The sequence below is a fragment of the Eubacterium oxidoreducens genome, assembly GCF_900104415.1.
Taxonomy (GTDB): Bacteria; Bacillota; Clostridia; order Lachnospirales; family Lachnospiraceae; genus Eubacterium_C; species Eubacterium_C oxidoreducens.
Window position 1 is genome coordinate 1 of record NZ_FMXR01000011.1, and the last position, 57671, is coordinate 57671.

Consider the following 57671-nt stretch of genomic DNA (forward strand, 5'->3'; position numbering starts at 1 on the left):
TCACAGAATACGTATGTGTATATGGAAACAATGGAAGAAGCCCAAGACAAAGGTGCGAAATCTGATTAAGATGGGTGTGCCTAAGGACTTGGCACATATGGCTGGCAACAGTCGGCGTGGATATTGGTTTACCACACATACAGTCGCAGTCAACATGGCGATGACAAAAGATAGACTGATAAACAGTGGCTTCTATGATTTAGCCACAGCCTATCAGTCTGTGCACGTCAACTATTGAAAACGCCGTATACCGAACGGTACGTACGGTGTTATGAGAGGACGGGAGCTAGTCACTCCCTCCTACTCGATTCATAGATAAGAAGGAAGTGACAGAATATTCTGAATATATAAAAATGCAAAGTAAATTATCTATAAGAGTTGACAAAAAGCGAAAAAAGAATTATTATATAGTCAAGAAAAAGATATAGACAGACTAATGAACAGGAGGTACGGTCCGATGGGATAGTATACTGAACCTTAGGAAATCTCTTTAGGAAGAGTTTATCATAGATGAAACTATCAATTAAGGAGAAGCCTTAGAACAAAATTTTAAAGAAATGGAGGTACGGTCCAAAGAACAATTAAGTAATACCATCATAATCTAAGAAAGGCATAGGTGTAGACAATGAAATTACTGGAAATTCATTAAGAACCCGGTCGAAGGGATAGAAACAATCGGCCGGGTTCTTAATTTGTGTATTTATTCAGTTGTACTTATGGTAGTATCTGCTGTAACTGTGGATGAGGAAGAATCGGACGTTGTTGCTTTTATGGCAAAAATGCCGAAGATAATGACTGCAATAATGACAATTAAAATGGCTAATTTGCCGGCCTTTCCAAGAACCACTTCCTCTTTATCAGAGGCATCATGATTGTCTATATTCTTGATATAGGTAATCATATTAAGATCCTGGCGCTGTTTTAAAGCGCCGCTTTTATTTTTCGGATAGCGTATAGTCGAAATGGTTTCTTCGAGAACGCCGCAGACGTCTTTTCCGTCTTTTGTAAGCGTATGGATATCATAATTCATCAATCGAAGAGCTTCGATTCTTTGCATACCATCGCGGCTTAGAGCAGCTTCAACAAAGAAAGATACAATCATATCATCTGTTAAGTCTTCTTTTTTGATCTTTTTAGTTAGTTGCAACATTTTATAAGATCCGATTACCAGTTTTTTGTAATTGTCTTTTGCCTGGCTTTTGGAAATCATGGAAGTGATGATGGAAAAACATTCTACCTGGCAGGCAATTTCAAATAATGCACAGCAACTTTCATCCGTTGACAAATCAAGATTCTTTGAATGCTTATCAAGAACTTCAAAAACAAATCTACGGTTGTTAATGTTGTTATAATCGACACTGAAAATTTCCGTCGGAAGAGGCGAAACCTCTTTTGTTAAATAATCGATGATATCGTGATCGCGAAGGAGCAAAAGGTCCTTGTATATGCTGATTAAATCGTTCTCTTGCACATCTTTTAAGATGCCATCTTGTAAAAATTGAAGAACCTTAGCGCGATTCTTTTTGGAAAGATGTTCGTAAAATTCATGCATTGATAAATTGTTTTTGTTTGTACTCATAAGTTAAATACTCCTTCACTACTATAGTCTTATTCCACGATTCTATTATGCGAAAGGAATGTGTATATCATCTATAGAGAATGTGAAAAAAATATGATATTTTTATGAGGGAACATAAATTTGAAGGCGCGTTACTTGCGAAATAAGGATACAAATATGTATAATGATAGATAAGAATGCAGGAAAACCATTTGTGAGAATTTAGTAAGAGTGGAGTTAAAATAGGGAAGAATGTGAGATTCATGGATACGAAAAAATTGGCACAAGCGACAACATTTGCCATTATGGCACATGAAGGGGATTATCGTAAGGGGACGAAAATTCCATATGCAGCACATCCGATTGAAACCGGATTAATTACAATGTCACTTACAGAAGATGAGGATGTTATCGTTGCTGCATTTCTTCATGATGTAGTCGAAGATACGGAATATACAATTGCAGATATTGAAAAACGCTTTGGAAAGAGAGTGGCGCAGTTGGTTGCAAGTGAAAGTGAAGATAAGATGCGCCATATGAGTGCCTCGCAGTCATGGAATCTTCGAAAACAGGCAACCATTGATCATTTAAAAGAAGCGACAAAGGAAGAGAAAATCATCTGTTTGGCAGATAAATTGTCGAATATCAGGCAATCGGTAAAAAGCTATGAACAAAAAGGCGACGCGATGTGGGAGGTCTTTAATCAGCGGGATATCGCACGACAGGAATGGTATTACCGGTCGATTGGAGATGCATTGTCGGAATTTGCCGAGACGAGCGCTTATAGGGAGTATATAAAAGCGGTTGATTATGTATTTGGAAATAATAAAAAAAATTAGAAGAAGAGGACAATTGGAAGAGACCCCTCAAAAGTTAGACTAAAATCTAACGCTTGCAAGGTCGTTACAAATGTCCTCTTCTTTTTGAAATAATACGGATTATCGGGATGAAAATAGGGTACAATTTAACTCAGACAAAGAAAAATACCCCTTTGATTGAAAAATTTAGCGCAACGAAATCATTGTGATTTGAGAAAATCTGTTGCAATGAGTTTTGCAGAAAGGAGCACACATGCGTTTTATTCATTTGTCAGACTTGCATATAGGAAAAAGAGGGAATGAGTTTTCTATGCTTGAAGAACAAAAATATATACTCATCGAGATTTTGAATATCGTAAAAGAACAAAAAGCGGACGCCGTATTGATTGCCGGAGATGTTTATGATAAGCCAACTCCCGGGGAGGATGCGGTTAAATTATTTGATTATTTTCTGACAAGGCTTGCACAAAACCGGATTGCAACTTATATAATCAGCGGAAATCATGATTCGGCGGTGAAACTTTCTTTTGCATCCGAATTGATAAAAGAATCCAATATTTATATAGCGCCTGCTTATGATGGAAATGCGCAATGCTTTACCTTAGGAGAAAAAGATGCTCCGATTAACTTGTATTTATTACCATTTATTAAACCAATTGTGATGCGCCATCTGTTTCCTGAAAGAGCAGAAGAAATTAAGGATTATACTGATGCCTGCCGACTTGCGATTGAAATGATGCAGGTGGATGAGCATGCTTGTAATGTTTTAGTGGCTCACCAATTTGTTACCGGAGCTTGGCGTTCAGAGTCGGAGGAAATCAGCGTAGGAGGAATTGATAATATAGATGCATCTGTATTTGAACCATTTGATTATGTGGCACTTGGACATATTCATGGTCCACAGCAGGTAGGACGCGCCTCAATCCGCTATTGCGGAACTCCGCTAAAGTATTCTTTTTCGGAAGTGAATCATAAAAAATCCGTTACTTTAGTTGAAATCATACCGGGGAAAGAACCAAAGATTGATGAAATCTTACTGTCTCCAAAACATGATATGCGTGAAATAAAAGGGACATTTGAACAGCTCATGATGAAGGAAAATTATGAAGGTACCTCAACGCAGGACTATATTCATGCCATATTGACAGATGAGGATGAGGTACCGAATGCGTTGGCAAAATTACGCGTGATTTATCCGAATATTATGAAATTGACGTATGATAACAACCGGACGAGAGAAAACAAAATTATGAAAGATACTGTTGATGTGGAGCATAAAAGTGAGCTCGAATTGTTTGAAGAATTTTTTGCAATGCAAAACAATATTCCGATGAGTGATAAGCAACGAGAACTAGCGAGAGAATTAATCGAAAAACTTGGAAAGGAAGTGTAGGAATGAGACCATTGTATCTTGAAATATCGGCATTTGGACCATATGCGGGAAAAGAACAGATTGAGATGGACAAGCTTGGAGAACATGGTCTTTATCTGATAACCGGGGAGACGGGCGCCGGTAAAACGACCATATTTGATGCTATTTGTTTTGCATTGTTTGGATCGGCCAGTGGAACGAATCGAGATTCGGGAATGCTGTGTTCTAAATATGCGAAAGCAGATATGCCCACAGAAGTTATGCTTAGGTTTTTACATAAAGGAAAAGAATATACCATTCATCGTAATCCGGAATATATGAGAAAGAAGCAGAGGGGGGACGGATTTACCAAACAAAAAGCAGATGCAGATTTGGAAAGAGAGGATGGGACGTTTATTACCGGTTATTCGGAAGTGACCGGTGCAGTGGTAGAACTTTTGGGAGTGACAAAAGAACAGTTCTTGCAGATTTCTATGTTAGCGCAAGGGGATTTTATGAAATTGCTTCTTGCAGATACCAAAGAACGTCATACAATCTTTCGAAACCTGTTTCATACAGAAAAGTATGATCGTTTGCAAAAACTTTTAAAAGAAGAAAAAAGTGTTTGTGAGCAGGCATGTAAGGATGCGCAAAAGAGTGTTGGACAATATATCAGGGGGATTCAATGCGAGGCGGATGATGTTCTTGGAATTGAAGTGGATAAAGCCATAAACGGCGAGCTTTTGACGGAAGATGTGTTAGAAGTAGTCGAGCAATTATTAGAAAAAGATCTGGCAAGAAAAGATCAATTAGAAGAAGTAATCAAAAAAACAGATAAAAAGTTTAATCAGATCAATGAGGACCTTGGCGCGGCACGGGAAATAGAAAAGACAAAGCAATTGTTAAGTGAGACAAAAGAGCGTCTGTTAAAGCTGCATCCAATTGAAAAACAAAAAAAAGAAGCCCTTGAAAAGGCAGAGAATAACCTGAAAGAAAAGGAAGTGTGCAATCAAAAAATAGCGCAGATACAGACACAATTACCGGAATATGAGACATATGAACAGATTGAAAAAAGCCTTGATGTGTGGAAGAGGGAACTAAAAAAAGCAAAATTGGATATAGAAAGGATGAATGCTGAGGCAGAAAAAAAAGAAAAATGCTGCGCCGCATATAAAGACGAATTAAACCAATTGCAAAATGCAGGAGAGAATAAAGCAAAACTGGAACGTGAGCAAGACCGTGTACGGATGATGGTAGAAAATCTTGAGGAAATCAAAGAGAAAATAAAAAGCTTAAAGCAGCAGCGACAAGTATATGAACAAGCACAAGAAGCATACCGAATCGTCAGAGAGCAATACCGGAGTATTAGAGAAGAATGTGAGCAAATGGAACAGGCTTATCGAGATGGACAGGCCGGCATATTGGCGGCGACCTTGCAAGAAGGAAGTCCTTGTCCGGTGTGTGGGTCTGTGTCACATCCTCATCTGGCACAGCTTACACAGGTTGTTCCAACACAGGAGGAACTAAAGAAATGTAAAGCTGCAGCGGAGGAAATGCGCAAGAAGGCAGATGAGACCAGTACAAAAGCCGGAGAACAAAGTATGTTGGTACAAGCTATGCAACAACAGATTTGTGAAGCTGCCAAAAAAGTATCGGTGGACGAGCAAGAAGAGCATCTAGAAGAAATCATCGATGCTAAGCTCAAAGAGGAAAAGACGGCGGGCGAATTAGCGAAAAAAAAGTGTGAGCAGGAGCTTATCAGAATACAACGAAGGGATGAGATAAGCGCTTTGATTCCGAATCTTGAACAAGAAAGGGAGCAGCTAAAGCGTGAAGTTGTAGCACTGCAAGATACCATAACACAGCAAAAGACGCGGATAGAATCTGCAGAAAATCAACAAGCAACGATTAAGGAAAAATTGACGTTCTCAGGTGGCTTGGAGGCTGCTGCAGAAATTCAAAAGCTACAAAACCGGGCACAGCTTATACAAAAAGAATATGAGCAGGCGTCTAAAGCGGTGCAAGAGATATCCGAGCAGATCTTTAAATTAACCGGAAGTATGGAAAATTGCCAGATGACGCTAAAACATGCCAAAACCTTTGATATAAAGAACTTAGAACTTGCACACAGTCAGATTCAGGAAGAAAAAAGAATGCAGACAGAAGAGATTACCAAGGTGCAAAGTCGTTTGGATGCCAATGAACGCGGACATCGGGATATTGAACAGACAGCTAAAAAGATTGCAGAACTTGAAAAGAAATTTGCCTGGGTTTCTACTTTGTCGGATACAGCTAATGGTATGTTATCGAAAAAAGCAAAGATTATGCTGGAAACTTATATTCAAGGGACATATTTTGAAAGAATTATTCAAAGAGCTAATCTGCGTCTTCTTAAGATGACAGATGGGCAGTATGAACTGATAAGAGAAAAAGAATCGCTAAATAACAAAAGTCAGACAGGTCTTGAATTATCTGTTAAGGATTATTATAACGGTTCACAAAGAAGTGTGAAGTCGTTATCCGGTGGAGAGCAGTTTATGGCATCACTTTCGTTGGCACTTGGATTATCCGATGAAGTAACAGCATCAGTTGGTGGAATTGAGCTCGATACAATGTTTGTAGATGAGGGCTTTGGTTCCTTAGATACCGATAAGACTCTGCCGCGCGCATATGAAGCACTTATGGGACTTACAGAAGGCAATAAGCTGGTTGGAATCATTTCTCATGTGACAGATTTAAAATCGAAAATCGATCATCAGATTGTGGTAACAAAAGATCGGTCAGATGGAAGTTATGTGAAATTAATCGTATAACCTAGGTGAGTAGAGAGCAAATAAGGATGTTGCACTAGATGATTGATATCAAAATCTGGTGCAACATCCTTTTTTTTAACCAATATAGCGCAATGCTTCGATTGGATTTTTCTTTGATGCTTTATGGGCAGGATACAATCCGAAGATAATACCAATGGCGAGAGAGAAGAGGATGGCAATCCAGACAACTCCCATGGATAAGGTAAAATTCAAATCGTAATCACTGGCAAATATGGCTGCAATCTTTAAGGTAATCCAAGAAAGTCCGATTCCGATTGCGCAACCCACAAGACTTACAACAAGTGATTCAATTAAGAATTGAAGCATGATGACACCTTTGCAGGCTCCAATTGCTTTTCGGATACCAATCTCTCTGGTACGTTCGGTAACGGATACCAACATGATGTTCATGATTCCGATACCGCCGACCAAAAGTGAGATGCCGGCAATACCACCAAGAAGCAACGTCAGCATACCTGTGACACTTTCCATGGTTTCCGCAATTTCTGTTGAAGAGGTTACAGAATAATAATCGGAATCGCCAAAACGTTCTAGCAGATAAGAATCCAGATAAGCTTCTGCAGCATCCATAGAATCTTCATCCGCAGCAGATACAACAAAGCTTGAAATATCAGTTGATACGCTGTCGGAAGTACGAATTAAGGTGGTGTATGGAATATAGGCTTCATAAGTGGAAGAAGATGACGAAGAGGAATCGTCTTCTTCTAAGATTCCAACAATAGTATAAGTGTAACCATTTAAACTGATGGTTTCACCAAGGCAGTTTGCGTAACCGATAATATCGGTTGCGACATCCTGACTGATAATAATAATGTTGGAATGATTTTCCACATCAACTGTTTTTATAAAACGGCCGGTAGAAAGCGTCACATCCATGATGTCATCGTAATCAGCTGTGGTACCATAGACGTTAACGGTTTCACTGGTGGAATCGTTTTCGGCAGTAAGCGAGGTCTGGGTGACAGCTGCTATCCCGGAGATATTTTCATTGGCTTCGATTTCTTCTAAATCAGCAAGCTTTAAAGGATTGCCATCATCATCTGAGATGGAAACGGAAAGCATGTCAGTTCCCATACTGGAAATCTGGTTAGATACCGAGTCGGTTGTTCCGCTTGCCATAGAAACCAATACAACCAGTGACATGACACCGATGATAATTCCAAGCATGGTCAAAAAAGAACGCATCTTATTGGAAAGAACTGCTTTTAAAGCCATCTTAAAAGACTGAATAATCATCGAGAAACCTCCTTTACGTGACCGTCTTTGATACGAATAATACGAGATGCTTGAACAGCAACTTCTTCGTCATGAGTAATTAATACAATTGTATGACCGGCGTCATGAAGCTCGTGAAAGAGCTTCATGATTTCTTCGCCGGTGGCAGAATCCAGATTACCGGTTGGTTCATCGGCAAGAAACAAGGATGGCTTTGTTGCAATGGCTCGTGCAATTGCAACACGTTGCTGCTGACCACCGGATAACTCGGTTGGTTTGTGGTCTTTACGTTTTCCAAGTTGAACGCGAACCAATGCCTGATCCACGAGAGCCTGTCTTTGCGCTTTTGGAACTTTTTGGTAAATCAAAGGTAATTCCACATTTTCTTCTGCAGTCAGATTCCCAATCAAATTAAAATTTTGAAAGATAAATCCAATCTGTTTATTTCGAATACGAGCAAGGTCGTTTTCAGAATAGGATTCAATTGGCTGTCCGTTCAGGTAGTAATGTCCTTCATCGGCAATATCGAGGCAACCGATAATGTTCATCATGGTGGATTTACCACTACCGGATGGTCCTATGATACTTACAAATTCACCTTCTTTGATACAAAGGCTGGCATGGTCAAGTGCGCGAACTTCAGTGTCACCGATGGTATAAACTTTTGAAACATCGTCAAGACGAATGATATCTTTAGTTTCCACTCGGAGCACCTCCTCCGCTGTTACCGCCCATTTTACCGCCGCCGCTTGAATCCATGCTAGGCATATCACCGCTGTTTTGGCCCATGCCGCCCATGCCGCCCATGGTCTTCTCGCTGGATTCTTCGGAATCAGAAGTAGAAGCTTCGGTATAATATACGGTATCGCCTTCTTCAAGTCCGCTTTGAATCTCTACATTGCTTCCGTCAGAAAGACCGGTAGTAACTTCTGTCTTTCCGGATAAATTGCCTTCATCATCCACCTCTGTATATACGTATGTTCCATCCTGGTCTTCTTGAAGTGCGCTGACCGGAATGGTAAGAACGTCGGCAGCTTCTTCGATGTTAATTGTGGCAGAAGCACTCATGCCGGCAAGCATTCCGTCTGCACGATCCACGGTGATTTCACAGGTATATTTAGCATTTCCCTCGCTGCTTGAAGATGCGGAATGAGAAACAGAGGTAATGGTTCCTGAGAATTCTTCATCTTCTAACGCATCCAACGTGATGGTTGCAGTCTGGCCTTCTTCTACGGAATTAATATCTAATTCGTCAACATCCACTGAGATTGTTACTTCGTCAGAAGAAGCAATTGTAAATGAGGAAGTTGTAGAAACTGTATACTCATCAGAACTGTCACTCGAACTAGAACTTGAAGAGGAAGAACTACTTGATGATCCTGATGAGGAAGAAGAACTTCCGCCTGCTGATGTAGAACCGCCTGAGCTTGAAGCTGTAGAGCTTTGGCTGGAAACAGATCCACTAGTGCTGCTTGATTGGCTGCTTGATTGGTTGGAAGAGCTAGAAGCAGAACTGTTAGAGGAAGAAGAACTAGAACTTTCTGTAGCAGAAAAGACTGCTTTAATTCTTAATTTATTTCCTTCTGTGTCGGCTGTTCCAATAATCTTAGGTGTATCAGAGGAAATCGTTGCACCGGCGATGGTGACAGCATATTCATCCGCATCGGTAAACGCGTAACCGTCTTTTGCTGTTAAGGTGATAGTTGCGGTATAAACAGTTCCGGCCTGGAAGGCTCCGCTACAATCCCATGAAATAGTTGCGGTATAAGCATCTGTTTCACTGATGGATGATTGTGGTGTGGCACCTGTAGTAGGAGCTGTCACGGAGATGGAATTGATGTCATCATCTGAAATTGTTGTGACTGAGTTATTACTTGTTGTTTGTGCAGATGTTGTAGAAACTGCGGTAGAAAGAGTAATCACACTTGCACTATCGGATGTACTTGCGGTATTCGTTGCTGTTTCACCTGTTCCTTCTGATGATTCACTTGAGGAATCAGAATCAGTAGAAATATTTATGGTATCGATTACGCCGGCACTTGTAGCATAGATTGCGCCTTTTTTACGAATTTTTTTCAGCTGTTTTTGCAGAGTTTCAAGGTCAGATAAATCATTTTCATACACAAGATACTGAAGATAAACATCAGAACTTGTGTCGGAAAAGTCATCATCATCTTCTAAATCGTCCATTTCGTCTTCGAGGTCATCAATCAGTTCGTTGACTTCTAGTAAAGCACTGATGACAGAGGATTCGTCAACAGTCGCAAGTTTTTGTCCTTCTTCAACGGTATCGCCTTCGCTGACAAGAATTTCTGTGACCGTAACACTATCCGGAACTTCGACATCTACTGTGCCGGTGGATGAGATCGTGCCGGATCCTTCAATTGTCGTGCTGACGGTGCCTGTGGTAACATCAGCAGAAAGCGTCTGTACTTCGGTAGCCATTGCATTTTTTGATGAGAAAGTTCTCAAAAAGATTGTGCTGACTACAATTGCAGCGACTACAACTGCTAAGATAATCTTAAATCTTTTCGTTTTAAAGAGTTGGATTATAATACTTCCAATCTTTGTAAATATTCTTCGCGACATTTTTTCATTCCTCCTAAATATGTGTCGTGTTATAATAGGACATTATTTTTATGTTAAGAAAATCATAATTCTTATATGTGAATGTAAAATGTTAGCAATGTGAAAAGTATGTGAGTATAAAATTGTGATTCATTGCAAACTGTGATACAATTTTTTCATGTTTGAGCTATTGTATAAAACAAAAAAACATTATAAAAAAATGATGATACCACCCTTGGTTTATATCGTATTAATGGTTATTGTGATTGTGGTGACATCGCTACAACCATATGGAAAAGCCAAAACGGTTGAGGATTATGAATCTTTGTGCGAACAATTAAAGTCGGGGAATGAGGTGGAATTGACTGTTTCGAATGTTGCTTATTTGGGATATAAGGAGCAGCTCTTAGGAAAAACTATTGCGTATTATTATATAGGAGAGTTTGAGGATAAGCACATCATATTCACAATCAGTCAGTCAGAGTATGACAAGATGAAAGAAAGTGCTGAAAGTTATACGCTAAAAGCCACGGTTCGAATCCATACCGGTCGACTCAGCCGGGTGGAGCTGGCGGTAATCGATGATTTGGGCTGGACAGAGGAAGGTATGCGAGATCAGGTGGTGCAGGTTCTGTTTGAAGATGTAGAGGTGATGCATAAGATTGCGGTTGTGATATTTTGGTTTCTTATGATTACCATTATCATTGCTGTTTTTGGAATGCTGATGCAAAGTAGATATTTGAAACAACCGGAGAAGTCGCCGTATTATAAAAAACACATGAAGGAGTGCTAGAAATGGCAAGTTATGAAGCATTTGCACAAGTGTATGATTTGTTTATGGATAATATTCCATACGAAACATGGTGTGACAATCTGCTGGGCTTTTTGCAGGAAGCGGGAATTAAGGAAGGTCTGGTTGTCGATCTTGGATGTGGCACCGGTGTGATGACACGGATGCTTGAGTTGGCCGGTTATGATATGATAGGAATCGACCTTTCACAAGACATGCTCTGGGAGGCCAGGCAGCATCAGATAGAAGAAGGCAGCAATATATTATATCTGCAGCAGGATATGCGGGAATTTGAATTATATGGAACGGTTCGAGCAATTATATGTATTTGCGACAGTATTAATTACATATTGAAAGAAGAAGAACTTGTCAAAGTCTTTTCGCTTGTGAATAATTACCTTGATCCGCAGGGGCTGTTTGTATTTGATTTTAATACGGTATATAAATACGAACAGATTGGAGAGGAAGTAATCTGTGAAAATCGAAAAGAGGGTAGTTTCATCTGGGAAAACTATTATGATGTCGATACACAGATTAATGAGTATGATCTCACACTCTATATTGGAAGCGAGCATGAGGGGCTTTATGAGCGTTATGAAGAAAATCACAGGCAGCGTGGTTATACGTTGGAAAACATGAAGGAATGTCTTGAAAAAGCCGGTATGGTATATGCGGCTTCTTATGATGCAGATACTATGAAAGAAGTGACAAAATACAGTCAGCGAATATATGTGCTGGCTTATGAGAAAGGAAAATAGATGGAAGATTATATTGTGAGAGCAACGGCTGCGAATCATCAGATTCGAGCTTTTGCAATTTATTCAAAAAATATGGTAGAAGAGGCGAGAAAACGCCATAATACAAGTCCCGTTGCAACTGCTGCAATGGGACGCCTTATGAGCGCGGGAGCCATGATGGGAATTATGATGAAGGGGCAGGATGATTTGCTTACACTTCATGCAAAAGGAATCGGACCTATGAAAGGCGTTACGGTCAGTGCAAATCCGAAAGGTGATGTCAAGGCTTATGTGGATGTGCCGGGAGTAATTGTGCCGGCGAAAAATGGAAAGCTTGATGTAGGCGGCGCTTTAGGAGAAGGTTATCTGGTAGTGATTCGTGATTTAGGATTAAAAGAGCCATATACGGGACGTGTGCAGTTGCAGACAGGAGAAATCGGTGATGATCTTGCCTATTATTTTGCAGTATCCGAACAGACGCCTTCATCGGTAGGTCTGGGCGTGCTGATGGATAAGACCAATCATGTCAGACAGGCAGGTGGATTTATTATTCAGCTGATGCCGGACACACAAGAGGAAACGATTGATAAATTAGAGCAAAAATTATCGCAGGTGACTTCGGTTACAAAATTGCTGGAAAATGGAAATACTCCGGAACAGATTCTTGAAATTTTGCTTGGGGATTTGGGACTGGAGATAGAAGAAAAAGTTTCAACCGGATTTGTCTGCAATTGCAGTCATGATAAAGTGGAAAAGGTATTGGTATCCTTATCTAAGGATGACTTACAGGAAATGATTGACGATGGTGAACCGATTGAAGTAAAATGCCATTTTTGCAATACGGCATATACATTTTCTGTTCAGGAATTAAAGGAGATAATAAAGCGTTGAAACAAGGATTTATAAAGGTCGCTGCTTTAACACCAAAGGTAAAAGTTGCCGATCCACAATATAACAAACAAGTAATTATAGAAGAAATAAAAAAAGCGGCTTCTAAAAATGCCAAGATTATAGTATTTCCGGAACTATGTATTACCGGGTATTCCTGTTCGGATCTGTTTCTTCAGCAGATTTTGCTAGAAGAGTCTGTTCAGGCACTTTTGGAGATTGCCAAATTTACCGAGGTGGTAGATGCGCTTGTGTTTGTGGGATTGCCGGTTGCGGTTGATGGAAATCTTTATAATGTCGCAGCTGTGCTTAGCAAGGGAACCGTAATGGCACTTGTGCCTAAGACGAATATTCCGACTTATAATGAGTTTTATGAAGGAAGATATTTTGCGTCAGCGCCGAAAAATGTTGTGCCGGCAAGATTGACACAAGAGCTGGTTGTGCCGATGGGAACGGATATTTTGTTTCAATGTGCCAAGATGCCGGAGGTGAAGATTGCAGCTGAACTTTGTGAAGATTTGTGGGTGCCGAATCCGCCAAGTATTCGTCATGCGATGGCAGGAGCAAATATTATTGTAAACCTGTCTGCAAGTAATGAGATTACAGGAAAAGATGGATATCGATTAGATCTTGTAAAGGGACAGTCCGGACGATTGATTTGTGGCTATGTCTATGCAAGCGCGGGCGAAGGAGAGTCAACGCAGGATGTGGTCTACAGCGGCCATAATATTATTGCGGAAAATGGACGTATTTTGGCAGAGTCAAAGCGATTTGCCAATGAGCCGGTCTATTCAGAATTTGATGTTCAGCTGTTAAATGAAAACAGACGACGTATGAATACATTTGCCGTTTGTCATGAAGGGTATATGGGTATTCCATTCCAATTGGATGTGTGCGAGACTACGCTTAGCAGATTTATTGATCCGGCACCATTTGTGCCATCAAAGGAAGAACTTAGGACAAAACGATGCGAGGAAATTTTGAATATTCAATCCTATGGCCTAAAGAAAAGAATTGAGCATACAAATGCGAAAACAGCGGTAATCGGGATTAGCGGAGGACTTGATTCTACGCTGGCATTCCTTGTAACGGTAAAGGCATTTGATTTGCTTGGCAAAGACCATAAGGATATCATTGCGGTTACCATGCCGGGGTTTGGGACAACCGATCGCACTTATGACAATGCTTGTACACTGATTAGACGATTTGGAGCTACGCTTCAGGAAATTAATATTAAGAACGCGGTTCGAGTTCATTTTGACGACATTGGACATGACGAAAGTATTCATGATGTGACTTATGAAAATGCACAGGCACGTCAAAGGACGTTGCTGCTTATGGATATTGCCAACCAAAAGGGCGGTATGGTGATAGGAACCGGGGATTTGTCGGAACTGGCACTTGGATGGGCGACCTATAATGGCGATCATATGTCGATGTATGGAGTTAATGCATCGGTACCAAAGACACTTGTACGACATTTAGTTTCTTATTATGCGGAGATGTTGGACGATAAAGAACTGCAAACCGTGCTACTAGATGTGCTAGACACACCGGTTTCACCGGAATTGTTGCCGCCTGAAGATGGAAAGATTTCACAAAAAACCGAAGATCTTGTCGGACCATATGAACTGCATGATTTCTTCTTGTATCAGATGCTTAGATGCGGATATTCACCAAAGAAAATCTTTCGCCTTGCAAGAATTGCTTTTGATGGACAATATGAAAAAGAGGAAATTGCAAAATGGCTACAGACATTTATTCGTCGCTTCTTTGCACAACAGTTTAAGCGTTCTTGCCTGCCGGATGGTCCTAAGGTTGGTAGCGTTGCGGTGTCTCCAAGAGGTGACCTTAGAATGCCATCCGATGCTTCCTATAATATCTGGAGAAATGAGGCGGAACATCTCCTTGAAGAGGAAAAAGAAGAAAGTGTGTTAGATTTTTTTGATAAGAACTGGACACAATTTTTTAACTAAAAAGAAGGCGTTTGCCAATTGAGGTAAAGTCTGCCAGGTATAGTCGTAGCCTCGGAATGAGGAGGCGCCGGTTAATTGGATTGTTTGTTTTCGCGCAATGTTTTGACGAAATAAAATAGTCTGATGGCAACGCCGCTTCCCCAGCCGAATGGAGCCGCAATCCAGATTCCGGTATAAGAAAAGAACGTGTATTTGGAGAGAAAAAAAGCAATTGGAACTTGTACAATAAGCAGGGAAACGATGGTGGAAATCATTGGCATAAATGGCTTTTCGTAGCCAAGTAAAAATCCATTTAAAATCTGCATTGCCGTTTCGACAAAGTAGAAGGTGCTGACGATGCGGATATATCCGGCACCGATTGCAATAACATCTTCATTTGCGGAAAAAAAGCTCATGATTTGTGGGGCAAGCGGGATTACGATACAACTGATGGCAATGGTAATGCACCATCCCATAATAAGGCCTGAGAAAAAACCTAGACGAGTTCTTTTGAGCTGCTTGGCTCCGCGATTTTGTGCGGTAAAGTTAGAAAGAGCTTGTCCGAGATTTAGATTTGGTAACAAGGCAAAGGAATCAATTTTTTGTGTTGCGGTATAAGCGGCCATAACACTGCTCCCAAAACTGTTTACCATGCCTTGCAAAGAAAGAAAGCCAATGCTTCTTAGAAGCTGTTGAATCATAGAAGGAATACCGATTTTGAGCGCGTTTTTTAATAAAGCACTGTCTAATGTGAGATGTCTAATCCGGATGTGAAAGTCCGGATAATTTTTTTGTATGGAAAGTAATACTCCAATAAAGCAAAAAAGCTGTGACAAAAGTGTTGCAATCGCAGCACCGGCAATGCCAAGGGATAAGACTTTTACAAATAGCAGATCTAGTGCAATATTCAGCAAAGAAGCAAAAGCAAGATAGTAGACCGGCCGCTTAGAATCACCAAGTCCGCGTAGAATGTTGGTCAGCGTATTGTATAAGAAAATCGGGACGCTTCCGGCAAAAAGAATGCGCAGATAGGTTGTGGACATGGAAATGGTATCGGATGGAACAAAGAAGATGCGAACTAAAAGGGGACTAATGCATATTCCGATGATGGTAACGCAAATAGAAAGTATAAGAGAAAACAAAAAGCCGGTATCGATCATGCTTCGAATATGCGAGGTGGTTTTTTCGCCAAAAAAGCGTGAAATCAGAATGCTGATTCCAAGTGTAAGCCCCATCGAAAGTGCAATCAAAATCAGGTGGAATTGAAAACAAAAACCAACAGCGGCAAGAGCCTGCGTTCCGAGAAAATTGCCAACAATAATACTATCAGCGATGTTGTAGCATTGCTGGAAGAGGTTGCCAATCAAAATAGGAAGGGCAAAGAAAAATAAAGTTTTTGGTACGCTTTTTGTTGTTAAATCATACATGATAATTTTATTATAAGATTTTAGTTTGGCAGCAGCAATGGTTTGAGAGAAATTCTATCATAAATTTATAAAATCGGCTTGACTATTGTATTTAAAACTAGTAGAATATCTTTTGTTCGCAGGAGTGGCGGAATTGGCAGACGCGCAGGCTTCAGGTGCCTGTGGTAGCAATATCGTGTGGGTTCAAGTCCCATCTCCTGCATTTTGAAGACAGGCTTGTATAGCCTGTTTTTTTTTGTTTCATAGGAAATTGCTCTGCATTTCCTATTAAACAAGTAAGACTGATGTAACGTGTAAAAAACACGAAGAAATTAAAAAAAACAAATTTTTATTCGCGAAATAATAAAAAATATGATATAATCCTTTTAAATAGATTTTGAACGGGAGAAAACAAAAGAAAGGAGCTGAACGATGAGTATTAATGTCCTGGAAGATGGCGCAATAAAATCATGTGATGAAAACAATGTTACAACCACTTTTCGATTACGCGATGAGTGCAAGATCAGTACGCAGCTCGGAAGAAGATACGATGGTAAAGTTACGAAAGTAAAGGAAACATCATTGGTGATTAATGGGCGTGTTCTTTTGTTTTCAGACATCAAGACGCTTGAGCTGGCTTGAAAGAAGGATTAATATCAGAGTTTAGAAGAAGCGAGTGATCGCTTCTTTTTTTGTGGAAGCTTTGATGGTTGCATTGTATAAAAAGAGAAAGACATCGCAAGTAAAAAGAGGCTGGAGCACTTGCATAAGAGGGAAAATCGCATTAACATAAAAATAGATAAATAGATGCATGAAGCGTAGAAAGGGGGAGCTTCCGATGAAAAAGCGACGGATAAGGCAATATATTTGCATAGATCTCAAATCTTTTTATGCCTCGGTAGAGTGTAGACAGCGGGGGCTTGATCCGCTGACAACAAATCTTGTGGTAGCGGATGCGAATCGTACGGAAAAGACGATCTGTTTGGCGGTAACACCATCCTTAAAAGCTTTTGGAATTCCTGGAAGAGCCCGATTGTTTGAAGTGGTACAAAAGGTAGGCAGGGTGAATGCAGAAAGGCTGCGCTTATTGCGAGGAAAAACATTTACAAAAGAATCGTTTGATGCTAAGGAAATAGCGAAAGATCCGTCTGTGAAATTATCTTATATAACAGCACCGCCGCAGATGGCTCTGTATATGAAATACAGCACGGATATTTATAAGATTTATTTGCGTTATATAGCACCGGAGGACATTCATGTGTATTCGGTTGACGAGGTGTTTATAGATGCGACGGAGTATTTAAACACCTATAAGATGACGGCGCATGAACTTGCAAGAAAAATGATAGAAGAGGTGCTAGAGCTTACCGGAATTACGGCAACGGCAGGGATAGGAACAAATCTGTATCTTGCAAAGATTGCAATGGATATCGTGGCAAAGCATATCCCGGCAGATGAACGTGGAGTGCGAATTGCACAGCTTGATGAGATGAGTTATCGAAAACAATTATGGACGCATCGACCATTAACGGATTTTTGGAGGGTTGGACCTGGGTACGCCACGAAGTTAGAGCGTCATGGAATGTTTACAATGGGAGATGTTGCAAGATGCTCGGTGGAAAATGAAGATATTTTATATGATTTATTTGGAGTAAATGCTCAGCTGTTAATTGATCATGCATGGGGATATGAGCCGTGTAGGATAAAGGAAATAAAAGCCTACAAGCCGAAGAATAATTCGCTAGGTACCGGACAGGTGCTGCAAGAACCATATGTATATGAAAAAGGGAAACTAATCGCATGGGAAATGACAGACTTGTTGGTGTTAGAACTTGTAGATAAACAGTTAGTAACAGACCAAATGGTTCTTAGCGTTGGATATGATGTGGAGAATCTTAAGCGCGAAGATATTCGTAAACGATACAAAGGAGAAGTTACGGAAGATGGATATGGCAGACAAGTGCCAAAGCAGGCGCATGGAAGCATCAATCTTCCAAGGTATACAGCATCCACAAAATTGATTATCGATGCGGTAATGGAGCTATATGAGCAAATTGTGAATCCGGATTTGCTTGTGCGGAGAATAACGATTACAGCAAATCATGTGATAAAGGAATCTGAAAATGCAGTGCAAGACTCCTTTGAACAATTAGATTTCTTTACGGATTATGAAGCGCTTGAAGAAAAAAATGAACGAGAAAAACGTTTTTTTGAGAGAGAAAAAAAGGCACAAAAGGCAATTTTGGAAATTCAAAAAAAATACGGTAAGAATGCAATCTTGAAGGGGACTAATCTTGAACAAGGAGCAATGACGAAAGAAAGAAACAATCAAATCGGAGGACATAAAGCTTAATAAGATGGCAGATAAGAAAAAAAGAGGTGCATCCCTTGAAGAGCTAAGACAGGCGCAGACAGAAGTGGAAGTAAAATATGGTGACATTTTAAACCTACCCCATCCGATTTCAACGAAGCATCGGCAGATGACAATGGAGGAAAGAGCTGCGCAGTTTTCACCATTTGCAGCGTTGAGCGGATATGAAGATGCGGTAAATGAGACGGGGCGGTTGACACAAGAAAGAGTTCTGCTTGATGAAGACAGGAAAGAAGAGATTAATAAGCGGCTTAATCTTCTGGTGGAACAAGTGTCGATGCATCCTAAGGTCAAAATCCGGGTATTTGAGGAAGATGAGAAAAAACCGGGAGGCAATTACCGGGTGATCGCAGGTGAGGTAGAGAAAATAAAATTATATGAACGCCGGATTGTGATGCGGGACGGTTCGTTGATAAAAATAGATGATATCTATGGGATTGACGATGAATAAGACAAGAGCTTTGTTTTTTCGTAGCTTGTTTTATTTGTTTTAAATAGGAAATGTGATACAATTATTGTATCTTTTGGGAGAGTGAATATGGGGAAGAACAGAACAAAAATCAAAATGATAGGAATGATGATATATCATGCGCTGGCTATGATTATTATTTCCTATCTGTCTTTGATGGTGAGATTTGATTTTAAAACAATAAATATTGATATTTATTATCTTAATAATATATGGAGATATACACCGATTAATATTGTGCTGACAATTTTGATATATATGGCACTGCGGTTATACCAGATTCTATGGAAGTATGCCGGAGTTAAGGAGAATATCAGAGTTGTCTGGTCGGCTCTTGCGGCGACGCTTGTTCAGGTAGTGGCAATGTATTTGCTGGACTTGCATATGCCAAGGAGCTATCATATCTATTATTTTTTCCTGTTATTGGCAATGACATTTTTGGGCTTTTACTGGCGGAGAATTATCAATGCGTTTGAACGCAGGGAAAATGAAGGAACGGACATCCATAAGGCTATTATTGTCGGCGGCGGAGAAGCAGCGCAGATCATCTTAAAAGAGATTCAAAATTCCGAACATGTTAAGGTAGAAGTTCCGTGTATTGTGGATGATAATCCGGCAAAGAAAGGAACATTCCTTAAGAATGTGCCGATTGTGGGAGGGCGTGAGCGTTTACCGCAACTTGTGGAGCAATATGAAGTAGATGAAATCATGATTGCAATACCATCCTTGTATGGCGAGGAACGAAAGAAGCTGATTGAAGATTGTAGTGGCCTAGGCTGTAAAGTGTCCATCATGCCGGGAATGTATCAGCTGATTAATCGGGAAATTAATTTCTCTACCATGCGCGAGGTGGAACTAGAAGACCTTCTTGGAAGAAATGCAGTTGAAACCAATTTAGACACCGTTATGAAGTATGTGTCCGGTAAGGTGGTTTTGGTTACTGGTGGCGGAGGTTCAATTGGTAGTGAATTGTGCAGGCAGATTGCGAATTATTTGCCAAAACAATTAATCGTGTTGGATAATTATGAGAATAATGCATACGAACTGCAGATGGAGCTGAAAAAGACGCACCCATATCTCGATTTGGAAGTGGTAATTGCCAGTGTTCAAAATGAAAAAAGGATAGAGACGATCTTTCAAAAATATCATCCGAATCTTGTGTATCATGCAGCAGCGCATAAGCATGTTCCGCTTATGGAAGAATCACCGTGTGAAGCAATCAAGAACAATGTATGCGGAACGGCTATCGTGGCACGGCAGGCGGATCGCGCACATGTAGAACGTTTTGTGATGATTTCTACGGATAAAGCGGTCAGACCGACTAATATTATGGGAGCATCCAAGCGAATCTGTGAGATGGTTGTTCAGATGTATAACCGGCATTCCGATACAGAATATGTAGCTGTGCGATTTGGAAATGTTCTTGGAAGTAACGGTTCGGTGGTTCCTTTGTTTAAAAAACAGATTGCACAAGGAGGACCTGTGACGGTAACACACCCGGAGGTTACGAGATTCTTCATGACGATTCCGGAGGCGGTTTCGTTGGTGTTACAGGCAGGGGCTTTTGCACATGGCGGAGAAATCTTCATTTTGGATATGGGACAACCTGTTAAGATTGTTGATATGGCAAAGAAGCTGATTAAATTGTCGGGATTTGAACCGGGAAGAGATATTGAAATCAAGTTTACAGGTTTACGACCGGGTGAAAAATTGTATGAAGAACTGCTCATGGATGAAGAAAAAACGCAGACGGACAATAAGCGAATATTTGTAGGAAAGCCGATTGAGGTTGACGAAGAAAAATTAACAGATATGTTAAATAAATTAAAAGAAGCGGCATATTCGGAAAGTGATCGTATTCGCGAAATGGTAAAAGAAATTGTGCCGGAATATCATAAACAATAGTAGGGAGAAATATGGCAGACAGAATATATCTTGCATCGCCAACGATGCATGCAGAAGAACAAGAATATGTAAAAGAAGCATTTGATACCAATTGGATTGCACCTTTAGGACCAAATGTTAATGCGTTTGAACAGGAACTGATGATGTATACGAATGCAGCAGGCTGCGCAGCATTAAGTTCGGGAACGGCGGCACTTCATCTTGCAGTTAAACTGCTTAATATTCAGGAAGGCGATGTTGTACTATGTTCGACATTTACATTTGCGGCAAGCTGTAATCCGGTTGCATACGAAAAGGGAAAACTGGTATTTATAGATTCGGAACCGGAGACGTGGAATATGTCTCCAAAGGCTTTAAGACGGGCTTTGGAAAAATATCCGAATGCGAAGGCAGTGCTTTATGTGCATTTATATGGAACACCTGCCAAAGTAGATGAAATTATGGCAATTTGTGCCGAGTATGATGTACCACTTATTGAGGATGCAGCAGAAAGTCTTGGCGCAACCTACAAAGGCGTACAGACCGGTAATTTTGGAGAGTTTAGTGCGTTGTCATTTAATGGAAATAAGATTATTACGACATCCGGAGGCGGGGCATTGCTTACCCGAAAGGAAGAGGATGCACAAAGAGCCAGATTTTTGTCGACGCAGGCGCGTGAGCCAAAACCGTATTATGAGCATAAGGTGCTAGGATATAATTACAGAATGTCCAATATTGTAGCCGGGGTCGGAAGAGGACAGCTCAAACATATCAAAGAACATATTGCGCTCAAGAAAAAGATTTATGAGACATATGAAAAGGCATTTTTAGAATATCCGATTACCATGAACCCATATGAAAAAGAAGTTGCAGAGCCGAATTTTTGGCTTTCTGCTTTCACCATAGATCGAGGCTGCATGTTGAAGCCGGAAAAGATTTATGAAGCGTTAGCAGCGGAAAATATTGAATCTCGACCGTTGTGGAATCCAATGCATAAGCAGCCGGTATATGAACAGTGCGATTTTGTTACGGAAGAAGGACTAGAAACGAAACCGGTATCTTCAGATCTGTTTGAAAGAGGTTTATGCCTTCCAAGCGATATCAAAAACACGAAGGAAGATATGGACAGAATTATTAAGATTATTAAAAGTTGTTTCTGATTTTAGGTAGGGATAGATTATGTATCGCAGTTTTGTAAAGCGTTTATTGGATTTGGTATTTTCGACAATTATATTAGTGGTTTTTTGCTGGGTGTATTTGATACTGGCGATTCTTGTTAGAGTGAAATTGGGAAAACCCGTAATTTTTGCGCAGGAACGAACCGGACATCATAACACTCGTTTTGTCATGTATAAATTTCGGACTATGACATCAGAAACTGATGCGAATGGAGAACTTCTTCCGGATGAAATGCGTCTTACAAGATTTGGAGCGATGCTTCGAAGCACAAGTCTTGATGAATTGCCGGAAATAGTTAATATTTTCAAAGGAAATATGAGCTTTGTCGGACCTAGACCGCTGTTGCCGAATTACGTAGATTTGTATAGTCCAAGGCAGAGAAGAAGACACGAAGTAAAGCCGGGACTTACCGGGTTGGCGCAGGTTAATGGACGAAATGCGATTGAGTGGGAAGAAAAGTTTGAATTTGACTTGGAGTATTCGGATAATATTTCCTTTGCACTTGATTTTAAAATACTGTGTCTGACGGTGAAAAAGGTATTTGCGAGGGCAGATATTTCTTCTGAAGGTTCGGCTACTACAGAAAGCTTTGCCGGAACAAAGCGTAAACGATTCGGAAGTAAACATAAAGAAGTTGTCAAAGTGCTCTTTACGAATCCGGGTAATAAAAATGAATTGATTCAGACATTCTTGTATGCGGCCGGTAATTTGGGAATACAGATTGAAACCTATGCAACGGATACGACGCTCGGACTTCCGGCGATGTTGATGTGTCAAAAGGAAAAGAGGGTGTCATCTCCTAAGGCACCGGAATATGTGGATCAGATTCTTGATATTTGCCGTAAGGAACATATTGATCTTGTCGTTCCATTGTCAGAGGATGACCGTATATTGGCAAGTGCACAGGCGGCATTTCACAAGAATGGAACACGCCTGCTCCTTTCGAAACTGGAAGTTACGCAGATGTGTATGGATAAAAGGCGTGTGATGGATTATTTCCGTTCATGCGGACTGCACACAACGGTTACGGCGGATAATCTGGTCGAATATACCGGCGGATTTCCGGCGGCGATTGAACTTAGAGATGAGAACAAGGGTGTTTATTCTTATCGTGTAGAAAATGAAAAAGAATTGCAGTATTATATCATGCGATTTGAGAAATATCTCATCCGACCGTTTGTAAATGGAACGGAGTATGAAATCGATGTGTTTTGCGACTTTGAAGGAAAGCCGATTTATATTACTCCAAAAAGACGTGAAACGGTGCAGGAAAAGGAAGTTGCCCGTTATCGTGTCGTGCAAGATGCCATGATGATTAAAGAAGTACAGGCAATTCTTGAAGAACTTAAACCGGTCGGTCCGTTAACGATTGGTGTGGTGAAGGAAGAAGCAACCGGATATAACTACTTTGTTGGTATGCGGCCGCTCTTTTCGGTAGATGCCCCAATTTCGATTAAAGCCGGAGCAGATTCGCCGCAGGCAGCACTGAAGATGATGTTTGGAGCAACAATGGATTATCAGCAAAATGCAGCTGATGATGATTTGCTCTTCTCAAGAGTGGAAAGGACGATTCAAATTAAGCAAAATATTGATGAAGTTCATCCATTTGAATCCTTTAATGAACTTCCGGAACAATTAGGTTCGGAAATAGAAGCCGTTGTATTTGATTTAGATGATACCTTGTATTCTCAAAAGGAGTATATGAGAAGTGCGCTTCGGGAAGTGGCAGAACATTTGCCGCAGGTGCGTAACTGCTATAACAGGATGTGTGCGGCCTTGGAAAAAGGTGAGATGCCAATCGAAGCTGTTTTGAAAAAGGAAAAAATCAATTCGGAGGAATTGTTAAGGGAATGTTTGGATATCTTTATCGAACATTATCCGAAGATCGAGTTGTATCCCGGTGTGGTTGAGTGTTTTAGAGAACTTCGAAAGAAGAAGATGTATCTTGCAGTGGTGACAGATGGAAAACCGGTTATGCAAAACAATAAGATTGATGCTCTTGGGCTTGATAAATATGTGGATGAAATTTTGATAACAGATGAACTTGCCGGACATGGTAATGTACATGAGTTTAGAAAGCCGAATGACATTGCATACTTGATTATGCGTAAACGACTCGGGATTGCCCTTCGTAATATGGCATATGTCGGAGAGGATCCTAAGCTCGATTTTGAGGCTCCGCAAAAGTTGGGAATGGTATGTTATCAGTACGTAAATCCTGATCGCTTGTATGAGGAAGAAGAGGATGGCTAAAGCAGATGAGTAAAGTATTGATTTTGGCAAACTTTGATGTTGGATTGTATAAGTTTCGAAAAGAATTGATTGCCAAATTGCTTCATAAAGGGCATGAGGTGTTTATTTCATTGCCTTTTGGGGATATGGTAACGCCTCTGATACAGATGGGGTGTAAATTTATCGAAACGGATGTAGATCGCAGAGGTGTAAATCCGAAAACAGACCGGGCACTGATGAAGAAATATGAAACAATCATAAGGGAAGTTATGCCGGATCTGGTAGTTACTTATACGATTAAACCGAATATTTATGGCGCAATGGCGTGTGAAAAAGCGAATATCCCCTGTGCAATTAATATTACGGGACTTGGAAGCGCATTTCAAAAGAGTGGTCCGATTCGCACGCTTGTGATATGGATGTATAAAAAGGCTTGTAAGAAGGTACGAATCGTATTTTTTGAGAACGAAGGAAATCGTCAGACCTTGCTTGACTATCATATCGTAAGAGAAACGCAGACGCATTTGCTTCATGGAGCCGGCGTGAATCTCAAAGAATATCCGTTTTGCGAATATCCGGATGAGAACGAATCAATTCATTTCCTTTTTATTGGAAGAATTATGAAAGAAAAGGGAATGGATGAATTGTTTGCAGCGATGGAACGAATCTGTGAAAAAAGAGAGGATGTTGTACTCGACCTTGTTGGATTTTATGAAGAAAATTATGAGCAGCGGATTAGACAATTAGAGGAGCAGGGAATTGTAAAGTATCACGGGTATCAAGAGGATGTTCGTCCTTTTATTGAAAGGTGCAGTGGATTTGTGCTACCTTCTTATCATGAGGGAATGGCAAACACGTTGTTAGAATGCGCGTCTATGGGACGGCCGCTTCTTACGAGTGATATTCCCGGCTGCAAAGAAGCGGTTGAGGACGGTCAAAGCGGTTTGCTTTTTAAAGTGCAGGATGAAGAAGCACTTTATGAAAAGATGATGCTTTTTTTGGACATGCCTTATGAGCAGCGTAAGAAAATGGGAATGGCATCACGAAAACATATGGAGCTTTATTTTGATAAGAATCAAGTCGTGAATGATACGTATGAACAATTGGAAAAGATTTTAACGGAGAAATAGATGACATTATATTGGGGCCTGTTGATTTTAAGTATTATTTTAATCGTATGGGGCGAAAATTTTTACAAAACTGTATATTGTGGAAATCATTGGGAGAGCAGAGGCACCTGGGTGCAGGGGCTTGTGCTTTTTGTCCCGTTAATTTTCTTTTGTGGTATGCGAGGAGCCGGTGTCGGAGATACGCAGGCATATATTACCGGATATGAGGACATTCCGACAAATTTTAGTGAGATTGTCTGGTCAGAGCTTGGAAAAGGGAAATTATTCGTTTTATATGAAATAATCTGTAAGCATTTTAGTCCGGATAATTATACGCCATGGTTGTTTTCGCTGGCGCTTATTTCAGGAGTGTTTTTTTTGATTGGAATTAAGCGATATTCTGCTTTTTTTGGAATGAGCTGCTTTTGGTTTATTGCATCTACCATGTTTATTTATATGTTTAACGGAATTCGGCAGTGCGTGGTGGTTTCGGTCATATTTGCATTTTCCAATCTGATTGTGGAAAAGAAGTTTTGGAAATACCTAATTATGATTTTGATTCTGGCAACGATTCATTCGTCGGTGCTCGTGATGATACCGGTGTATTTCATTATTCAGGCAAAGCCATGGGGGAGGACAATGCGACTGGTATTGGTGCTCGCTGTGATTTTGGGCGTTGGTTTTGATTGTTTTTGGTCGAGTTTCAGTAGCGTCTTAGAAGATACCACGTATTCTGCTTATGTTGATTACATGTCAACGGATGCGTCAGGGGTTAATATTGTGCGTGTTGCAGTAATCGCAGTTCCGGTAATACTGGCTTTGTGGGGAAGAAGAGCGGTAGAAGAACTGGAATACCCGTTGATTCGTGTATCTATTAATATGTCAGTCATCACCTTGGCGCTTTATATTGTCGCAATTTTCAGTAGTGGTATGGCAGTTGGTCGAATTGCAGTGTACTTTGAGATTTATAATATGATTTCTCTTCCGTGGCTGCTAAAGCATGTTTTTGTAAGGAATTCGAGCAGATTTGTTAGTATTATTTGTATAATTGCCTATTTGATGTATTTTTATGTTCAGATGGTAATTAGCTATGGTAACCTGCCGTATAGTAGTGACTTTTTAGGGATTAGTTTATAGTTTGATAAGGGAGTTGACATGAAAAAAGAATCTGAGAGGCCAAAAGAGTCTGAGGACATATATGAGGAAGAAGATTTTTTAACAAAGCGAAAAACAGCAATCATCGTAATCATATGTATCGCGATTATTGTGATTTTTGGATGGCGAATTATTTCCTCGGGCGTTTTGGGAAATGGTGGTTTGGATTATACTCCGGTATCGGATGTTTCGGATGATAAGGAAGAATTTGCATCTTATACAATGTATGTTACAAAAGATTGCCAGGTGACAGATACGATAGATGCGGATGAGGCAAGCTACAAGATTGATTTACTGTTCGACGATGCAGTTACAGTTGTCGGTGTGGAAGATGAATACTATCTGATTATTGTGGAAGATGGAAGAAAAGCTTATATAAAACAAGAACTTTTGACGGCGGATCAGCCAAAAGAGGTTGACCCGGATGATACACATTGGGAATATTCGTCAAAGGAATTAAAGGTCGAAATTGATAAATATACCGAAAATGACGGCGCTTCGGCGGAAGATATTATTGTTTATTGGGTGGCGAATATCACCATGGATGATCCGGAAAGTATGCTTGAGACCGTATTCGCCGGAGGCGACTATGAATCAAGTATTTCATCGAAAGAACGCTGTTCGGTAATGGCGAAAAATGCTGGGGCTATCTTTGCTGTGAACGGTGATGCTTGTGGTTTTCGCGGAAATGGCGGTGAATATGAAGATCCGATTTTGATTCGAAATGGGACGATTTATCATGAGGACGAGAGAGATATTGGAGAGATGCTTGCAATATATAAGAGTGGCACTATGGAACTGTTTCGCCCTGGAGAACTGGGCGATGCACAGGAGATGGTGAGCCAAGGAGTGACGGATACCTTTTGGTTTGATACCGCATTGGTAGAGGATGGAGAGATAAAATCCGAGCTGATTAGCGGCGAAAGCAATTTCGAAAGAGCGCCTTATACGGCAATTGGCCAGATCAATCAAAATCATTATGTGTTTATCTGTGTAGACGGAAGAGGTTCTAATGACAGCATCGGCGTTACGTATACCGGAATGGCAAGGCTGATGCAAAAGTATGGTTGCGAGACGGCGTACGAACTAGATGGCGGCGGATCTACGACAATGTATTTTGATGGTATGGTGTTGAATGAACCGTCAGATGGAAGAGAAAGAAGTATATCTGATGCAATTTGCATCATTCCGTCGGAAGAGAATGTAACGGAAAATGATGCAATTTCTGACAAATAAGGTTAAAATATAATTGAAGGGGGAACTAAATTATGGAAGAAAACAATAAGAAGAAAAAAGGTTTGTTGGTATTAATTATTGTGATTATTGCAGTAATCATAGTTGCCGGTGTTTACATCGGATGGTCGGTTTATCAGCATAAAGCACAACAGGATGAATATGAGCTTTTGTTGGAAGATGTTGTGAATGCAGAATATGATGAACGTGAAGGAGAAGCAGCTGAAATACCGGATGATGTATATGTGGATGATGTCATTGATTTTGATAAGTTGCAATCTTATAACGAAGAGCTGATTGCCTGGATTAAGGTTCCAAATACGGTTATTGATTATCCGGTTGCAAGACATGAAAGTGTAACCGATCAGACCTATTATTTGTCACATAATATGTATAAAGAAGTGGCATTTGCCGGTTGTATCTATATGGAACTTGCCAATAATATTGATTTTAATGATAATAATACAATTTTGTATGGTCATAATATGAAAAATGACACCATGTTTGGAGAACTACATAACTTTGAAGATGAGGAATTCTTTGAAGAAAATGAGTATTTCTATATCTATACACCGGGACATGTGAAAAAATATCAGATTTTTGCGGCATATCAGAATGATAATACGAATCTTAATGAGGCATATACATTTGATGATGAAGATTCCTATGCGGATTACATAAAGACGCTGTCAACAATTCGTTCTATGAATGCGTTGACAAGAGATGTGGAACTTACAACGGACAATAAGATTGTAACATTATCAACTTGCGTAGCGGGAAATCATAATTATCGTTACCTTGTACAGGGAGTATTGGTAGAAGATGTCGAAACAGACTAATAAAGAGGATATTAACAAGAAATTAGAAGAGACAATTGATTCCTATTGGGATGACAAAAAGAAGGATAAAAATCCTGATTTTGACGGATTTCGAGAGGAAGAAATAAAGCCCGCACCAAAAGAAAAGAAGCCATTTAATATAAAGAAACTGCTTTTGATTATCCTTATTATAGTTGTTGCTTTTGTAGCAGCAATTGTAATTACCATTTTGGCAATGGAACATATTGGAAAAAAAGATTTATTAAATTCTAATTCGGCAAATACGGAAATTACGGGTGCTGATGGAGCAGAGCTTGAAAATGATGGTAAAATTGTGGTTTACAATGGAAAAAAATACGTTTATAATGAAAGTAACATAAGTATGTTATTCATGGGTGTAGACCGCGAGGAATTCAATGAGGGAAGTACCTATCAGGAAGGTGGACAAGCGGATAGTTTGTTCCTGATGGTGATTGACACTTCCACAGGGGAATCTAAGATGGTACCTATATCCCGTTACACGATGGTTCCGATTGATGAGTATCATGAGGATGGTAGTTACTGGAGGCAGAATGAGATTCAGGTTCTTTTGGCTTACACTTATGGTGATGGTCGGGAGAAGAGTTGTGAGAACACGACAACCGCAATTTCCCGTCTCCTATATGGCATGCCGATTTCAGGATATGTAGCAATTGATTTATCGGGTATCGGAGTTTTGAATGATGCGATCGGAGGTGTTACCGTTGAAGTAATGGAGGACTTGACGGAAGCTGACTCTGAACTGTATTTAGGTAATACAGTAACACTTATGGGACAACAGGCGGAGACTTATGTCAGAAGCCGAAAGTCTGAAGGAACAGATCTTGAAGTGGATAATAATGCGCCACGTGTGGAACGTCAGGTTCAATACTTAAATGCATTTTTATCACAGACACTATCACAGATGAAGACTTCTCCGACTTTGCCTTTGAAGTTATATAATTTAGCAGAGGATTATACAATCACAGATGTTTCAGCATCTGAAACGTTATATTTGATGACAACAATGGCGAGTGGAGGGCTTGAATCGGAAGTTGTAACGATTCCAAGTACTGCAAAGAGAGGTGAGTATACCGAAGTTTATGTCGACGAGGATGCTTTGTATGAGGTGATTTTGGATGTGTTCTATACAGAGGTAGAGTGAGAATTTAGAGTTTAGAAGTAGGAGTTTAGGTTTATCAAGGAGGAATATCATGAAAAAATTAGCAGTATTGGCGCTTAGTATGGGATTGGCATTCTCAATGCCTTTAGCATTAGGTGCTACAGAAGTGGACGATTTAGTTGAAGAAACAGATGAAACAGGTACAGATGGTGCTACGGATTCTACGATAGATGCATCCCCGGATGAGAATTATGATGGGGATGAGGAAGAAGAAGACGAGTACAACGAAGGTGAAGAAGAGGATGAGTCTGAAGATGGCGAAGAAAGTTCTGAGGAAGATCTTATTGTCATTGTAAAAGGTAACTTCTCATATGAAGATGGAACACCGGCTAAGGGACTTACCGTAAAGCTTCACAGTAAGACACAAAAGACAACAACAAATAAAAAGGGTAATTATAAGTTTTCAAACGCAGTAGCTCTTGGAGAACATACTTTATATGTTTCAAAAGGCGATGCAAATTATGCAACAGTTAAGTTGGATATCGATGAAGACGGAGCTGAGATTACAGAGTCAAGTGTAGCAAAAGATGTATTTACAACAAAAAAGACCTCGAGCGTATCAAAGAGTGGAACAACCACTAAGATTACGGTAGTTGTAGATGGTGTAATCACAGCGGATATGATTGAGAACGCAACAGATGAATCAACTTCTCCGAAGACATCTGATTCTACTAAGGCGGCAGGAGCAGCTTTTGTAGTAGTAGTTGCTGGAGTAGCATTGTATTTCACAGGCAGAAGATATAAAAAAGCATAATGAAAGTCATTCATCGGATTGAAAGTCTTGATTAAATGAATTATAAAGGAGCTGATCGATTGATCAGCTCCTATTTTAACTCAGTCGGAGAAATCCCCCACCTCTAAGCGAGTTTTGACTATCGTAATTCAGATGATTTAGGAAAGAAGCATTCGGTCATTATTAAGCTGAGAACCAACGCCTTCTTTGAATTGTTCTAATAAATCGTTAACCGTCATTCCTTTTCGCTTTTCCCCTTTTACATCGAGAATAATCTGTCCGGCATTCATCATAATGGTGCGATTACCAAGATCAAGAGCAGATTGCATATTATGCGTAATCATAAGGCAGGTCAGATTATGTTCTTTTACAATAAGTTTGGTTAAATCTAACACTTTATCAGCAGTTGCTGGATCTAAAGCGGCGGTATGTTCGTCCAAAAGCAATAATTTAGGCGTGATTACAGTGGCCATAAGAAGTGTTAAGGCTTGCCTTTGTCCGCCGGATAAAAGTCCAACAGGATTCTTCATTCTATCTTCGAGCCCCATATTAAGGAGCGCAAGTTTTTCACGAAAATCGCGCTTTTCCTTGGCGGAAATCCGACTTAAAAATTGACTTTTGGAAGTGTTTGCACGTAGATAAGCCAAAGCAAGATTTTCTTCAATGCTCATATTTGGGGCAGTGCCTTTCATAGGATCTTGAAAGAGGTGTCCGATATATTTACTTCTTTTATAATCCGGCACATAGGTGATATCCTCTCCGTCAAGCAGGATACCGCCTGTATCAGGGTAGAAGGTTCCACAAATCGCATTGAACATGGTAGATTTTCCGGCACCGTTACTTCCGATGATGGTAGCAAAGTCGCCGGGATGAAAGTGTATGGTCAGTTGATTCAATGCCTTTTTTTCATTAACCGTTCCCGGATTGAATGTTTTTGATACATTAATAAGCTTGAGCATTAGTAGCCACCTCCCTGTTTTCTTTTGCGGATTGCAGTATGTTTGACCTTGGCAAAACCGAATTTCACCCGCAGGTATGGAATCGAAATAGCAACAGCAACGATAATAGCGGAAATTAATTTCAAAGCAGATGCATCGACATTGAAGCGAAGTGCAATGGCAACGATGAAACGATACAAGCAGCTGCCGAGTACGACACCAACGATACGGCGTGGTACAGAACCTTTTCCGACAATAGTTTCGCCAATAATTAAGGCTGCAAGTGCAATGGTGACCTGTCCGGTTCCGATATTAATGTCTGTGGAACGCTGGTATTGCGCTAAAAGTCCACCGGAAAGTGCCGTCATAGCATTTGCAACACAAAGCCCAATTGTAATCATAAGTGACGGATTAATGGAAGATGCTTTAATCATGAATTCGTTGTCTCCGGTCGCACGTATGGATAGACCGAGTCTGGTGCTTAAAAACCAGGTAAGAAGCATTCCAATCACGATAATAATAATTAAGATTACAATAATTTCATACCAGTTACCACCGATGTGATCTTTCGCCCAAGTAAAGAGCGTATCACAGGAAAATAGATTGATGGTAGAGGAAAATCCCATGATTGCAATATTGATGGTATATAGTCCGGTATTAACAATGATACCGGCAAGAATGGATTCTACTCCCAATTTTGTTTGAAGCAGGGCTGTGATGTATCCGGATATGACACCGGCAAGGAGCGATAGGAATAACCCCAATATGGGATGACCGCTTAAGGTAGCCATCGCGCAGACTGCGCATCCTAATGTAAAACAGCCGTCAGTTGACAAATCCGCAATATTTAATAATGAAAAAGAAATAAAAAGTGCAAGCGCAACCAGTGCGTAAATACATCCGAGTTCTATGGCGCTTTGCGCCAAAGAAACTGTAAATACAGAAGAAAGCATACGGAATAAATCTCCTTACATAAAAAATAATGACTGTTACATAAGTAACAGCCATTATATTCTATCACGTATTTTGAAAAATGTTAATGAGTAGTTTTACTCAAATTCTTCAGCAGTAGTTGTTTCTACAACTTTAGTTACCATATCAGCGAACATGCTGTAGTCAAGATTAATCTTTTGTGCGGTTTCGGTATTAATGGTAGCGATGCCGCTATCTTGTACCTGAACCGGAGTAGAAGCAGGATCTGCACCATTTACAAGAATATCAACAACCATATCGGCAGTTTGTGTACCAAGGTCTTCGTAGTTCACACCATATCCGCAAAAAGCACCATTTAAAGCAAAAGAATCAGCGCCGCAGTATTGAGGAATTCCTGCATCTGCGAATTTTTCAAAAATAGCAAGTTCTGCTGTCATAACAGTGTTGTCGGTTGGCGTAAATACAGCGTCACAACCGGCAGCTACGAGGGCATCTGCTGCGAGTGAGATTTCATCATTGGTTGTTCCGGTTTTTTCCACATAGTTAATGCCTTTTGCTTCAAGATAAGCGATGGCATCCTTGATTGGCTGTGTAGAGGAATCTTGTCCTTTGTCATATAATAATCCGACGGTTTTGATGTTCGGATTGGCAGCGAACATTAAATCCATAATCGCTTCTGTATTTAAGGCATCCGAAGTACCGGTAATATTGGCACCAGGTGCATCGAGAGATGCAACAAGACCGCTGCCGACCGGATCGGATACGGCTGAGAAAATAACCGGAATATCGGTTCCTTCTGTTGCAGCCTGCATGATTGCTGCAACAGGTGTTGCAATCGGGATGATGGCATCGACACCATCAGCCACGCAATCAGAAGCAATCTGGTTCATAACGGTTGCATCGGCCTGTCCGTTTGAATAATCAATGTTAAAAGTCACGCCAAGTTCTTCGCCTTTTGCAGCAAGTTCTTCTTGAATCGAAGCATTGATCTGGTTTAATGAAGCGTCGTCAACGTATTGTACAATTGATACCGTGTATTCAGCAGAAGATGAAGAATCTGAATCTGATGTAGAAACGTTGCCGCTGTCAGTTGAACCACAGCCGACCAAAGCGAAGGCTGCCAGTGTGCCTGTAAGAAGGCATCCAAGTAATTTCTTTTTCATAATAATCCTCTTTTCTCTTATTAGGCTCAATGGTATTAAGCCATTATTAGGTTGATTTTATACTTTTATATAGTATCATGCTAAAAGTATAAAATCCACTTCCTAAGAATAATATGTTTTGCATGTTTCGTCAATTGATTTTAAAGAGTCTGATGTGTTGAAATTCCTACTTTTAGTATGGTAAAATTTAAATAATATTGAGTGAATAGAGAGTAGGAGATGAGAACTTGAAGAATATGTCAAATAATAAGATGAAAAACAAAAACGGGCGCCGCTTTTGGCAGATTTTGATTGCAATTGTAGCAATTTTGAATCTTGTATGCTTGTTTGCTTTTGATTATCAAATACCCGGAATTGGATAGAGGTGGATGGAGTAATGTGGGTAGATATACATACGCATGTACTTCCGGGAATTGATGACGGAAGTCAAAACTGGGATGAGACCATGGAGCTAGCAGAGCTTGCACTTAGTGGGGGGACAGATATTCTGGTCTGTACGAATCATACGAACATTCCGGGTATTTATGAAAATTATGAGTCAGAGAACCTAAGGACATTATTTGAAATGTTCCAACGTAAATTAGAGAAAGAAAAGATGCCGCTTAGAATTCTACGAGGAAATGAGATATTTTCCACACCGGGAATACAGCGGCTTTTAAATGAAAAGAAGGTGATTCCCATCAATAATACCGGATATTATCTGGTGGAATTTTCTTTTCGAGAGGATCCGGATTTTATGGCAGATGTTTTGTTTGGAATGATAAAAGACGGATATCATCCGATACTGGCACATCCGGAACGATATGAATGTGTGCAGGATTATCCGGCGTTTGTATTCCAATGGATGTCGGAAGGCGTTTTGACACAGATGAATAAACAAAGTCTTTTAGGGCAATTTGGAAGAGAAGTCGAGGTGGCGGCACAGTGTTTATTTGAACATAATCTGATTACTTGTATTGCGTCAGATGCACATTCGCAGGAACGTCGGACAACGAATTTGTCTTCAATTGCAGAGTATCTCGAAGATCGATTCGGGGAAGAAGCAGCGCAGCTTTTGCTAAACGAGAACCCGCGAAGAATAATTGAAGGAAAAAGAGTTGTGGGACAGAATTTGATACCATTTGCGGATAAAGGTTGGTATTAACTCAGTCGGAGAAATCCCCCACCTCTAAGCGTTAGCGTAGGTGGGGTTATGACAATAGTAGGAGAATAAAATGAAAAAGACGAACTTAATAGGCTTGATAATATTAATCGTGGCAATTGCCGCCGCGGCATTTATGACCTATCGCAGGATGCAGTCGGGGGATGGAATGGCACCGATTATCAGAATGAGCGATACGAAGATTGAAATATCGGTTGAAGATGATGAAAGCGTTATTTTAGATGGAGTGAGTGCAACTGATGTTACGGATGGAGATGTGACCGATTCACTGGTTGTGGAAAAAATTTCTGCATTTATGGAAGATGGCAGAAGAATCGCAACACTTGCAGCATTTGATTCCGATAATGAGGTGGGAGTAGCGACCAGGGAGATTGTATATACGGATTACAAGCCGACTAGAATATCGATTACAGAACCGCTTGTGTTCACACTCAATACGACCTCGTTTTTAGAAGGGGTTACGGCAAAAGACTGTTTAGATGGGGATTTGTCGGGGCAACTAAAGTTCTCAGATTCCGGGCAGATTGAGACGGATGCGGCAGGTGTCTATGATATGCAGCTTGAAGTTACGAACTCGGCAGGAGATATTAGTAGACTTCCAATAAAGATTACGATGATGTCATCGGAATCGATGGCGAACACACCGGTGATTTATTTAAAAAACTTTGTAAAATATGTTAATGTTGGAGATTCTATAGATTATGAAAGTCTGATTAAAAAATGTGAATATCTGGGCGTAGAATATGAAGCGGTAGAAGGAAAATCAGTGGGAGAATCGACGATTGGCCGTAGCAAGTTTGCAATCGACACTTCTGATGTGGATCTTAATACGCCGGGAAATTATATTGTTACATATACAGTCTCAATTAATGATAGTTCAAAAGCGAAGGCATATTTATATGTTGTAGTGGAGGATGAGTAATGCAGTTTGAAGAGAGAAATGAAGAACCGGTTCAACTCTTTCGGTTTAATGGCTATACTGTCGGAAGAGATATAATTAAACATATGAAAATGATCATCATGATTTCCGTTGCAGCGATGCTGCTCATGTATGCTTATTTGGCATATACCTATGCGGAAACCTATACGATGACGACAACGTTTACGGTTGTGTCGGCGTCAACGGAGAATGATGCATATACCAATATACAAAGTGCGTCAACAACGGCGACCTCGTTTCAGACGATTTTGAGTAATAGTGTTGTACAGGAAGCTGTGGCAAAGGCTGCGGGAATGGATAGTATTCCGGGAACGGTAACGACTTCTCTTGTGGAAAATACGAATCTGATGACACTAAGTGTTACCGAATCAAGTCCGAAGATGACGTATGCGGTGATGAATGCAATTTTGGATAATTACTCAAGTGTATCAGATAAAGTGTTAGGAAGCGTTATCATGACAATTTTAGATCAAAGTGACATTCCAACACAGCCGGATGCTGCATTTGCACCGGCAAATGCAATGGTTAAAATGTTTATCATCGTATTTTGCCTGATGCTTGTTATTGTAGCATTTGGTTCAACTTTTCAAGATGCCATTCGTGCTGAGAATGAGGTGGAAAAGAAGATTGACACAAAACGTCTTGGAACATTGTATCATGAAAAGAAATATAAGACATTTACCAGACGCAGTAAGAAAAAGAAACGAAGCATATTGATAACCGATCCAACAGTCAGCTTTTCGTATTCTGAGGCGGTTCGAAGAATGGTATCGAGAGTTCGCAACAAGATGAATCATAGAAATTCCAAAGTGCTTATGGTTACATCCGTTCTTGAAAATGAAGGTAAATCTACAGTGGCTGTGAACCTGGCACTTGAACTTGTTGAAGAAGAGCAGAAAGTTTTGTTGATTGATGGTGATTTTAGAAAACCGGCACTTTACAAGGTGCTCCAGATTGATCCAAAAGAAGTAACCGATCTGGGGGAGGTGCTCAATCACAAGATTTCTCCTAAGAATATGATTTACCAAAAAGAGAATTCCAATCTGCATCTTTTGTTGAATACTGTAATATATCCGAATTCGACAGAACTTTTATCACAGGGACTTTTAGAACGGATTATCGGTGAATTAAAAAGAGAATATGATTATATTATCATCGATTGTTCGCCGATGGCATTGGTTGCGGATGCGGAGGAAATGCTTAATATGGTTGACAATACGCTTTTGGTTGTACGTCAACATTATGCCAATGTAAGAGATATCAATGATGCGATTGATATTATTAACTCAAGAAAAGAAAAATTAATCGGCTGTGTATTTAATAATGTTGGCGGCAATCGGGTATCCCTGACACATGGCGGACAAGGATATGGCGAATATGGAAACTATGGTTATGGTCGCTATCATCAATATGATCACAGCGAGAGGGAGGGTGAGTAGTATGGCAGAGTATTCTTCAAGACAAGGCACGGCACCTTCCGCGATTGATTTGGGAACAATTGTTGATGATGTATGGAAGGGATTTTGGCGAATCTGGTGGCTGTTGCTTGTAATAATCAGTATTTGTGCAACTCTTTTTTATACACATGTCAAGATGGTATATGAGCCGAAATATACCGCCGAAGCAACCTATCTGGTAACGGCGGCGAGCTATTATGGATACACAGAGAGCTATTATAATGAAACAACAGCATCGGGCCTTGCAACTTCTTTGGAGTACGTCTTAAACAGTACCGTCATGCAAAAAACGGTAGCAGAAGCACTGGATATGGAGTCGGTTCCCGGTACAATTGCTGTAGCAGTAGTAGAAGAGACCAATATGATTACCATAAAGGCAACCGCAGATAGTGCGCAGATGGCATATAATATTTTGCAGGCAGTGATAGAATCTTATCCAATCGTAGCAGAATCAGTAATCGGCTCAACTACGCTTGAAGTAATGAGTGAAAGCGGTGTGCCTACAGCACCAAGTAATGAGGATTGGTCACATGGAGCAGCCAAAACCGGAATTTTAATAGGGTTTGTCATTGATATTTTGGTATTGTTTGTATATTCCATGACCAAAAGAACGATACGGAAAGAAAAAGACTTTGCCAAAATATTAAATGTAAAATGTATTGCGGCAATTCCACATGTGCGATTTAAAAAGCGTGGAAAGAATGCTTCTAAGAATGTAGAACTTGTATTGATGGACAACTTCAGAGTGCCACCCGGATTTGTGGAGGCGATGCGCTCTGTACGACGAAGAATTGAAAATCACAGTCTTGATACCAAAAAGAACATATATCTGGTTACAAGTGCGCTTCCGGAAGAAGGGAAGAGTACGGTGGCTGCCAATATTGCATTGTCATTGGCGTTAAAGGGTGAGAAAGTGGTCATTGTGGATATGGATCTTCGAAATCCATCCTTGGCAGATAGCTTCGCATTGGAGTCCGTAAAATGTGGAACCATTGATGTGTTAAAAGGACGAAAAGAGATACAGGATGCTTTGGTTCAATACAAAGATACTTCACTTGAAATACTGCCCGGAGGAAAAGCAATTTCAAAAACTTCTAGAGTGCTGAGCTCTGAAAAAGTGGGAAATCTAATCCGCACTCTCCAAAAAGAATATGATTATGTCATTTTGGATACTCCACCATGTGCATTGTTAAATGATGCAACCATGGTTGCATCACAAGCACAAGCCGCTATTTTTGTTGTGCGTCAGGATTATGCGAGAGTGGATCGTATTTATGAAGGAATCGAGAACCTGGCGGAAACCGGCGTGGATATTATGGGGTGTCTGTTAAATGGAGCAGAAGTTGGACTTACCGGTACCGGATATTCCAAATCCTATTCGTATGCCAGATATGGCTATGGACATGGTGAGAAGCGCTATGGATATGGTTATGGAGGTTATGGAATAAAGGAAGATGAGGAAAAAAAGTCGGAGAATAACAAGTAGTAGGACAGAAGTCCCAAAAACGAACTTGACTTTTTGGCCTATACCAATTATGCTTATTACAAAATATAACAAGTGATATGATAGTTATACTAGATTCATAAAACTCGAGGATGAGTTTGAAAGGATTGATGGATATGAAGAAGAAGATTGTAAATGCAGCAATTGGAGGGTGTATTTTAGCAGCGCTTGCAGTTGGTCAGGTGGTTTATAGCGGAGCGGATAAACAAACACAAGCCTCTAAGGAGAATGTACAGGTAGAAGAGGAAGCTGCGATGGAGACAGCGCAGGCATCCGAGACGGATACTATAGAAGATTTTGAGGATGAAGTTACAGAAGAAGAAGGAACAGTTACCGCAGAAGATGATGAAGAAATTATCTTAGAGGAAGAAGTTCCATTATCTGATGGTGATAAGATTACGAAGACAACTGAGACGTTGTCTAAGAAGACAAGCACAAAGACCAAGACGCTTAGTTCTAAATCAAAGAAATCAAAGACGAAGAAGAAAACACAGGTAAAGTGGAAGAAGGTAACTTCTACAAGCCGAACAGCCAAAATCTGTAAGAAAACTACGACAACAACTGTTAAGGAGACAATCTATAAAAAGGGATCGAAGAAGGCTAAAGTTAAGACCACTGTTACAACAGTGCTTGAGACAACAACAACGGTTACTGAGAATGGAGAATATGATATTGCAGCATATGCTAAGAAAGCAGATTCGAAATTGATTAGCTTGTTCAAGAGCAATGGATATAAATTTATCATTGATTCATCGCTTAGCAAGACCGGTGTATTCTCACCTTCAAAAAAATCGATTTCGCTTGCTTACCACAGTGATGTTATATATCATGAACTTGGTCATTATCTTGCTTATGTTACAGGTAAGTCAGACAAGAGTACAGAGTTTGCAGCAATATATGAAGAGGAAAAAGAGGATTATGCGGGATCTAATGCTGCATATGTAACCTCGACAGCAGCTGAATATTTTGCTCAAAGTTACCGTATCTATTGTACGGATTCGGCAAAATTAAAGAATTCATGCCCGAAGACTTATGAATTTATTGAAGACAGATTGGCAGAATTATAAAAAGAAATGAAGTATCGTTTGTAATTCTTAAGCGGAAAGCGATAGATTTGCAAGAGACTTAGGATGGGGTCTTGTGATCAGGAAAAAAAGGTTTGCTCTAAGGAGCAAGCCTTTTTCTTTACTTGTGGTTGAAAAACAAAAGAATTATAATAGAATTAATGATAGCAGGAGAGAAAATATGAAAAAATTGATTCATAAATCTTGTATGATTGTTCTGTTGATAATTGGTATAACAGTGATGTGCAGTTGCTCAGAAAATACACAACCAAGTGAGACAAGTGATTCGTCATCGGGCGGCTATGAAGTTCCGGAGTTTTTGGATGCGCAATTTTCAGAGGAAGAAGCTACGGAATATGAAGACGGAAATATTGAGATTGATGAGACCAAGCTGTCATATGGTTATCTTGCAATGAAAGCAGAAAAAGACAATGAATTAAAACTTAAGATTACGCATGATGAGGAGAGTTATATTTACGATTTTGAAAATGATGGGACAGTACAGTTTTTTCCGTTAAATATGGGAGATGGAGAGTATGAGGTTATACTTCTTGAATTCATTTCTGAGGGAAAATATGCTAAGAGTTTTTCCATTGACTATGATGTGGCAATGGAAAATGAGTTTGATCCATACATCAGACCTAACAAAGTTGTGAATTATACGGCCGACTCAGAGTGTGTACAATTAGCAAAAAAACTTGCGACGAAAGCGAGCGATGATGCGCAGTTGGTATCTATCGTATATGAATATCTGTGTGATCACGTCACCTATGATGATGAAAAGGCAGCCACAGTGGAAGCCGGTTATCTGCCGACTCCGGACGAAACGCTTGAGAGTGGGAAGGGGATTTGCTTTGATTATGCTGCGCTTGCCGCATCTATGTTTCGGAGTATGGGAATTCCGTGCCAGCTTATTACGGGATATGTATCACCAAGTAATGTCTATCATGCTTGGAATAAAGTATATTTAGAATCACAAGGTTGGGTGACGGTTGAAATTGCAGCCGATGCTAAAAACTGGAATCGGATTGATATTACATTTGCCGCTAGTGGTGTGGATACAGAGAATTTAGACGATGATACCTTATATACACAGCGATATACTTATTAACTAATGGAGGAGTATTCATGGCAGAAAAGCAGATTGATTACGCATATGTCAGTGTGTTTTGTGAAAATGTAGCAATGATGCTTTCGGGGGGAATTGTACCGGAAGAGGCAATCGGTTTGTTGATGGATGATTCGGATAAGAACCGATATTATGATGAATTAAAGGAAATTCAAAAGAAACTTGTTCTTGGACAGGGAATGGCAGACGCAGTCTGGGAATGCGATTTCCTTCCGGAATATGCAAAACAGATGATTCGCATAGGAGAACAGTCCGGAAGGATGGATAAGGCTTTGGATGCCCTGGCAGATTATTATAAAAAACAGGATGATATTGTTGCGAGGCTGAAGGCGTCGGTGGTTTATCCGTTTATATTGCTACTTTTAATGTGCGCAGTTTTAATTGTAATGGTTTCAAAGGTGCTGCCGGTCTTTATTGGAGTGTATGAGAATCTTGCAGGAACGATTTCGGGGTCTTCCTATGCGTATGTATCCGTTGCGATTGTGGTGGGAATTGTTGCGCTTGTAATTACAATTGTAATGGCAGCAAGCCTGTTGATTGGTATGCTGATGTATCGAACGGCAAAAGGAAGAATAAAAATTTCACATTTTTTACAACAATCAAAAATGACAAAGTCAGCCTCGTATAAGATGGCGCTGGCACAATGTCTGCAGGCATTGAGTACATTGGTGGCCAGCGGTATGAATACGGATGAAGCACTGTATCATACGGAAAAAACAATTGTTCATAAACAATTGAAGGAAAGAATTGGACTGGTGCTTGAAGATATGAAACAAGCCCATTCCCTTGCACAGGCATTTTATGATAGACAGATTATTCCGCCTTTGTATGCGCGCATGTTAATTACGGGCACACATTCCGGAAAGATTGACCAGGCGTTAGTGGAAGTGTCAGATACAATAAGTGAGAATGCCGCACAAGAAGTAACCGGTGTGATCGATAAGGTAGAACCATTACTGACAGGTTTTTTGACAGCTGCAATTGGAATCACATTGCTTAGTGTTATGCTTCCGCTTATTGGAATACTTGGAACGATAGGATAAAGAAGATGTATGTAGAGAAAAGATCGCCAAAGCAAAATAAAATACGGATATGCGTAGCTTTCGTTGTTGCAGCGATATGTGTGGTGATTGTTTTTGGCATCATCTATTCGCTTCACGCAAATCAGATAGAGCAGCAAAAAGAAGAGCTTGAAAAAACGATTTTAGAAGCTTGCGTACAATGTTATGCCGTAGAAGGCATTTATCCGGAAAATATTTCCTATTTGGAAGAAAATTATGGTGTTGTTATTAATCATGATAAATTTGTGATATCTTACGAAGCATATTCAGCAAATCTGCTTCCGGAAGTAAGAGTACTTGTAAAGGGAGAGTAAGAATGCCGGCACGAAAAAAGATTCATAGTGCATCCATTAGCATGCTAATTTTATATGGGATATTAATTGTGGCACTGCTTTTTTTGACTATGGCTGGGTGTAGACTATATACGGTCTTTACAGATAAACGCTTGGCTAATGAACAAAAAAGGGCAACCCTTTCCTATCTTCAGGCCAAAGTTGCTTCTTTAGATGCACAAGGAGCGATTACAATTGAAGATGGACCGGAGAAATGCTCCGATATGTTGGTGCTGGCGGAAGGAGAGACGCAGTATGAAACAAGGATATTTGTATATAACGGTCAGCTGATGGAATTGTTTACAAAGACGACGGCTTCTACGGATATTCAGTTGGCTGAAGTGATAACATCGGAAGAAGAATTTGAGATGGAATTAAATGCGGATGGATCACTACTTCGAGTCGAGACATCACAGGGAACTGCGATGATGGCAATCCGGAGTGCGAAAGGAGGAACAGATGAAAGGACAAAATAGGAATGCATCTGTTTTCTCATATGGCCTTGAAATGATTATCCTGGTATTTATATTCTTGTTGGTCGCCGGTGTTTTGATACAGGTTTATGGGGGATCCATTACAGAAAGCGGAAAGGCTCAGATGCTTCAAGATGGAGTCAGGATATGCCAAAATGCTGCAGAAGTATATGCATCATCTGCGGATATGGAGGAGGTTGCAGCGTTTTTTGAAGCGGAAAGCAAGGTGGCAGAAGGAACCATATGGTTAGATGCAGACACAAAAGCAGTCACAAGCAGTACAGATGCGAAATATAAGTTGGTATATGATTCATCACAGGTGCAAACTGGATTGTGGCAGGCACATTTTCAGGTGTATACGACAAGTGGTGATCTTGTATATGAATTAACAACAATGAAATATATACCGGAGGTGAGCGCTGATGAGAGGTAAAAAGGTTCGCTTAGGTACGGTATTTTTGTTGTTTGTTGTTATTATGATTTGTGTAGCGGTGTTATCCGTTCTTAGTATAATGACGGCAAAAGCAGATTATAAACAGACAGCAAAAGCAGCAGAGCATGTAACACAAATTTATGAAAATGAATGTCTAGGGCAGAAGTGGTTAGCGCAAGTCGATGCTTGTTTGCAACAAGAGGGGGATTTTGTCTGGCCGGATGGAAGTGTTTATGAAGATGGCGTTTTGAGCATAACAATAGGTGAGAAGCAGCAGTTGTTTATTGCACTACGTATCAATCAGGAGCAAAAGACCTATGAAATCATACAATGGAAAAATGCTGCAACATGGAGCGAAGATACTTCGTTAGATTTATGGCAGGGGGATAAATAATGGAACTTATCGATATTTTAAAAAAATCAATAGAACTTGGAGCATCCGATATTTTTGTGGTTGCAGGTCTTCCACTTACATTTAAGACACATGGTAAGCAAATCAGACTTGCGGAAGAAGGCGTGATGTTGCCACCGCAGACAGCGGCAACAATTTATGCAATTTATGAATTAGCCAAACGAAATCGAAAGCATATAGATAGAATGGATGCGGATGATGATTTCTCATTTGCAATTAGTTCCGTTGGACGTTTTCGTGTTAATGTCTTTCATCAAAGGGGGTCTTTGGCAGCAGTAATTAGGGTAATACGATTTGGTTTGCCATCCGCAGAAGAGATGAAGATTCCACCGGAAGTTATGCAAGTGGCAGATTACAAAAAAGGAATTGTGTTGGTAACCGGACAGGCGGGAAGCGGAAAGTCTACAACGCTTGCTTGTATCCTTGATACGATTAATCATACAAGAGATGGACATATTCTTACCTTGGAAGATCCGGTGGAATATGTTCACCGACATGATAAATGTATTGTTTCGCAGCGAGAGATTTTTTCCGATTCACCAAGTTATATTTCGGCGCTAAGAAGTGCTTTAAGAGAAAGCCCGGATATTATTTTGCTTGGAGAAATGCGAGACTATGAAACGATGGAAGTAGCAATGACAGCGGCCGAAACGGGACAATTGCTGTTTAGTTCGCTTCATACGACAGGCGCGGCAAATACGGTTGATCGTATTATCGATGAATTTCCGGCAAATCAGCAGGCGCAGGTAAGATTGCAATTATCTATGGTTTTGCAGGCGGTAATTTCGCAGCAGTTAATTCCGGCAAAAGATGGAACTTTGATTCCGGCATTTGAAATTATGTTTGTAAATCTGGCAATTCGAAATTTGATTCGGGAAAGCAAGACGCATCAGATTGATGCAATGATTGCTTCCGGAGCAGCGCAAGGAATGCGAACAATGGATATGTCACTATTGCAGTTGTATCAGCAGGGCGTGATAGATAAAGAAGTTGCATTAACGCATTGCTTGAATTTTGAAACGATGCAAAAGAAAATCGAATTAATACAGTCCTAGTCTAAAACGATCAAAGGATGGTATTGATGAGGGATAACAAGCGAGTCTTGACGTTTGAACAGCGGCACAAGGAGATAGTCCTTGTGCCCTAATTTTTCAAAAAAACATAATAATTTATGCAAAAATAAAAATAAAAAAAGGATATTCCTTTTTAAGACGAAATATTAATAGTGAAGAGTATTTTAGAAAGGATAATCTTAAGTGGCAAATATTCGAGAAAATCTAGAACAGATGGAACGAAATACGTTAAGTGAACATGCGTCTTTAAGTGCAGAATCGATTGGAAGAGCACGTGTAGAAAAAGAATGTGATATTCGAACGGTGTATCAGCGTGACAGAGACAGAATCTTGCACAGTAAGTCATTTCGGCGTCTTAAGGATAAGACGCAGGTGTTCTTGTCGCCGGAAGGGGATCATTATAGAACCAGAATGACACATACACTTGAAGTGTCACAAAATGCAAGAACCATTGCGAAAGCACTGCGTTTGAATGAAGATTTGGTAGAAGCGATTGCACTAGGACATGATCTTGGACATACTCCGTTTGGACATGCGGGGGAACGAAGTTTGAATGCAATCAGTCCGATGGGATTTCACCACAATGAGCAAAGTGTAAGAATTGTTGAGGTGCTTGAAAAGGACGGACGCGGTCTTAATCTTACGTGGGAAGTCAGAGACGGTATTTTGAATCATCAGACATCTAGAATGCCGAAAACGGCAGAAGGAAAGGTCGTACGTCTTTCGGATAAAATTGCCTATATCAATCATGATATGGATGATGCTATTCGAGCCGGTGTATTGCGAGAGGAAGATATACCGCATGAATTACGGTTAAAATTGGGCGGTACGACAAGAGAACGTTTAAACACTTTGATTCATGATATTGTAACATCATCCTTGCGTCGCGGACAGATTTGTATGTCTGAGGAAATAGAAGAAGCAATGAGAGGGCTGCGCACGTTTTTGTTTGAACATGTGTATACGAATCCTATTGCAAAAGGAGAAGAAGGAAAAGCCGTTGAGATGGTTCAAAAACTGTACGAGCACTATATTGCACATCCGGAAGAGATGTCGCAGACTTATCTTAATCTCCTGACAAAAGGTGAAAAGACGGAAGTTGTGGTATGTGATTATATTTCAGGAATGACAGATCAGTATGCAGTACACAAGTTTGAAAGCTTATTTATTCCAAGTTCCTGGAAAAAATATTAAAAGTAAGAAGGGAAAAATATGGCATATTATTCGGATGAGCTGGTAGAACAGGTGCGAATGAGTAATGATATTGTGGACGTGATATCCGGATACGTTTCTTTAAAAAAGAAGGGTGCTAATCATATGGGATTGTGCCCGTTCCATAATGAGAAGTCGCCATCTTTTTCGGTGTCGGGAAGCAAACAGCTATATCACTGCTTTGGTTGTGGAGCATCGGGAAATGTATTTTCGTTTTTGATGGAATATGAAAAGTACACTTTTCCTGAGGCTGTTGAGGCGTTGGCAGAACGTGCGGGAATTTCGCTTCCAAAGGTGGAAAGATCAAAGGAAGAGCGGGAAAAAGAAGATACCAGGACAAAGTTATATGAGATTAACAAAGAAGCAGCTAAGTATTTTTATATGCTGCTTCGCGCAGAACCGGGAAAGAAAGCACTTGAATATCTAAATGGCCGGGAATTGACGGAAGAGACTATGACAAAGTTCGGGCTTGGATATTCGGCGCAATACAGCAATGATTTGTATCAATACTTAAGAAAGAAAGGGTATTCCGATTCGCTGCTTGCTAAGGCCGGACTGATAACGCTGGATGAAAGGCAGGGTGGATATGATAAGTTCTGGAATCGTGTGATGTTTCCGATTATGGATCAGCGAGGCAAGGTAATTGCTTTTGGCGGCAGAGTGATGGGAGATGGTAAGCCTAAGTATCTCAACTCACCGGAGACTATGATATTTGACAAAAGTCGCAACCTGTATGGTCTTAATTTCGCAAGAGCCTCAAAGAGAGAAGGTATCATTTTGTGCGAAGGATATATGGATGTGATAGCACTTCATCAGGCTGGATTTGATAATGCAGTGGCATCGCTTGGAACGGCATTTACACCGGGACATGCCAATTTGGTAAAAAGATTTGCCAAGACAGCATACTTAAGCTTTGATAGCGATGAAGCAGGAATTAAAGCGGCTTTGCGCACCATTCCAATCATGACACAAACCGGTGTCCACTGTAAGATTATTCATATGGATCCATATAAAGATCCCGATGAATTTATTAAGGCATTGGGCAAGGAAGAATATGAAAAACGCATAGAACAAGCGGAAAATTCATTCTTGTTTGAAGTGCGAATGAAACAGCGCGAATACAATATGTCTGATCCGGCAGAAAAAAATGATTTCTATCGGCAGGCAGCTTCGATGTTGCTTCGCTTTACACAGGAAATTGAACGAGACAGTTACATTCATGCAGTGGCGACGCATTATCAGCTTACAGATAAAGCACTAAAGGAGCTGGTGAGAGAGCAGGCGGCCAAAGGTGCCGGCATTAAGATGCAAGCGCCGTTAAAAACCGGAGCGCAGTCCAAAAAGAAAACCGATGGTTTAAAAGAAGCTCAGAAATTATTATTGACATGGATGATAGAAGAAGAAAGCCTGTTTGATGTATTAAAACCATATCTTGGTCCACAGGACTTCACGGAAGAATTATATAGACAGGTAGCGCGGATGTTATATGAGCAAAAAGCACAGGGGCATGTTCATCCGGCGGATATCATGAGTCATTTTCAAAGTGAAGACGAACAACGCCAGATTGGAGAGTTGTTTCATACAGAACTAACGGCGGCTAAGACAAAGCAGGCACGTCAACAGGCACTAAAAGAACTGTTGATTACGATAAAAAAAGGAAATATAGAAAAGATGTCTAGTGGAGCACAGTCGGCAGATATGAATCATCTGATGGAGATGATAAAAAAAGAAAAAGAATTGGAAGAACTGAAAAAAATTACAATTAGTCTGTAAATATAATAAAGAGAGGTACGAACAACATGGATGAAAAATTATTAGAGGAAAAGATTCGAGAACTGATTGATTTAGCTAAGAAGAAAAAGAATATTATTGAATATTCGGAAGTCGTGGAAAAAGTAAAAGAATCCGATCCGGAGCAGCTTGAACATGTGCAGCAGGAGCTAGAGAAAGCAGGAATCGATATTTTACGAATTTCCGATGATAATGAAGACGATATTGATGATGATATCATTATGGCAAATGAAGATGAGGAAGTTGAGGTAGAAAAAATTGACCTTTCGGTACCGGATAGTGTCAGCATTGAAGATCCGGTACGTATGTATCTAAAAGAGATTGGAAAGGTGCCGCTTTTGACGGCAGACGAAGAAATCGATCTTGCTCAGAAGATGGAAGCCGGATTGCTCGCGCAAGAAGAAATTGATCAGATTTTTGATGATGAAGATATCGATCCGGATGCGGAAGACATGAAAGAGAAGATGAAAGGGCTTCGTGAGACTGTTGCAATTGGAACCGATGCAAAACAAAAACTGGCAGAAGCCAATCTACGTCTTGTAGTTTCTATTGCAAAACGTTATGTGGGTCGAGGAATGCTCTTTTTGGATTTGATTCAGGAAGGTAATCTTGGACTTATAAAAGCCGTTGAAAAGTTTGATTACAGAAAAGGATATAAGTTTTCGACTTATGCAACCTGGTGGATTCGTCAGGCAATTACCAGAGCGATTGCAGATCAGGCAAGAACAATTCGTATTCCGGTACATATGGTAGAGACGATTAATAAATTAATTCGAGTATCCAGACAGTTATTGCAGGAACTTGGTCGCGAACCATCACCGGAAGAAATTGCAGAGGAGATGAAGATGCCGGTAGAACGTGTGCGTGAGATTTTGAAGATTTCACAAGAACCGGTTTCTTTGGAAACACCGATTGGAGAAGAAGAAGACTCTCATTTAGGAGACTTTATTCAAGATGAAAACGTACCGGTTCCGGCGGAAGCAGCAGCATTTACTTTGCTAAAGGAGCAGCTTGAAGAGGTACTTGATACGTTAACAGAAAGAGAAAAGAAAGTGCTGACGCTTCGTTTTGGTCTTGAGGATGGACGTGCACGAACTTTAGAGGAAGTTGGAAAAGAGTTTAATGTAACGCGTGAACGTATTAGACAGATTGAAGCAAAAGCACTCAGAAAACTGCGTCATCCGTCAAGAAGCAGAAAGTTAAAGGATTATCTAGAATAATATGAAACTATCACAACGTCTTATGGCCGTAGCGCAACTTGTTGAAGTATATGGTACGCTTGCAGATGTCGGTTGTGACCATGGCTATTTACCGATTGCGTTATATGAACAGGGAAAAATTAAAAGAGCGATTGCACTTGATGTAAACGAAGGCCCTCTTTTGAGGGCGCGTGAGCATATTGAAGAGGCTGCGCTTTTGGATGTGGTGGAAACTAGATTGTCGGATGGACTTATGGCACTTAGCGCCAAAGAAGTGGATTCTGTCGTGATTGCAGGCATGGGTGGAAATCTAATGAAGACCATACTATCGCAGAGTTTGGATGTGGCAAAAAGTTGCCGGGAAATCATATTACAACCGCAGTCAGAGATTGAACTTTTGAGAGCCTATCTGTCGGAACAAGGATTTGAGATTATTGCAGAAGATATGGTATGTGAGGGAGGTAAATTCTATCCAATGATGAGAGTTTGTTATACTCAAAAACATACCAGCCTTAGCGAAATACAATTGCATTATGGACCTTGTTTAATACGAAAGCAGCATCCGGTACTAATCGAGTTTCTAAATAAGGAACAAGAAAGAATTGACAAGATTCTGAAGGAATTGAGGATAAAAGGCGATCGGTACAAGGATAGAATAACGCAGCTGACGGAGGAAAAAACACTGGTAGAAGAAGCACTAAGACAAAGCAGCTAATCGTATTAGAAGCCGAAAGGGGAATGGAAGTTGGAAAAAGTTACGGTAGGAATTAACGGAGAAGAAAAGCAATACGAATCAGGAACTACTTATAAAGAACTTACGGATGAATACCAATCACAATATAAAGACGACATTGTCCTGGTACAGGTTGATGAGCGATTAAAGGAGTTATCCCAAAAAGTTAAAGATGCAAAAGAATTAAAGTTTATAACAAGTATGGATAAAGCCGGACGAAAGGCTTATCGCAGAAGTATGACTTTGATGATGCAAAAAGCGATTTTTAACCTTAGCGGAGACGATGAAATTGGGGTTCGAGTGCAGCATAGTATTTCACAAGGGTATTTTTGTCGATTGACAAAAGGGGATATTTTGAACGAAGAATATCTTGCGAAAGTGAAAGCGGAGATGATTCGGATGTGCAAGGAAGACATTCCGATAAAAAAATGGAACGCACCGACGGAAATGGTGCTGGATTTATGCCGGGAATGGGAAATGCATGATAAAGAAAGATTGTTCCATTATCGACGAAATTCCAGAGTTAATGTCTATGAAATTGATGGCTATTACGATTATTATTATGGTTATATGGTGCCAAGCACCGGCTATTTGAAATACTTTGATCTGCGACTTTATGAGGATGGATTTGTTTTGTTGTTTCCGGATAAGGAAAGCAAAAAGGTAGCAGAATTTAAACCTTCCCATAAGTTGTTTTGTGTATTAGATGAGGCTGCACATTGGGGAGAAATGCTCGATTGCGGAACATTAGGAGCGTTTAATGATGCCATCACCCATGGCCGAAGTCGTGATATTATGTTGGTTCATGAGGCATTGATGGAGAAAAAAATCGGTGAAATTGCAGAAGAAATCATGGAAAATAAAAACACGAAATTTGTTATGATTGCAGGTCCATCTTCTTCCGGAAAAACTACATTTTCACATCGATTATCCATACAGCTTATTGCGCATGGAATCAAACCACATCCCATTTCACTCGATGATTTTTATTTGGATCGGGATAAGTGTCCGGTGGATGAAAATGGAAAATATGACTTTGAATGTATAGAGGCATTGAATATCGAGCTGTTCAATGATGTGATGCAAAGGCTTTTGACAGGCGAAGAAGTACAAATGCCAAAATTCAATTTTATGACGGGAAAAAGTGAAAAAGCAGATAAGCTGCAATTGAAGGAGGATGAAGTTTTGGTCATTGAAGGTATTCATGGATTAAATGATCAGTTATCCTACACACTTCCGTCACAAAGTAAGTATAAGATATATATAAGTGCTTTAACACAGTTAAATATTGATGAACATAATTCGCTTTCCACAACGGATGGACGTTTGATTCGAAGAATTGTTAGAGACGCCCGTACCAGAGGAGTCAGTGCAAAGCAGACAATTGCGATGTGGGATTCGGTCAGAAGAGGGGAAGAAAAGCATATCTTTCCATTTCAGGATGATGCGGATGTCATGTTTAATTCAGCTCTTATCTATGAGCTGGCAGTGTTAAAACCTTATGCAGAAGCGCAGCTTTTTGCAATCGAACGGGATTGCCCGGAATATATTGAAGCAAAGAGGCTGCTTAAATTTCTAGATTATGTTCTGCCACTTCCGGCAGAAGGAATTCCGAACAATTCTATTATTCGGGAATTTATCGGAGGCAGTTGCTTTCCGGTATAAAATAAAATAGCGAGTGGAACAGGTGATCGCGGCTGTCATATGACAGGTGAGGAAAGTCCGGGCTTCACAGGGCAGGATGCCGGATAACGTCCGGTAAAGGCGACTTTAAGGATAGTGCAACAGAAATAAACCGCTGCAGATGATGCAGTAAGGGTGGAAAGGCAGTGTAAGAGACTACCGCCTGGCTGGTAACAGACAGGGGCATATGTAAACCCCATCCGAAGCAAGACCGAAACAAAGCGATGACGTGGCCCGCCAGCTTTAGGTAGGTCGCTTGAGGCTGTTGGCGACAGCAGTCCTAGATAGATGATCACTCAACGACATAACCCGGCTTATCGTTTCGCTCGTTTTTTCTTAGATTGGAAGAAAGATCTAGATGTTATGGAGGTGACGCGTATGAATTTTAGGGATAGAATATTAAGATTTATGTATGGAAGATATGGTGGCCGCGATGAGCTTAACAGATTGTTATGGATTATCACGGTTATTCTTTTACTTTTATCCATGATAAGCAGGATTTCGCTCTTTTATTGGGGTGCGCTTGTGGTTATGATCTATTGTTATTTTCGAATGATGTCTCGAAATATACCAAAGCGTTACGCTGAAAATCAAAAATTCCTGAAAGCTACGGCAAAGATTAGAGGAAAATTATTCTGGTCGAAAGAACATATGCGCCAGCGTAGATATTATGCATTTTATCGTTGTACACATTGCGGTCAGAAAGTGCGAGTGCCAAAAGGAAAGGGACGTATTGAAATTACGTGTCCAAAGTGTCATACCAGATTTATCAAGACCACATAAGAAGCTTCCGGTAACAGACAGATAAGGAGCGAGTCTTGACAGGAGGTAAGCGATGTTTGGCTATATTACAATCGACCGAGAACAGATGACCGATACGGATAAGAGAACCTATCAGTCGTTTTATTGCGGTTTGTGTCAGGTGCTTAAGCAGACAAGTGGAATTAAAGGAAGAATGTTGATTAATTATGATATGACTTTTTTAATTGTGCTTTTAAGTGGTCTATATGAATTAGTAAATACAGAGCAAAGTTATTTGTGCCCGCTTCATCCGACAAAGAAGCGGACATTGTTTATTAATGAGGCTACTTATTATGCGGCAGATATGAATCTGTTGTTTGCCTATCAGAACTTCGAAGATGATTGGGTTGATGAGCGCTCGTACACGAAGAAGATGTTCACAAAGATTTTTGACAAAGATTATACGAAGATACGTGGCAAGTATCCGCGCCAGGTAAATGCGATGGAAGAATATATGAAGCTTCTTCAAAAAGCAGAGCGGGAAAAGGAAAAAAATATTGATGTGATAGCCGGTCTGTCAGGAGAAATGCTTTCGGAAATATTTGTATGGAAGAAAGATGATGTATGGGAGAGAGCGCTTCGCCATATGGGCTTTTATATGGGGAAATTCATTTATCTTATGGATGCTTATGAAGATATTAATAAAGATCTAAAGACGGGGGCGTATAATCCGCTTATTGAAATGAAAAGTAAGCAAGAGGCGGATTTTGATACCTTGACGAGATTGATGCTTACGAGCATGATGAGTGAATGCTCAAAATCCTTTGAAACGTTGCCGATTCTTGAATATGTAGACATTTTGAGAAATGTATTATATTCAGGTGTCTGGTTAAAGTATGACATGCTTCTTAAAAAGAAAGAAAAAGGTAAGAAATTATGATGTTTGATCCCTATCGGGTTCTAGGCGTGTCACAAAACGCCTCGGACGACGAGATAAAAAAAGCATATCGAAAGTTAAGCCGAAAGTATCATCCGGATGCGAATGTGAATAATCCGAATAAGGTACAGGCAGAAGAAAAATTTAAAGAGGTGCAGCAGGCGTATGATCAGATTATGAAGCAGCGCCAGCAAGGCTACCAGTATGGATATGGTGGTTCGGCTAATCGCGGTGGTACCTATGGAAACTCTTTTAGAGGCACCACAGCATCAAAAGATGAGAACGTTCGAATCAAAGCGGCATTGAATTATATTCATGCCAGACATTTTAACGAAGCCTTGAATGTATTGGCATCCATTTCGGAATATGAAAGAACGGCGCTTTGGTATTTTTGCAGTGCCCTTGCAAATGCAGGCATTGGCAATAATGTGACGGCACAAGAACATGCCCGCCAGGCACTTGCGATGGAGCCAAATAATGAGGAATATCGACGTCTTGTTTCTCGGCTTGAGATGGGAGGCGACTGGTATCAGCAGATGGGAAGCGGTTATGGATATCGAAGAAGTATGATTCCGGCAACCAGCGGATTGTGTCTGACCTTTGGTGCATTGTATCTGATGATGATGTGTTGCGGCAGACCGTTTTAAACATTGATTTTCATATGAACCATGATAAAATAAATATAAGAGGCAGATGATTATTAGCCGGAAAGTACGAGACAGTGTGCCTGTTCGTATCTTTCCGGCTTTTTTTCTTTCGGTGGAGGTATGATGATTATGAAAAAAAGACTAAGAGTACTATTGGTGGCGGTTTTGTTAGTGATTGCGCTCATGCCGATGAGTGCAAAGAAAACGTATGCACAGAATCTTCCGACGTCCGGAAATTGTGGAACCTTATTAGATGATGTGTACGGAAGTAATGCGACGTTTACCTATGCTTCCGATACCGGTGTGCTTACCATAAGCGGAAGTGGTGAGATTGGCTCTAGGGCTTTTGAAAGTTATACGGATAAAGCACAAGTAAAAAAGATAATCATTGGTGAAGGAATCACAGCTATTAGTGCAAATGCTTTTGCGGGACTGACCGGTGTTACTGAGGCAAGTCTTCCTGAGGGACTTTTAACGATTGGCGAAATGGCATTTTATAACTGCTTTGATTTGGATGCAATTGAGTTTCCGGATACGCTTGAAGAAATTGAGACCCAGGCATTTTACAATGATGGCATTTCCGAGCTTGATTTTCCGGCGAGTTTAAAGAGATTAAACTGGGATGCTTTTGGAGCGGAAACTGGTTATGGAAGTATTACAAAAGTCATCATGCGTAGTACCGAGATCGAGTTTGCACAACCGACAGCTACCTCCTATAAAATTCCCAATTCTCTAAATACGGCCGGTCCGATAGGAGGAGATTACGACTATCAGTTTGCGTGGACAACAGAGATTCCGGCACAGGCATTTGCTTATCTTGGAGTCGGTGAAAATCGATATCTTACGAGTATTATTTTGCCGGATACCATAACTGAGATTGGAGCTTCTGCATTTAGTGGACAATATAATTTGGATAGTATCACGATTCCGAATGGTCTAAAGACAATTGAAGATTATGCCTTTTATCGCACGGGGCTTACGGAGGTTTCTTTGCCAGCATCCGTGGAAAAGATTGGAAGACAATCCTTTAATGCCTGTGACAACCTTACAAAAGTAACGATATGGAATGCAGACTGTGATATTTATGATGTCTATACGAATGAAATGACGATTGCCTCACAAGCAACCATTGCCGGATATGAAGATTCCACGGCGCAGGTGTATGCGGAAAAATATGATTATACTTTTGACTCACTGGGAGAGGAACCTTGTTCAGCAGGCGGCGAGCATGATTGGCAGCTCGTGAATCATAAAGCCACCTTTACTGATAACGGATATCAAGAATGTATTTGCTCAAAGTGTGGGAAAAGTGATGGCATCGCAATCGGAGCCTTAGCAGTAACGATTACATCATTGGAGCAAAATTCCTATGTTTACACGGGAAAGGCGATTACTCCGAATGTTACGCTTGCCAATGCCGATGGGGTTTTAGCTGATAATAATTATACGCTTCGCTATGAGAATAACCTGAATGCGGGAACGGCCAAAGTTACAATTACGCTTCAGGGTGATAACTTCACCGGAAGAAAGACGTTGACCTTTAAAATCACAAAAGCAGTAAATCCTTTTGGAGCAAAGGGGAAGACCGCTTCTGTAAAATACAAAAAGCTAAAGAAAAAGAATCAGACCTTAAGTGTTTCTAAGGTTATGACCTTTACGAAGGACGCAAAAGATACGAAAAACTATACGCTTGTTTCCGCTAAGAAGGGAAGTAAATCCTTCAAAAAATACTTCAAAATTAACAAGACTACTGGAAAAGTGACGGTTGTAAAGGGTCTAAAGAAGGGAACTTACAAGGTGAAAATCAAAGTTAAGGCATTGGGAAATAAGAATTATAAGTCATCGACAGACATGGGAGTGACTTTTACGGTGAAAGTGAAGTAGTCTGGGGCTGGTCTATGTTTGCCAATGATTTGGTGAAATGGTAGAATGGTTTCCGTGGGATGGGGAGAATAGGAAGTATATACCTAAGAGTGATGATTAAATATGTGTTTTCTATAGAAAATCATCTCGTAAATTCAAGTACGTATTTAATGTAACTAGAAACTGAATTTAAAAGGAGATAAGTTAGGGAGGTAATGAAGTGATTATTTGGTATATAGGTATAGGAATTATTACGTTCGGATTTATTTTTTTACAGTTGCTTATCATCAAGAAGGTAGCTTTTGTATGGCATTTTGTTTTGCCAGCTATTTCTTTCTTGTTGGCATTTAGAACAACTTTTGTGAAGGGGCTTCCGGATAACAACCTAATACCTGTGAGTCTTTATTTTCTGCTGGCTAATTATTTGACCATTATTACTCTGATTATGACATTTGTGGCGTATCGAAAGCAACAAAAGATTGGCGAAAGAGAAAGAAATTTTTAACTCAGTCGGAGAAATCCCCCACCTCTATGCTTTAGCGTAGGTGGGGGTTATGACAAACTATACTCAGTCGGGGTACAAGCTCCGACTGAGTTAAACGCTCCGCGAGGATGCGCACGGATTCGGACAGGAATTTGTCTGCTGAAGCAGACCCGAATCCGGCGCGCAAGACTCGCGAGCGAGCCTTGACTTGAGTATGTGAAAAAAATTCTGTAAATATATAAGTACAAGGTCTTCTATGGTACACTAACCAAAGGAGGCTTTTTATGATGGCAAAGAAAAGAAACCAATTCACCATGTTCAAATGACTGACGGAAAACGTCAGATCATCCAACAACTCCTTCAGGAGTATGATATTGAATCCGCTCAGGATATCCAAGATGCTCTTAAGGATCTTCTTGGAGAAACTATCAAAGAAATGATGGAATCCGAGATGGACAATCACCTTGGCTATGAACGTTCAGAGCGCGTAGAACGCACGGATTCGGATAGGAATTTGTCTGCTGAAGCAGACCCGAATCCGGCGTGCAAGACTCGCTCGCGAGTCTTGACTTTAATAATGCGGTCTTTGGAATTTTTCCTCGCAATATTTGCATCGGTATAATTGTTTGCCGGGATCTGATAATACGAAGATCTGATCAAGGCCTTGTTCTATGGAGGTGATGCAACGAGGATTTTTACATTTGACAACGTTCATAACCTGTTTTGGAAGCGTAAGTTCATGCTTTTCGACAATCACTTCGTCCTTAATCACATTAACGGTAATGTTCTTATCAACAAAACCTAAAATACTGATATCTAAGGTTTCAATGGCACATTCTACTTTGATGATGTCTTTTTTGCCCATCTTATTGGAACGTGCATTTTTGATAATTGCAACTGTACAATCAAGTTTGTCGAGTTTTAGGTAGTGATAGATATCCATTGCCATGCCGGCTTGAATGTGATCTAATACAAAACCTTCTTTAATAGCACCGATATTTAACATCTATTTCTCTGCCTCCTTTAAAAGTGTCAGGATTAATGCCATTCTGACATATACACCGTATTGTGCCTGCTTAAAGTAAACAGCACGTGGATCGTCATCTACATCAACGGATATCTCATTGACACGAGGAAGTGGGTGTAAAATCAGCATATCCTGTGGGGCAAGCTCTAACTTGGCCTTATCTAGGATATAGAAATCTTTCATACGGATGTAGTCTTCTTCGTTGAAGAAACGCTCACGCTGCACACGAGTCATGTAGAGCAGGTCAAGTTCCGGGAGTGCATCTTCAAGACGAACCATTTCCTTGAATTCGATATTATGCTCAAGCAGGACATCATTGCGGATATAATCCGGAACTTTTAACTCTTCCGGTGAAATTAAAATAAATTTTACATTGTGATAACGAATTAAAGCATGAATTAAGGAATGAACAGTACGACCGAATTTTAAATCGCCGCAAAGACCAATCGTCAAGTTATCTAGTCGTCCTTTTAAAGAACGAATCGTCAGCAAATCCGTAAGGGTTTGTGTAGGATGTTGGTGACCTCCGTCACCGGCATTGATGACCGGAATTGTTGATTTTTGAGAAGCTACGAGCGGTGCACCTTCTTTTGGATGGCGCATAGCACAAATGTCAGCATAGCAGGAAATGACACGGATGGTGTCAGCAACGCTTTCACCCTTTGCGGCAGAAGAAGAATCTGCACTGGAAAAACCTAGAACCTGTCCGCCCAAAGAGAGCATTGCGGATTCAAAACTAAGTCTTGTTCGCGTACTCGGTTCATAAAAACAGGTTG

The 57671-nt window shown here is 40.3% G+C and carries 52 protein-coding genes, 1 tRNA gene, 1 other RNA gene and 2 pseudogenes (1 of these 56 running past the window's edge); 46 read left to right on the forward strand and 10 right to left on the reverse strand.

Features of this window, described 5'->3' with window-relative positions; translation table 11 throughout:
* Positions 1–238, forward strand: a pseudogene (locus BLS20_RS07765) (group II intron reverse transcriptase/maturase); the annotation flags it as partial.
* Between the two features lie 462 nt (positions 239–700).
* Here the strand turns inward: BLS20_RS07765 and BLS20_RS07770 are convergent.
* Positions 701–1579 (reverse strand): hypothetical protein, encoded by an 879-nt coding sequence (locus tag BLS20_RS07770; RefSeq protein ID WP_090173811.1) that lies wholly within the window; start codon positions 1577–1579, stop codon positions 701–703.
* Positions 1580–1821: 242 nt separating this feature from the next.
* Between BLS20_RS07770 and BLS20_RS07775 the strand changes: the two genes are divergently transcribed.
* From BLS20_RS07775 to BLS20_RS07785, 3 genes are all read left to right on the forward strand, one after another.
* Positions 1822–2397, forward strand: a complete 576-nt coding sequence (locus BLS20_RS07775) for an HD domain-containing protein (RefSeq protein ID WP_090173812.1) — start codon at positions 1822–1824, stop codon at positions 2395–2397.
* A gap of 232 nt (positions 2398–2629) precedes the next feature.
* Entirely contained in the window at positions 2630–3769 is a 1140-nt protein-coding gene (locus BLS20_RS07780) for an exonuclease SbcCD subunit D (protein WP_090173813.1), read from the forward strand.
* A 2-nt stretch (positions 3770–3771) separates the two neighbouring features.
* Positions 3772–6540, forward strand: a complete 2769-nt coding sequence (locus BLS20_RS07785; RefSeq protein ID WP_090173814.1) for an AAA family ATPase — start codon at positions 3772–3774, stop codon at positions 6538–6540.
* Between the two features lie 75 nt (positions 6541–6615).
* Here the strand turns inward: BLS20_RS07785 and BLS20_RS07790 are convergent, their stop codons facing one another.
* From BLS20_RS07790 to BLS20_RS07800, 3 genes are read right to left on the reverse strand one after another with little or no spacing between them, the layout of a single operon-like run.
* Positions 6616–7797, reverse strand: a complete 1182-nt coding sequence (locus tag BLS20_RS07790; RefSeq protein ID WP_090173815.1) for an ABC transporter permease — start codon at positions 7795–7797, stop codon at positions 6616–6618.
* Positions 7794–8480 (reverse strand): ABC transporter ATP-binding protein, encoded by a 687-nt coding sequence (locus BLS20_RS07795; RefSeq protein ID WP_278286160.1) that lies wholly within the window; start codon positions 8478–8480, stop codon positions 7794–7796. The genes BLS20_RS07790 and BLS20_RS07795 overlap by 4 nt, the downstream gene beginning before the upstream one ends.
* Positions 8470–10365 carry a permuted SH3 domain-containing protein gene (locus tag BLS20_RS07800; protein ID WP_090173816.1) on the reverse strand — a complete coding sequence of 632 codons (1896 nt, stop codon included), beginning with the start codon at positions 10363–10365 and terminating at the stop codon, positions 8470–8472. Before BLS20_RS07800 ends, BLS20_RS07795 begins: the two co-directional genes overlap by 11 nt.
* Before the next feature lie 199 nt (positions 10366–10564).
* On the opposite strand from BLS20_RS07800, the gene BLS20_RS07805 reads away from it, so the two are divergent.
* From BLS20_RS07805 to BLS20_RS07820, 4 genes are read left to right on the forward strand one after another with little or no spacing between them, the layout of a single operon-like run.
* The gene (locus tag BLS20_RS07805) at positions 10565–11137 is read left to right on the forward strand and encodes a hypothetical protein (RefSeq protein ID WP_176762338.1); all 573 of its coding nucleotides are present in this window, start codon (positions 10565–10567) and stop codon (positions 11135–11137) included.
* A gap of 2 nt (positions 11138–11139) precedes the next feature.
* On the forward strand, positions 11140–11892 hold the full coding sequence (locus BLS20_RS07810; protein ID WP_090173818.1) for a class I SAM-dependent DNA methyltransferase: 753 nt from the start codon (positions 11140–11142) through the stop codon (positions 11890–11892).
* The gene (hslO, locus tag BLS20_RS07815; protein WP_090173819.1) at positions 11893–12762 is read left to right on the forward strand and encodes an Hsp33 family molecular chaperone HslO; all 870 of its coding nucleotides are present in this window, start codon (positions 11893–11895) and stop codon (positions 12760–12762) included.
* Positions 12759–14735 carry an NAD(+) synthase gene (locus BLS20_RS07820; RefSeq protein ID WP_090173820.1) on the forward strand — a complete coding sequence of 659 codons (1977 nt, stop codon included), beginning with the start codon at positions 12759–12761 and terminating at the stop codon, positions 14733–14735. Before hslO ends, BLS20_RS07820 begins: the two co-directional genes overlap by 4 nt.
* Positions 14736–14806: 71 nt before the next feature.
* On the opposite strand, the gene BLS20_RS07825 is transcribed toward BLS20_RS07820, so the two are convergent.
* Positions 14807–16141, reverse strand: a complete 1335-nt coding sequence (locus BLS20_RS07825; RefSeq protein ID WP_090173821.1) for an MATE family efflux transporter — start codon at positions 16139–16141, stop codon at positions 14807–14809.
* A 118-nt stretch (positions 16142–16259) separates the two neighbouring features.
* Here BLS20_RS07825 and BLS20_RS07830 point away from each other — a divergent pair.
* The 13 genes from BLS20_RS07830 to BLS20_RS07890 all read left to right on the forward strand — a co-directional run bounded on the left by BLS20_RS07830 (position 16260) and on the right by BLS20_RS07890 (position 30525).
* A tRNA-Leu gene (locus tag BLS20_RS07830) sits at positions 16260–16343 on the forward strand.
* Positions 16344–16552: 209 nt separating this feature from the next.
* A complete protein-coding gene (locus BLS20_RS07835) occupies positions 16553–16762 on the forward strand; it encodes a hypothetical protein (protein WP_090173822.1) in 210 nt (69 codons plus the stop codon).
* A 196-nt stretch (positions 16763–16958) separates the two neighbouring features.
* A complete protein-coding gene (locus BLS20_RS07840; RefSeq protein WP_090173823.1) occupies positions 16959–18473 on the forward strand; it encodes a Y-family DNA polymerase in 1515 nt (504 codons plus the stop codon).
* A gap of 4 nt (positions 18474–18477) precedes the next feature.
* Positions 18478–18942 (forward strand): YolD-like family protein, encoded by a 465-nt coding sequence (locus BLS20_RS07845; protein WP_207645155.1) that lies wholly within the window; start codon positions 18478–18480, stop codon positions 18940–18942.
* 87 nt (positions 18943–19029) lie between these two features.
* Positions 19030–20865, forward strand: coding sequence for a polysaccharide biosynthesis protein (locus BLS20_RS07850; RefSeq protein ID WP_090173824.1), 1836 nt, complete (start codon positions 19030–19032; stop codon positions 20863–20865).
* Positions 20866–20876: 11 nt separating this feature from the next.
* Positions 20877–22004: a DegT/DnrJ/EryC1/StrS family aminotransferase gene (locus tag BLS20_RS07855; protein ID WP_090173825.1), complete on the forward strand. Its 1128-nt coding sequence runs from the start codon at positions 20877–20879 to the stop codon at positions 22002–22004.
* Positions 22005–22023: 19 nt separating this feature from the next.
* Entirely contained in the window at positions 22024–24276 is a 2253-nt protein-coding gene (locus tag BLS20_RS14020; RefSeq protein WP_090173826.1) for a sugar transferase, read from the forward strand.
* Positions 24277–24281: 5 nt separating this feature from the next.
* Entirely contained in the window at positions 24282–25385 is a 1104-nt protein-coding gene (locus BLS20_RS07865) for a glycosyltransferase family 4 protein (protein WP_090173827.1), read from the forward strand.
* On the forward strand, positions 25386–26501 hold the full coding sequence (locus BLS20_RS07870; RefSeq protein WP_090173828.1) for an EpsG family protein: 1116 nt from the start codon (positions 25386–25388) through the stop codon (positions 26499–26501).
* 18 nt (positions 26502–26519) lie between these two features.
* Positions 26520–27755 carry a phosphodiester glycosidase family protein gene (locus BLS20_RS07875; protein ID WP_090173829.1) on the forward strand — a complete coding sequence of 412 codons (1236 nt, stop codon included), beginning with the start codon at positions 26520–26522 and terminating at the stop codon, positions 27753–27755.
* 32 nt (positions 27756–27787) lie between these two features.
* A complete protein-coding gene (gene srtB, locus BLS20_RS07880; protein WP_090173830.1) occupies positions 27788–28591 on the forward strand; it encodes a class B sortase in 804 nt (267 codons plus the stop codon).
* Entirely contained in the window at positions 28575–29753 is a 1179-nt protein-coding gene (locus BLS20_RS07885; protein WP_090173831.1) for an LCP family protein, read from the forward strand. Before srtB ends, BLS20_RS07885 begins: the two co-directional genes overlap by 17 nt.
* Before the next feature lie 49 nt (positions 29754–29802).
* Positions 29803–30525 carry a hypothetical protein gene (locus BLS20_RS07890; RefSeq protein ID WP_090173832.1) on the forward strand — a complete coding sequence of 241 codons (723 nt, stop codon included), beginning with the start codon at positions 29803–29805 and terminating at the stop codon, positions 30523–30525.
* Positions 30526–30662: 137 nt separating this feature from the next.
* Here the strand turns inward: BLS20_RS07890 and BLS20_RS07895 are convergent, their stop codons facing one another.
* The 3 genes from BLS20_RS07895 to BLS20_RS07905 form a co-directional block, all read right to left on the reverse strand.
* Entirely contained in the window at positions 30663–31463 is an 801-nt protein-coding gene (locus tag BLS20_RS07895) for an ABC transporter ATP-binding protein (RefSeq protein ID WP_090173833.1), read from the reverse strand.
* The gene (locus BLS20_RS07900) at positions 31463–32395 is read right to left on the reverse strand and encodes an ABC transporter permease (RefSeq protein WP_090173834.1); all 933 of its coding nucleotides are present in this window, start codon (positions 32393–32395) and stop codon (positions 31463–31465) included. The genes BLS20_RS07895 and BLS20_RS07900 overlap by 1 nt, the downstream gene beginning before the upstream one ends.
* Positions 32396–32491: 96 nt before the next feature.
* Positions 32492–33538, reverse strand: coding sequence for an ABC transporter substrate-binding protein (locus BLS20_RS07905; protein WP_090173835.1), 1047 nt, complete (start codon positions 33536–33538; stop codon positions 32492–32494).
* 227 nt (positions 33539–33765) lie between these two features.
* Between BLS20_RS07905 and BLS20_RS14025 the strand changes: the two genes are divergently transcribed.
* From BLS20_RS14025 to BLS20_RS08025, 25 genes and pseudogenes are all read left to right on the forward strand, one after another.
* Entirely contained in the window at positions 33766–33900 is a 135-nt protein-coding gene (locus BLS20_RS14025; RefSeq protein WP_278286161.1) for a hypothetical protein, read from the forward strand.
* A gap of 14 nt (positions 33901–33914) precedes the next feature.
* Positions 33915–34682: a tyrosine-protein phosphatase gene (locus BLS20_RS07910; protein WP_090173836.1), complete on the forward strand. Its 768-nt coding sequence runs from the start codon at positions 33915–33917 to the stop codon at positions 34680–34682.
* 70 nt (positions 34683–34752) lie between these two features.
* Positions 34753–35622: a hypothetical protein gene (locus BLS20_RS07915; RefSeq protein ID WP_090173837.1), complete on the forward strand. Its 870-nt coding sequence runs from the start codon at positions 34753–34755 to the stop codon at positions 35620–35622.
* The gene (locus tag BLS20_RS07920) at positions 35622–37079 is read left to right on the forward strand and encodes a tyrosine-protein kinase domain-containing protein (protein ID WP_090173838.1); all 1458 of its coding nucleotides are present in this window, start codon (positions 35622–35624) and stop codon (positions 37077–37079) included. The genes BLS20_RS07915 and BLS20_RS07920 overlap by 1 nt, the downstream gene beginning before the upstream one ends.
* A gap of 1 nt (position 37080) precedes the next feature.
* Positions 37081–38583, forward strand: a complete 1503-nt coding sequence (locus BLS20_RS07925; protein ID WP_176762339.1) for a polysaccharide biosynthesis tyrosine autokinase — start codon at positions 37081–37083, stop codon at positions 38581–38583.
* A gap of 110 nt (positions 38584–38693) precedes the next feature.
* Positions 38694–39668 (forward strand): anthrax toxin lethal factor-related metalloendopeptidase, encoded by a 975-nt coding sequence (locus BLS20_RS07930; protein WP_176762340.1) that lies wholly within the window; start codon positions 38694–38696, stop codon positions 39666–39668.
* A gap of 178 nt (positions 39669–39846) precedes the next feature.
* Positions 39847–40776: a transglutaminase-like domain-containing protein gene (locus tag BLS20_RS07935; RefSeq protein WP_090173841.1), complete on the forward strand. Its 930-nt coding sequence runs from the start codon at positions 39847–39849 to the stop codon at positions 40774–40776.
* Between the two features lie 17 nt (positions 40777–40793).
* On the forward strand, positions 40794–41837 hold the full coding sequence (locus tag BLS20_RS07940; protein ID WP_090173842.1) for a type II secretion system F family protein: 1044 nt from the start codon (positions 40794–40796) through the stop codon (positions 41835–41837).
* 5 nt (positions 41838–41842) lie between these two features.
* Positions 41843–42169: a hypothetical protein gene (locus BLS20_RS07945; protein ID WP_090173843.1), complete on the forward strand. Its 327-nt coding sequence runs from the start codon at positions 41843–41845 to the stop codon at positions 42167–42169.
* A gap of 2 nt (positions 42170–42171) precedes the next feature.
* Positions 42172–42663 (forward strand): DUF4860 domain-containing protein, encoded by a 492-nt coding sequence (locus BLS20_RS07950; protein WP_090173844.1) that lies wholly within the window; start codon positions 42172–42174, stop codon positions 42661–42663.
* On the forward strand, positions 42647–43093 hold the full coding sequence (locus tag BLS20_RS07955; protein WP_090173845.1) for a hypothetical protein: 447 nt from the start codon (positions 42647–42649) through the stop codon (positions 43091–43093). Before BLS20_RS07950 ends, BLS20_RS07955 begins: the two co-directional genes overlap by 17 nt.
* Positions 43083–43487, forward strand: a complete 405-nt coding sequence (locus BLS20_RS07960; protein WP_090173846.1) for a hypothetical protein — start codon at positions 43083–43085, stop codon at positions 43485–43487. The genes BLS20_RS07955 and BLS20_RS07960 overlap by 11 nt, the downstream gene beginning before the upstream one ends.
* Positions 43487–44560, forward strand: coding sequence for a type IV pilus twitching motility protein PilT (locus BLS20_RS07965; RefSeq protein ID WP_090173847.1), 1074 nt, complete (start codon positions 43487–43489; stop codon positions 44558–44560). Before BLS20_RS07960 ends, BLS20_RS07965 begins: the two co-directional genes overlap by 1 nt.
* Before the next feature lie 201 nt (positions 44561–44761).
* On the forward strand, positions 44762–45772 hold the full coding sequence (locus BLS20_RS07970) for a deoxyguanosinetriphosphate triphosphohydrolase (protein WP_278286162.1): 1011 nt from the start codon (positions 44762–44764) through the stop codon (positions 45770–45772).
* 18 nt (positions 45773–45790) lie between these two features.
* The gene (gene dnaG / locus BLS20_RS07975) at positions 45791–47563 is read left to right on the forward strand and encodes a DNA primase (RefSeq protein WP_090173848.1); all 1773 of its coding nucleotides are present in this window, start codon (positions 45791–45793) and stop codon (positions 47561–47563) included.
* A gap of 26 nt (positions 47564–47589) precedes the next feature.
* Positions 47590–48801, forward strand: coding sequence for an RNA polymerase sigma factor RpoD (gene rpoD, locus BLS20_RS07980; RefSeq protein ID WP_090173849.1), 1212 nt, complete (start codon positions 47590–47592; stop codon positions 48799–48801).
* A 1-nt stretch (position 48802) separates the two neighbouring features.
* On the forward strand, positions 48803–49495 hold the full coding sequence (locus BLS20_RS07985; protein ID WP_090173850.1) for a tRNA (adenine(22)-N(1))-methyltransferase: 693 nt from the start codon (positions 48803–48805) through the stop codon (positions 49493–49495).
* 30 nt (positions 49496–49525) lie between these two features.
* Positions 49526–51178, forward strand: a complete 1653-nt coding sequence (locus tag BLS20_RS07990; RefSeq protein ID WP_090173851.1) for a nucleoside kinase — start codon at positions 49526–49528, stop codon at positions 51176–51178.
* 10 nt (positions 51179–51188) lie between these two features.
* An RNA gene (gene rnpB / locus BLS20_RS07995) (RNase P RNA component class A) lies at positions 51189–51529 on the forward strand.
* 45 nt (positions 51530–51574) lie between these two features.
* A complete protein-coding gene (locus BLS20_RS08000) occupies positions 51575–51979 on the forward strand; it encodes a zinc ribbon-containing protein (protein ID WP_242870549.1) in 405 nt (134 codons plus the stop codon).
* 52 nt (positions 51980–52031) lie between these two features.
* A complete protein-coding gene (locus tag BLS20_RS08005) occupies positions 52032–52877 on the forward strand; it encodes a DUF5685 family protein (protein ID WP_090173852.1) in 846 nt (281 codons plus the stop codon).
* The gene (locus tag BLS20_RS08010) at positions 52874–53521 is read left to right on the forward strand and encodes a DnaJ domain-containing protein (RefSeq protein WP_341443204.1); all 648 of its coding nucleotides are present in this window, start codon (positions 52874–52876) and stop codon (positions 53519–53521) included. Before BLS20_RS08005 ends, BLS20_RS08010 begins: the two co-directional genes overlap by 4 nt.
* A 129-nt stretch (positions 53522–53650) precedes the next feature.
* A complete protein-coding gene (locus BLS20_RS08015; protein ID WP_176762341.1) occupies positions 53651–55405 on the forward strand; it encodes a leucine-rich repeat domain-containing protein in 1755 nt (584 codons plus the stop codon).
* Between the two features lie 199 nt (positions 55406–55604).
* Positions 55605–55889, forward strand: coding sequence for a hypothetical protein (locus tag BLS20_RS08020; protein ID WP_090173854.1), 285 nt, complete (start codon positions 55605–55607; stop codon positions 55887–55889).
* A gap of 301 nt (positions 55890–56190) precedes the next feature.
* Positions 56191–56370: pseudogene (locus BLS20_RS08025) on the forward strand (transposase); the annotation flags it as partial.
* A gap of 69 nt (positions 56371–56439) precedes the next feature.
* On the opposite strand, the gene BLS20_RS08030 reads toward BLS20_RS08025, so the two are convergent.
* Entirely contained in the window at positions 56440–56874 is a 435-nt protein-coding gene (locus tag BLS20_RS08030) for an aspartate carbamoyltransferase regulatory subunit (protein ID WP_090173855.1), read from the reverse strand.
* Positions 56875–57671, reverse strand: the 3' portion of a protein-coding gene (pyrB, locus tag BLS20_RS08035; protein ID WP_090173856.1) for an aspartate carbamoyltransferase. It continues 124 nt past the right edge of the window; 797 of the gene's 921 nt are visible here — the last part of the coding sequence; the start codon falls outside the window, past its right edge — the gene reads right to left on this strand; the stop codon is at positions 56875–56877.

Bases quoted from the DNA above. Each gene is read 5' to 3' on its own strand.
- BLS20_RS07965 (WP_090173847.1), top strand. From the start codon at position 43,487: ATGGAACTTATCGATATTTTAAAAAAATCAATAGAACTTGGAGCATCC.
- BLS20_RS08015 (WP_176762341.1), top strand. From the start codon at position 53,651: ATGAAAAAAAGACTAAGAGTACTATTGGTGGCGGTTTTGTTAGTGATT.
- BLS20_RS07895 (WP_090173833.1), bottom strand. From the start codon at position 31,463: ATGCTCAAGCTTATTAATGTATCAAAAACATTCAATCCGGGAACGGTT.
- BLS20_RS07800 (WP_090173816.1), bottom strand. From the start codon at position 10,365: ATGTCGCGAAGAATATTTACAAAGATTGGAAGTATTATAATCCAACTC.
- BLS20_RS07775 (WP_090173812.1), top strand. From the start codon at position 1,822: ATGGATACGAAAAAATTGGCACAAGCGACAACATTTGCCATTATGGCA.
- BLS20_RS08000 (WP_242870549.1), top strand. From the start codon at position 51,575: ATGAATTTTAGGGATAGAATATTAAGATTTATGTATGGAAGATATGGT.
- BLS20_RS07940 (WP_090173842.1), top strand. From the start codon at position 40,794: ATGGCAGAAAAGCAGATTGATTACGCATATGTCAGTGTGTTTTGTGAA.
- BLS20_RS07920 (WP_090173838.1), top strand. From the start codon at position 35,622: ATGCAGTTTGAAGAGAGAAATGAAGAACCGGTTCAACTCTTTCGGTTT.
- rpoD (WP_090173849.1), top strand. From the start codon at position 47,590: ATGGATGAAAAATTATTAGAGGAAAAGATTCGAGAACTGATTGATTTA.
- BLS20_RS07885 (WP_090173831.1), top strand. From the start codon at position 28,575: ATGTCGAAACAGACTAATAAAGAGGATATTAACAAGAAATTAGAAGAG.
- BLS20_RS07875 (WP_090173829.1), top strand. From the start codon at position 26,520: ATGAAAAAAGAATCTGAGAGGCCAAAAGAGTCTGAGGACATATATGAG.
- BLS20_RS07945 (WP_090173843.1), top strand. From the start codon at position 41,843: ATGTATGTAGAGAAAAGATCGCCAAAGCAAAATAAAATACGGATATGC.
- BLS20_RS07910 (WP_090173836.1), top strand. From the start codon at position 33,915: ATGTGGGTAGATATACATACGCATGTACTTCCGGGAATTGATGACGGA.
- BLS20_RS07960 (WP_090173846.1), top strand. From the start codon at position 43,083: ATGAGAGGTAAAAAGGTTCGCTTAGGTACGGTATTTTTGTTGTTTGTT.
- dnaG (WP_090173848.1), top strand. From the start codon at position 45,791: ATGGCATATTATTCGGATGAGCTGGTAGAACAGGTGCGAATGAGTAAT.
- BLS20_RS07955 (WP_090173845.1), top strand. From the start codon at position 42,647: ATGAAAGGACAAAATAGGAATGCATCTGTTTTCTCATATGGCCTTGAA.
- BLS20_RS07770 (WP_090173811.1), bottom strand. From the start codon at position 1,579: ATGAGTACAAACAAAAACAATTTATCAATGCATGAATTTTACGAACAT.
- BLS20_RS07780 (WP_090173813.1), top strand. From the start codon at position 2,630: ATGCGTTTTATTCATTTGTCAGACTTGCATATAGGAAAAAGAGGGAAT.
- hslO (WP_090173819.1), top strand. From the start codon at position 11,893: ATGGAAGATTATATTGTGAGAGCAACGGCTGCGAATCATCAGATTCGA.
- BLS20_RS07900 (WP_090173834.1), bottom strand. From the start codon at position 32,395: ATGCTTTCTTCTGTATTTACAGTTTCTTTGGCGCAAAGCGCCATAGAA.
- BLS20_RS14020 (WP_090173826.1), top strand. From the start codon at position 22,024: ATGTATCGCAGTTTTGTAAAGCGTTTATTGGATTTGGTATTTTCGACA.
- srtB (WP_090173830.1), top strand. From the start codon at position 27,788: ATGGAAGAAAACAATAAGAAGAAAAAAGGTTTGTTGGTATTAATTATT.
- BLS20_RS07985 (WP_090173850.1), top strand. From the start codon at position 48,803: ATGAAACTATCACAACGTCTTATGGCCGTAGCGCAACTTGTTGAAGTA.
- BLS20_RS07865 (WP_090173827.1), top strand. From the start codon at position 24,282: ATGAGTAAAGTATTGATTTTGGCAAACTTTGATGTTGGATTGTATAAG.
- BLS20_RS07915 (WP_090173837.1), top strand. From the start codon at position 34,753: ATGAAAAAGACGAACTTAATAGGCTTGATAATATTAATCGTGGCAATT.
- BLS20_RS07840 (WP_090173823.1), top strand. From the start codon at position 16,959: ATGAAAAAGCGACGGATAAGGCAATATATTTGCATAGATCTCAAATCT.
- BLS20_RS07935 (WP_090173841.1), top strand. From the start codon at position 39,847: ATGAAAAAATTGATTCATAAATCTTGTATGATTGTTCTGTTGATAATT.
- BLS20_RS07855 (WP_090173825.1), top strand. From the start codon at position 20,877: ATGGCAGACAGAATATATCTTGCATCGCCAACGATGCATGCAGAAGAA.
- BLS20_RS07870 (WP_090173828.1), top strand. From the start codon at position 25,386: ATGACATTATATTGGGGCCTGTTGATTTTAAGTATTATTTTAATCGTA.
- BLS20_RS07805 (WP_176762338.1), top strand. From the start codon at position 10,565: ATGATGATACCACCCTTGGTTTATATCGTATTAATGGTTATTGTGATT.
- BLS20_RS07850 (WP_090173824.1), top strand. From the start codon at position 19,030: ATGGGGAAGAACAGAACAAAAATCAAAATGATAGGAATGATGATATAT.
- BLS20_RS08030 (WP_090173855.1), bottom strand. From the start codon at position 56,874: ATGTTAAATATCGGTGCTATTAAAGAAGGTTTTGTATTAGATCACATT.
- BLS20_RS07905 (WP_090173835.1), bottom strand. From the start codon at position 33,538: ATGAAAAAGAAATTACTTGGATGCCTTCTTACAGGCACACTGGCAGCC.
- BLS20_RS07790 (WP_090173815.1), bottom strand. From the start codon at position 7,797: ATGATTATTCAGTCTTTTAAGATGGCTTTAAAAGCAGTTCTTTCCAAT.
- BLS20_RS07950 (WP_090173844.1), top strand. From the start codon at position 42,172: ATGCCGGCACGAAAAAAGATTCATAGTGCATCCATTAGCATGCTAATT.
- BLS20_RS07785 (WP_090173814.1), top strand. From the start codon at position 3,772: ATGAGACCATTGTATCTTGAAATATCGGCATTTGGACCATATGCGGGA.
- BLS20_RS08005 (WP_090173852.1), top strand. From the start codon at position 52,032: ATGTTTGGCTATATTACAATCGACCGAGAACAGATGACCGATACGGAT.
- BLS20_RS07890 (WP_090173832.1), top strand. From the start codon at position 29,803: ATGAAAAAATTAGCAGTATTGGCGCTTAGTATGGGATTGGCATTCTCA.
- BLS20_RS07925 (WP_176762339.1), top strand. From the start codon at position 37,081: ATGGCAGAGTATTCTTCAAGACAAGGCACGGCACCTTCCGCGATTGAT.
- BLS20_RS07845 (WP_207645155.1), top strand. From the start codon at position 18,478: ATGGCAGATAAGAAAAAAAGAGGTGCATCCCTTGAAGAGCTAAGACAG.
- BLS20_RS08010 (WP_341443204.1), top strand. From the start codon at position 52,874: ATGATGTTTGATCCCTATCGGGTTCTAGGCGTGTCACAAAACGCCTCG.
- BLS20_RS07930 (WP_176762340.1), top strand. From the start codon at position 38,694: ATGAGTTTGAAAGGATTGATGGATATGAAGAAGAAGATTGTAAATGCA.
- BLS20_RS07810 (WP_090173818.1), top strand. From the start codon at position 11,140: ATGGCAAGTTATGAAGCATTTGCACAAGTGTATGATTTGTTTATGGAT.
- BLS20_RS07825 (WP_090173821.1), bottom strand. From the start codon at position 16,141: ATGTATGATTTAACAACAAAAAGCGTACCAAAAACTTTATTTTTCTTT.
- BLS20_RS07835 (WP_090173822.1), top strand. From the start codon at position 16,553: ATGAGTATTAATGTCCTGGAAGATGGCGCAATAAAATCATGTGATGAA.